The organism is Escherichia sp. KTE172 (genome assembly GCF_000408845.1).
Taxonomy (GTDB): domain Bacteria; phylum Pseudomonadota; class Gammaproteobacteria; order Enterobacterales; family Enterobacteriaceae; genus Escherichia; species Escherichia coli.
Genome location: NZ_KE137316.1, coordinates 4146075 through 4203745, shown reverse-complemented (window position 1 = coordinate 4203745; position 57671 = coordinate 4146075). Strand labels below are relative to the sequence as shown.

46 protein-coding genes, 1 tRNA gene and 7 pseudogenes (1 of these 54 only partly in view) are annotated in these 57671 nt (G+C 50.0%); 33 read left to right on the top strand and 21 right to left on the bottom strand.

Annotated elements, in window-relative coordinates:
• Nucleotides 1–161 precede the first annotated feature (161 nt).
• A complete protein-coding gene (gene betT / locus G434_RS04390) occupies nucleotides 162–2195 on the bottom strand; it encodes a choline BCCT transporter BetT (protein WP_000131044.1) in 2034 nt (677 codons plus the stop codon).
• 128 nt (nucleotides 2196–2323) lie between these two features.
• Between betT and betI the strand changes: the two genes are divergently transcribed.
• The 4 genes from betI (at nucleotide 2324) to ykgH (ending at nucleotide 6960) form a co-directional block, all read left to right on the top strand.
• Entirely contained in the window at nucleotides 2324–2911 is a 588-nt protein-coding gene (gene betI / locus G434_RS04395) for a transcriptional regulator BetI (RefSeq protein WP_001376735.1), read from the top strand.
• A 13-nt stretch (nucleotides 2912–2924) separates the two neighbouring features.
• Nucleotides 2925–4397, top strand: a complete 1473-nt coding sequence (betB, locus tag G434_RS04400) for a betaine-aldehyde dehydrogenase (protein WP_000089106.1) — start codon at nucleotides 2925–2927, stop codon at nucleotides 4395–4397.
• Between the two features lie 13 nt (nucleotides 4398–4410).
• Complete coding sequence (gene betA / locus G434_RS04405) at nucleotides 4411–6081, top strand: choline dehydrogenase (protein ID WP_001159140.1); 1671 nt, start codon at nucleotides 4411–4413, stop codon at nucleotides 6079–6081.
• A 210-nt stretch (nucleotides 6082–6291) separates the two neighbouring features.
• A complete protein-coding gene (gene ykgH, locus G434_RS04410; RefSeq protein WP_000003128.1) occupies nucleotides 6292–6960 on the top strand; it encodes a protein YkgH in 669 nt (222 codons plus the stop codon).
• Nucleotides 6961–7202: 242 nt separating this feature from the next.
• Here ykgH and G434_RS04415 read toward each other — a convergent pair whose 3' ends face one another.
• The 4 genes from G434_RS04415 to rclR all read right to left on the bottom strand — a co-directional run bounded on the left by G434_RS04415 (nucleotide 7203) and on the right by rclR (nucleotide 11430).
• On the bottom strand, nucleotides 7203–7898 hold the full coding sequence (locus tag G434_RS04415; protein WP_000370402.1) for a LutC/YkgG family protein: 696 nt from the start codon (nucleotides 7896–7898) through the stop codon (nucleotides 7203–7205).
• Entirely contained in the window at nucleotides 7891–9318 is a 1428-nt protein-coding gene (locus G434_RS04420; RefSeq protein ID WP_000023919.1) for a LutB/LldF family L-lactate oxidation iron-sulfur protein, read from the bottom strand. Before G434_RS04420 ends, G434_RS04415 begins: the two co-directional genes overlap by 8 nt.
• A 10-nt stretch (nucleotides 9319–9328) precedes the next feature.
• Nucleotides 9329–10048, bottom strand: a complete 720-nt coding sequence (locus tag G434_RS04425) for a (Fe-S)-binding protein (RefSeq protein ID WP_001102123.1) — start codon at nucleotides 10046–10048, stop codon at nucleotides 9329–9331.
• Between the two features lie 527 nt (nucleotides 10049–10575).
• Complete coding sequence (gene rclR / locus G434_RS04430) at nucleotides 10576–11430, bottom strand: reactive chlorine-specific transcriptional regulator RclR (RefSeq protein WP_000339603.1); 855 nt, start codon at nucleotides 11428–11430, stop codon at nucleotides 10576–10578.
• Nucleotides 11431–11656: 226 nt separating this feature from the next.
• On the opposite strand from rclR, the gene rclA reads away from it, so the two are divergent.
• From rclA to rclC, 3 genes are all read left to right on the top strand, one after another.
• Nucleotides 11657–12982, top strand: coding sequence for a reactive chlorine resistance oxidoreductase RclA (gene rclA / locus G434_RS04435; protein WP_001046306.1), 1326 nt, complete (start codon nucleotides 11657–11659; stop codon nucleotides 12980–12982).
• Between the two features lie 108 nt (nucleotides 12983–13090).
• Nucleotides 13091–13327 (top strand): reactive chlorine resistance periplasmic protein RclB, encoded by a 237-nt coding sequence (rclB, locus tag G434_RS0126010; protein ID WP_000474078.1) that lies wholly within the window; start codon nucleotides 13091–13093, stop codon nucleotides 13325–13327.
• Nucleotides 13328–13338: 11 nt separating this feature from the next.
• Nucleotides 13339–13932 (top strand): reactive chlorine species resistance protein RclC, encoded by a 594-nt coding sequence (gene rclC / locus G434_RS04440; protein ID WP_001306921.1) that lies wholly within the window; start codon nucleotides 13339–13341, stop codon nucleotides 13930–13932.
• 159 nt (nucleotides 13933–14091) lie between these two features.
• Here the strand turns inward: rclC and G434_RS04445 are convergent, their stop codons facing one another.
• The gene (locus tag G434_RS04445; RefSeq protein ID WP_001309281.1) at nucleotides 14092–14961 is read right to left on the bottom strand and encodes an aldo/keto reductase; all 870 of its coding nucleotides are present in this window, start codon (nucleotides 14959–14961) and stop codon (nucleotides 14092–14094) included.
• A gap of 247 nt (nucleotides 14962–15208) precedes the next feature.
• Here G434_RS04445 and G434_RS04450 point away from each other — a divergent pair, with 247 nt between their 5' ends.
• Entirely contained in the window at nucleotides 15209–16066 is an 858-nt protein-coding gene (locus G434_RS04450) for a helix-turn-helix domain-containing protein (RefSeq protein ID WP_001309280.1), read from the top strand.
• Between the two features lie 120 nt (nucleotides 16067–16186).
• Here the strand turns inward: G434_RS04450 and fdeC are convergent, their stop codons facing one another.
• On the bottom strand, nucleotides 16187–20440 hold the full coding sequence (gene fdeC, locus G434_RS04455) for an inverse autotransporter adhesin FdeC (RefSeq protein WP_000092574.1): 4254 nt from the start codon (nucleotides 20438–20440) through the stop codon (nucleotides 16187–16189).
• Between the two features lie 565 nt (nucleotides 20441–21005).
• Here fdeC and G434_RS04460 point away from each other — a divergent pair.
• Nucleotides 21006–21857, top strand: coding sequence for an aldo/keto reductase (locus tag G434_RS04460; RefSeq protein WP_001174448.1), 852 nt, complete (start codon nucleotides 21006–21008; stop codon nucleotides 21855–21857).
• A 26-nt stretch (nucleotides 21858–21883) separates the two neighbouring features.
• Nucleotides 21884–22873: an aldo/keto reductase gene (locus G434_RS04465; protein WP_001172285.1), complete on the top strand. Its 990-nt coding sequence runs from the start codon at nucleotides 21884–21886 to the stop codon at nucleotides 22871–22873.
• A gap of 30 nt (nucleotides 22874–22903) precedes the next feature.
• Here the strand turns inward: G434_RS04465 and G434_RS04470 are convergent, their stop codons facing one another.
• On the bottom strand, nucleotides 22904–23797 hold the full coding sequence (locus tag G434_RS04470) for a LysR family transcriptional regulator (protein WP_000910713.1): 894 nt from the start codon (nucleotides 23795–23797) through the stop codon (nucleotides 22904–22906).
• Nucleotides 23798–24021: 224 nt separating this feature from the next.
• Entirely contained in the window at nucleotides 24022–24948 is a 927-nt protein-coding gene (locus G434_RS04475) for a LysR family transcriptional regulator (protein WP_001305437.1), read from the bottom strand.
• A 156-nt stretch (nucleotides 24949–25104) separates the two neighbouring features.
• Here G434_RS04475 and G434_RS04480 point away from each other — a divergent pair, with 156 nt between their 5' ends.
• A complete protein-coding gene (locus G434_RS04480) occupies nucleotides 25105–26025 on the top strand; it encodes an alpha/beta hydrolase (RefSeq protein ID WP_000860029.1) in 921 nt (306 codons plus the stop codon).
• A gap of 244 nt (nucleotides 26026–26269) precedes the next feature.
• Nucleotides 26270–26743 (top strand): annotated as a pseudogene (locus tag G434_RS04485) (NADH:flavin oxidoreductase); the annotation flags it as partial.
• 57 nt (nucleotides 26744–26800) lie between these two features.
• Here the strand turns inward: G434_RS04485 and G434_RS04490 are convergent.
• The gene (locus G434_RS04490; RefSeq protein ID WP_073970534.1) at nucleotides 26801–27769 is read right to left on the bottom strand and encodes an IS5 family transposase; all 969 of its coding nucleotides are present in this window, start codon (nucleotides 27767–27769) and stop codon (nucleotides 26801–26803) included.
• Nucleotides 27770–27803: 34 nt separating this feature from the next.
• On the opposite strand from G434_RS04490, the pseudogene G434_RS0126005 reads away from it, so the two are divergent.
• From G434_RS0126005 to ykgO, 4 genes and pseudogenes are all read left to right on the top strand, one after another.
• Nucleotides 27804–28478 (top strand): annotated as a pseudogene (locus G434_RS0126005) (NADH:flavin oxidoreductase); the annotation flags it as partial.
• Between the two features lie 473 nt (nucleotides 28479–28951).
• Nucleotides 28952–29053, top strand: coding sequence for a small membrane protein YkgR (gene ykgR / locus G434_RS31130; RefSeq protein ID WP_000662257.1), 102 nt, complete (start codon nucleotides 28952–28954; stop codon nucleotides 29051–29053).
• A gap of 364 nt (nucleotides 29054–29417) precedes the next feature.
• On the top strand, nucleotides 29418–29681 hold the full coding sequence (locus tag G434_RS04500) for a type B 50S ribosomal protein L31 (RefSeq protein WP_000803998.1): 264 nt from the start codon (nucleotides 29418–29420) through the stop codon (nucleotides 29679–29681).
• Nucleotides 29681–29821, top strand: coding sequence for a type B 50S ribosomal protein L36 (gene ykgO, locus G434_RS04505; RefSeq protein ID WP_000866436.1), 141 nt, complete (start codon nucleotides 29681–29683; stop codon nucleotides 29819–29821). The genes G434_RS04500 and ykgO overlap by 1 nt, the downstream gene beginning before the upstream one ends.
• A 34-nt stretch (nucleotides 29822–29855) precedes the next feature.
• Here the strand turns inward: ykgO and ykgL are convergent.
• Nucleotides 29856–30081, bottom strand: a pseudogene (gene ykgL / locus G434_RS29335) (protein YkgL).
• 824 nt (nucleotides 30082–30905) lie between these two features.
• Between ykgL and ecpR the strand changes: the two are divergent.
• From ecpR to G434_RS0126000, 7 genes are all read left to right on the top strand, one after another.
• Nucleotides 30906–31448, top strand: coding sequence for an ECP biosynthesis operon DNA-binding transcriptional regulator EcpR (gene ecpR / locus G434_RS04510; RefSeq protein ID WP_001305433.1), 543 nt, complete (start codon nucleotides 30906–30908; stop codon nucleotides 31446–31448).
• Nucleotides 31449–31522: 74 nt separating this feature from the next.
• Entirely contained in the window at nucleotides 31523–32110 is a 588-nt protein-coding gene (ecpA, locus tag G434_RS04515) for a common pilus major fimbrillin subunit EcpA (RefSeq protein ID WP_000730980.1), read from the top strand.
• A gap of 57 nt (nucleotides 32111–32167) precedes the next feature.
• Complete coding sequence (gene ecpB, locus G434_RS04520) at nucleotides 32168–32836, top strand: fimbrial chaperone EcpB (RefSeq protein ID WP_000716404.1); 669 nt, start codon at nucleotides 32168–32170, stop codon at nucleotides 32834–32836.
• 25 nt (nucleotides 32837–32861) lie between these two features.
• Nucleotides 32862–35387, top strand: a complete 2526-nt coding sequence (gene ecpC / locus G434_RS04525) for a fimbrial usher EcpC (RefSeq protein ID WP_001131069.1) — start codon at nucleotides 32862–32864, stop codon at nucleotides 35385–35387.
• A complete protein-coding gene (ecpD, locus tag G434_RS04530) occupies nucleotides 35377–37020 on the top strand; it encodes a fimbrial adhesin EcpD (protein WP_001265646.1) in 1644 nt (547 codons plus the stop codon). Before ecpC ends, ecpD begins: the two co-directional genes overlap by 11 nt.
• Complete coding sequence (ecpE, locus tag G434_RS04535) at nucleotides 36989–37699, top strand: fimbrial chaperone EcpE (RefSeq protein ID WP_001305432.1); 711 nt, start codon at nucleotides 36989–36991, stop codon at nucleotides 37697–37699. The genes ecpD and ecpE overlap by 32 nt, the downstream gene beginning before the upstream one ends.
• A 313-nt stretch (nucleotides 37700–38012) precedes the next feature.
• Nucleotides 38013–38342, top strand: coding sequence for a YkgJ family cysteine cluster protein (locus G434_RS0126000; RefSeq protein WP_001303809.1), 330 nt, complete (start codon nucleotides 38013–38015; stop codon nucleotides 38340–38342).
• A 248-nt stretch (nucleotides 38343–38590) separates the two neighbouring features.
• On the opposite strand, the gene G434_RS04540 is transcribed toward G434_RS0126000, so the two are convergent.
• Entirely contained in the window at nucleotides 38591–39205 is a 615-nt protein-coding gene (locus tag G434_RS04540) for a YagU family protein (RefSeq protein WP_001019920.1), read from the bottom strand.
• Nucleotides 39206–39611: 406 nt separating this feature from the next.
• Between G434_RS04540 and G434_RS28405 the strand changes: the two are divergent.
• Nucleotides 39612–39812: pseudogene (locus G434_RS28405) on the top strand (twin-arginine translocation signal domain-containing protein); the annotation flags it as partial.
• An 8-nt stretch (nucleotides 39813–39820) separates the two neighbouring features.
• On the opposite strand, the gene G434_RS29330 reads toward G434_RS28405, so the two are convergent.
• Nucleotides 39821–41034 (bottom strand): IS3-like element ISEc31 family transposase gene (locus G434_RS29330; protein WP_085949589.1). Its coding sequence is split into 2 segments (ribosomal slippage): nucleotides 39821–40740 and nucleotides 40740–41034, totalling 1215 coding nucleotides; the frame shifts between segments, so codons are not numbered across the junction.
• A 36-nt stretch (nucleotides 41035–41070) separates the two neighbouring features.
• Between G434_RS29330 and paoA the strand changes: the two are divergent.
• The 4 genes and pseudogenes from paoA to paoD form a co-directional block, all read left to right on the top strand.
• Nucleotides 41071–41562 (top strand): annotated as a pseudogene (gene paoA, locus G434_RS04555) (aldehyde dehydrogenase iron-sulfur subunit PaoA); the annotation flags it as partial.
• Nucleotides 41559–42515: an aldehyde oxidoreductase FAD-binding subunit PaoB gene (paoB, locus tag G434_RS04560; protein ID WP_000643334.1), complete on the top strand. Its 957-nt coding sequence runs from the start codon at nucleotides 41559–41561 to the stop codon at nucleotides 42513–42515. The pseudogene paoA and the gene paoB, both read left to right, overlap by 4 nt.
• Complete coding sequence (gene paoC, locus G434_RS04565) at nucleotides 42512–44710, top strand: aldehyde oxidoreductase molybdenum-binding subunit PaoC (protein ID WP_000667052.1); 2199 nt, start codon at nucleotides 42512–42514, stop codon at nucleotides 44708–44710. The genes paoB and paoC overlap by 4 nt, the downstream gene beginning before the upstream one ends.
• Before the next feature lie 9 nt (nucleotides 44711–44719).
• Nucleotides 44720–45676, top strand: coding sequence for a molybdenum cofactor insertion chaperone PaoD (gene paoD, locus G434_RS04570; RefSeq protein WP_000122401.1), 957 nt, complete (start codon nucleotides 44720–44722; stop codon nucleotides 45674–45676).
• Between the two features lie 180 nt (nucleotides 45677–45856).
• On the opposite strand, the gene G434_RS04575 is transcribed toward paoD, so the two are convergent.
• Together G434_RS04575 and G434_RS04580 are read right to left on the bottom strand one after the other, a co-directional pair.
• Nucleotides 45857–46984: an MFS transporter gene (locus tag G434_RS04575; protein WP_000171079.1), complete on the bottom strand. Its 1128-nt coding sequence runs from the start codon at nucleotides 46982–46984 to the stop codon at nucleotides 45857–45859.
• 141 nt (nucleotides 46985–47125) lie between these two features.
• Nucleotides 47126–48184 (bottom strand): alpha/beta hydrolase, encoded by a 1059-nt coding sequence (locus tag G434_RS04580; RefSeq protein WP_001586705.1) that lies wholly within the window; start codon nucleotides 48182–48184, stop codon nucleotides 47126–47128.
• Between the two features lie 264 nt (nucleotides 48185–48448).
• Between G434_RS04580 and G434_RS04585 the strand changes: the two genes are divergently transcribed.
• From G434_RS04585 to G434_RS0125990, 3 genes and pseudogenes are all read left to right on the top strand, one after another.
• Nucleotides 48449–49333 carry a LysR family transcriptional regulator gene (locus G434_RS04585; RefSeq protein ID WP_001119037.1) on the top strand — a complete coding sequence of 295 codons (885 nt, stop codon included), beginning with the start codon at nucleotides 48449–48451 and terminating at the stop codon, nucleotides 49331–49333.
• Nucleotides 49334–49544: 211 nt separating this feature from the next.
• Nucleotides 49545–49613 (top strand): annotated as a pseudogene (locus tag G434_RS31000) (hypothetical protein); the annotation flags it as partial.
• A gap of 280 nt (nucleotides 49614–49893) precedes the next feature.
• A pseudogene (locus G434_RS0125990) lies at nucleotides 49894–50124 on the top strand (LysR substrate-binding domain-containing protein); the annotation flags it as partial.
• 127 nt (nucleotides 50125–50251) lie between these two features.
• On the opposite strand, the gene G434_RS04590 reads toward G434_RS0125990, so the two are convergent.
• The 3 genes from G434_RS04590 to proB all read right to left on the bottom strand — a co-directional run bounded on the left by G434_RS04590 (nucleotide 50252) and on the right by proB (nucleotide 52810).
• Nucleotides 50252–50327 (bottom strand) — tRNA-Thr (locus G434_RS04590).
• A 114-nt stretch (nucleotides 50328–50441) separates the two neighbouring features.
• On the bottom strand, nucleotides 50442–51695 hold the full coding sequence (gene proA, locus G434_RS04595) for a glutamate-5-semialdehyde dehydrogenase (RefSeq protein WP_000893268.1): 1254 nt from the start codon (nucleotides 51693–51695) through the stop codon (nucleotides 50442–50444).
• Nucleotides 51696–51706: 11 nt separating this feature from the next.
• A complete protein-coding gene (proB, locus tag G434_RS04600; RefSeq protein WP_001285288.1) occupies nucleotides 51707–52810 on the bottom strand; it encodes a glutamate 5-kinase in 1104 nt (367 codons plus the stop codon).
• 287 nt (nucleotides 52811–53097) lie between these two features.
• On the opposite strand from proB, the gene phoE reads away from it, so the two are divergent.
• Complete coding sequence (phoE, locus tag G434_RS04605; RefSeq protein ID WP_000749881.1) at nucleotides 53098–54153, top strand: phosphoporin PhoE; 1056 nt, start codon at nucleotides 53098–53100, stop codon at nucleotides 54151–54153.
• Nucleotides 54154–54191: 38 nt separating this feature from the next.
• On the opposite strand, the gene crl is transcribed toward phoE, so the two are convergent.
• The 3 genes from crl to gpt all read right to left on the bottom strand — a co-directional run bounded on the left by crl (nucleotide 54192) and on the right by gpt (nucleotide 56445).
• Nucleotides 54192–54593 (bottom strand): sigma factor-binding protein Crl, encoded by a 402-nt coding sequence (gene crl, locus G434_RS04610; RefSeq protein WP_000174684.1) that lies wholly within the window; start codon nucleotides 54591–54593, stop codon nucleotides 54192–54194.
• Between the two features lie 57 nt (nucleotides 54594–54650).
• Entirely contained in the window at nucleotides 54651–55895 is a 1245-nt protein-coding gene (gene frsA / locus G434_RS04615; protein ID WP_000189546.1) for an esterase FrsA, read from the bottom strand.
• A gap of 91 nt (nucleotides 55896–55986) precedes the next feature.
• Nucleotides 55987–56445, bottom strand: coding sequence for a xanthine phosphoribosyltransferase (gpt, locus tag G434_RS04620; protein WP_001291990.1), 459 nt, complete (start codon nucleotides 56443–56445; stop codon nucleotides 55987–55989).
• A gap of 260 nt (nucleotides 56446–56705) precedes the next feature.
• Between gpt and pepD the strand changes: the two genes are divergently transcribed.
• Nucleotides 56706–57671: the 5' portion of a cytosol nonspecific dipeptidase gene (gene pepD / locus G434_RS04625; protein WP_001293009.1), read on the top strand. It continues 492 nt past the right edge of the window; the window shows 966 of its 1458 coding nt (coding positions 1–966); it begins with the start codon at nucleotides 56706–56708; its stop codon lies off the right edge, out of view.

The window sequence follows — 57671 nt, the reverse complement described above, 5'->3', positions numbered from 1 at the left end:
AGCGTAGGTTTTGGGCTTCAATAGTTCTTTTCTTTTTTATTATCTGTTGCCTGGCAATCATCAATCGATACTAAGGGCTTAACTGTACACAGATATAACGTATCAAGAGGTAAGAGAAACCGCGCCATATGCAGACATGGCGCGGTTTTATGCAATAACAATCACGCGTCCGGGAACATCACGCTATGGCCCGGCGCTTCACGATGGAGATGGATAAAGTTAAGATGCCGCTCGTACTGGTCAAGAATATCGGTGATCACCTGCTCTTTGCTGTAGTCCATCAGGTCGTTGCCCTGGCTGCCTTCTAACAGGAAGGTTTCCAGCCGGTAGTAGGTCGATTTACCGCTACGTGCGCGGTAGGTAAAGCCCGGCACCGAATATTGCTGCGGCCAAATCTGATAGACAAAGTTTTGCTCTTCGCCCATATGCACCAACAAATCCAGATGCCCCAACTGTTGTCCCTCTTCCGGCGGCAGGCTTTTTAGCTCCACGTACGCGCCGCGCAACCGCAGCTCCTGCGCCACTTCTTCCATTGCCGGGTAACAGACCGTCTCCATCATCTGTTTAGTGTAACGCGTGCCCGGATAATTCATCAGGCGCGAGAGACGTTTTTTCCAGCTCAGGCGATCCTGAAGCCCCAGCGGTCGCGGCGCGGTATCACGGTTGGCACTTTCACGGCGGTAATCTTCTACCTTCAGAGATTTATACAACCCCGCCATCACGAAGAAAATCACAAAGCTGAACGGCAGCCCCATGATTACCGTGGTGTTTTGCAGCGCGGATATCCCGTTGGTCATCAGCATGCCGAGCGTTAGCAGGCCAATCGCCACCGACCAGAAGACGCGCAGCCAGCCGGGGGCGTCGCTGTTGATATCTTTAAGCTGCGAGGTGAAATTCCCCAGCACCAGCGCCCCGGAGTCCGCCGAGGTCACATAAAACAGCAGGCCAGTAATGGTGGCGACGGAGGCGCTAAAGGTAAACGCCGGATACTGCGCCAGCAGGCTGTAGAAGCCGCGCTCCGGATGGACCATCGCTTCCTCGGCAAATGCCGCGCCGCCGTGGATGATTTCATACAGCGCGCTATTGCCGAACACCGAGAGCCATAACAGCGTGAAGGTAAACGGAATAATCAACGTGCCCAGCACGAACTGGCGAATGGTACGCCCGCGCGAGATACGCGCCAGAAACAGGCCGACAAACGGCGACCATGCCACCCACCATGCCCAGAAGAAGAGCGTCCAGTTATTCATCCACTCAACCGGACGGTCGAAGGCAAAACTGTTGAGCGTCATGCCCATAAAGCGATTCACATAGTCGCCAACGTTCAGCACCAGCGCATTAAGCAGGAACGAGGTGTCGCCCATAAACAGCACGAAAAGGATCAATCCCAGCGCCAGCGCAACGTTAAGTTCCGATAACACACGAATGCCCTTATCGACACCGGAGGTGACAGAGATCGTGGCGATGATCACCGACAAGGCGATCAGTGCCGCTTTCGCCGCCATTGAATCGGGAATATCAAACAGTACGCTCAAGCCATAGTTAAGCTGCACCACACCGATACCGAGCGTAGTGGCAATACCGAAGATGGTGCCGATTACCGCTGCAATATCCACTGAATGACCAATCGGCCCGTTAATCCGTTTACCGAAGATCGGGTACAGCGCCGAGCGGATGGTGAGCGGCAAATTATAACGATAGCTAAAGTATCCGAGCGCCATGCCCATCAGCGCATACATCGACCAGCCGGTTAAGCCGTAGTGAAACAGCGTCCAGACCATCGCCTGACGCGCAGCCTCAATCGTCTGACCCGCGCCTTCCGGCGGCTGCATATACTGCGTTACCGGTTCGGCTACGGAGAAGAACATCAGGTCGATACCGATCCCGGCAGCAAACAGCATCGCCGCCCAACTCAGCAGACTGAATTCCGGTTTGGATTGTTCTGGCCCGAGCTTCACCGAACCAAAACGCGAACAAGCGATACAGACCACAAAGACAATATAGAGCGTTGCCGCCAGCAGATAGTACCAACCGAAGGTTTTAGAGACCCAGTCCAGCGTGCGTCCAATCCACAGGGCCGAGAAGTCGCGAAACAGGATCGTTGTCAGGGAAAACAACAAAATCAGTCCGGCGGAAGTGTAAAACACCACCGGATTGATTTTGTCCTTTTCCCTGCTGTGTGAAAGGTCTGTCATCCAGTATCCCCACTGTTATTGTTACCATTTAAAATCAAATTCGTAACAATTAAGACACATTTTATATTGAACGTCCAATCAATAACCGCTTTAATAGATAAACAACGCTGATGAATGGAGTGGCGAAAATGCCCAAATTGGGGATGCAGTCGATCCGGCGCAGACAACTGATCGACGCCACGCTGGAAGCAATAAATGAAGTGGGCATGCACGATGCAACGATCGCGCAGATCGCCCGCCGTGCAGGCGTTTCTACGGGGATCATCAGCCACTATTTCAGGGACAAAAATGGTCTGCTGGAAGCAACCATGCGCGATATCACCAGTCAGCTGCGTGACGCGGTTTTGAATCGATTACATGCACTTCCGCAGGGCAGTGCAGAGCAGCGATTACAGGCGATTGTTGACGGGAATTTCGATGAAACGCAGGTCAGTAATGCTGCGATGAAAGCCTGGTTGGCGTTTTGGGCCAGCAGTATGCATCAGCCAATGCTTTACCGTTTGCAGCAGGTGAGCAGCCGCCGCTTGTTGTCGAATCTGGTGAGCGAATTTCACCGCGAGTTACCGCGCCAACAGGCACAGGAAGCGGGCTACGGCCTTGCCGCGCTGATTGACGGATTATGGCTGCGCGCGGCACTGAGCGGCAAACCGCTGGATAAACCTCTCGCACACTCGCTGACCCGTCACTTTATTACTCAGCATTTACCCACCGATTAACCGAGGAGACGTGATGTCCCGAATGGCAGAACAGCAGCTTTATATACATGGTGGTTATACCTCCGCCACCAGCGGTCGCACCTTCGAGACCATTAACCCGGCCAACGGTAACGTGCTGGCGACCGTGCAGGCCGCCGGGCGTGAGGATGTCGATCGCGCCGTGAAGAGTGCCCAACAGGGGCAAAAAATCTGGGCGGCGATGACCGCTATGGAACGCTCGCGTATTCTGCGTCGGGCCGTTGATATTCTGCGTGAACGCAATAACGAACTCGCAAAACTGGAAACCCTCGACACCGGAAAAGCGTATTCGGAAACCTCAACCGTCGATATCGTTACCGGCGCGGACGTGCTCGAGTACTACGCCGGGCTGATCCCGTCGCTGGAAGGCAGCCAGATCCCATTGCGTGAGACGTCATTTGTCTATACCCGCCGCGAACCGCTGGGCGTAGTGGCAGGGATTGGCGCATGGAACTACCCGATCCAGATTGCCCTGTGGAAATCCGCCCCGGCGCTGGCGGCAGGCAATGCAATGATCTTCAAACCGAGCGAAGTCACCCCGCTTACCGCGTTAAAGCTGGCTGAAATTTACAGCGAAGCGGGCCTGCCGGACGGTGTATTTAACGTGTTGCCGGGCGTGGGCGCGGAGACCGGGCAATATCTGACCGATCATCCGGGCATTGCCAAAGTGTCATTTACCGGCGGTGTCGCCAGCGGCAAAAAAGTGATGGCTAACTCGGCAGCTTCCTCCCTGAAAGAAGTGACCATGGAACTGGGCGGTAAATCGCCGCTGATCGTTTTCGACGATGCAGATCTCGATCTCGCCGCTGATATCGCCATGATGGCGAACTTCTTCAGCTCCGGTCAGGTGTGTACCAACGGCACCCGCGTCTTCGTTCCGGCGAAATGCAAAGCCGCATTTGAACAAAAGATTCTGGCGCGCGTTGAGCGCATTCGCGCGGGCGACGTTTTCGATCCGCAAACTAACTTTGGCCCGCTGGTCAGCTTCCCGCATCGCGATAACGTGCTGCGTTACATCGCCAAAGGCAAAGAGGAAGGCGCGCGCGTACTGTGCGGCGGCGATGTACTGAAAGGCGATGGCTTCGATAACGGCGCATGGGTTGCACCGACCGTGTTCACCGATTGCCGCGACGAAATGACCATCGTGCGCGAAGAGATCTTCGGTCCGGTGATGTCGCTTCTCACTTATGAATCTGAGGACGAAGTGATTCGCCGCGCCAATGATACCGACTACGGCCTAGCGGCGGGCATCGTGACGGCGGACCTGAACCGCGCGCATCGCGTCATTCATCAGCTGGAAGCGGGTATTTGCTGGATCAACACCTGGGGCGAATCCCCTGCTGAGATGCCCGTTGGCGGCTACAAACACTCCGGCATTGGTCGCGAGAACGGCGTGATGACGCTCCAGAGTTACACCCAGGTGAAGTCCATCCAGGTTGAGATGGCTAAATTCCAGTCCATATTCTAACCAGGAGGTTTATTTGCAATTTGACTACATCATTATTGGTGCCGGCTCAGCCGGCAACGTTCTCGCTACCCGTCTGACTGAAGATCCGAACACAACCGTGCTGCTGCTTGAAGCAGGCGGCCCGGACTATCGCTTTGACTTCCGCACCCAGATGCCCGCCGCGCTGGCATTCCCGCTACAGGGTAAACGCTATAACTGGGCCTATGAGACGGAACCGGAACCGTTTATGAACAACCGTCGCATGGAGTGCGGACGCGGTAAGGGGCTTGGCGGGTCATCACTGATCAACGGCATGTGTTACATCCGTGGTAACGCGCTGGATCTCGATAACTGGGCGCAAGAACCCGGTCTGGAGAACTGGAGTTATCTCGACTGCCTGCCCTACTACCGCAAGGCCGAGACTCGCGATGTAGGCGAGAACGACTACCACGGTGGCGATGGCCCGGTGAGCGTCACTACCTCCAAACCCGGCGTCAATCCGCTGTTTGAAGCGATGATTGAAGCGGGCGTGCAGGCAGGCTACCCGCGCACGGACGATCTCAACGGCTATCAGCAGGAAGGTTTTGGCCCGATGGATCGCACCGTCACGCCGCATGGCCGTCGCGCCAGCACCGCGCGTGGCTATCTCGATCAGGCCAAATCGCGCCCTAACCTGACCATTCGTACTCACGCCATGACCGATCACATCATTTTTGACGGCAAACGCGCGGTGGGCGTCGAGTGGCTGGAAGGCGACAGCACCATTCCAACCCGCGCGACAGCGAATAAAGAGGTGCTGTTATGTGCAGGTGCGATCGCCTCTCCGCAGATCCTGCAACGTTCCGGCGTGGGTAGCGCTGAACTGCTGGCGGAGTTTGATATTCCGCTGGTGCATGATTTACCCGGCGTCGGCGAAAATCTTCAGGATCACCTGGAGATGTACCTGCAATATGAGTGCAAAGAACCGGTTTCCCTCTACCCTGCCCTGCAGTGGTGGAATCAGCCGAAAATCGGTGCGGAGTGGCTGTTTGGCGGCACCGGCGTTGGTGCCAGCAACCACTTTGAAGCAGGCGGATTTATTCGCAGCCGTGAGGAATTTGCGTGGCCGAATATTCAGTACCATTTCCTGCCAGTGGCGATTAACTATAACGGCTCGAACGCAGTGAAAGAGCACGGCTTCCAGTGCCACGTCGGATCGATGCGCTCGCCAAGCCGTGGGCATGTGCGGATTAAATCCCGCGACCCGCACCAGCATCCAGCGATTCTGTTTAACTACATGTCGCACGAGCAGGACTGGCAGGAGTTCCGCGACGCAATTCGCATCACCCGCGAGATCATGCATCAACCGGCGCTGGATCAGTATCGTGGCCGCGAAATCAGCCCCGGTGTCGAATGCCAGACGGATGAGCAGCTCGATGAGTTCGTGCGTAACCACGCCGAAACCGCCTTCCACCCGTGCGGTACCTGCAAAATGGGTTATGACGAGATGGCAGTGGTTGACGGCGAAGGCCGCGTACACGGGCTGGAAGGCCTGCGCGTGGTGGATGCGTCAATTATGCCGCAGATTATCACCGGCAATTTGAACGCCACGACTATTATGATTGGCGAGAAAATGGCGGATATGATTCGCGGGAAGGATGCGTTGCCGAGGAGCACGGCGGGATATTATGTGGCAAATGGGAGGCCGGTGAGAGCGAAAAAATGAGTCGTGATGTGAACTGACTCAGGAACCTATCAGATTGAGAGTTACCGTTCTACTATGAGGACCGAATCCTTATATAAAACACTGAGGTAACTCTCATGCTTCATATCCAGTATTCATGATGCTGGTTTTTTGCTGATATTTAACCCGAACACTCCTGATACAGCCTATTAATTCATTTATCTGCGGCAGATTTTATTTTCTGGATATATTATGAGTGAACAAATCAAACAGGATATCGATCTGATTGAGATTTTATTTTATCTGAAGAAAAAGATTCGTATTATCCTTTTTATTATAACTATCTGTATGGCAATGGTGCTGTTGTTTCTGTATATCAATAAAGATAATATAAAAGTGAGTTACAGCCTAAAAATAAACCAGACAACACCAGGCATACTTGTTAGCTGTGATAGCAATAATAACTTTGCCTGTCAGACCACAATGACTGAAGATGTTATTCAGCGAATTACTACATTTTTTCAGACCAGCCCAGATGTCAAGAACAGAGAAATAAAGCTGGAATGGTCAGGAGATAAGAGAGATTTACCAACTGCTGAAGCGGAAATATCTCGCGTGCAGGCGTCTATTATCAAATGGTATGCGTCAGAATATCATAATGGCAGGCAAGTTCTCGATGAGATACAAACACCTTCAGCAATTAACAGTGAGCTTTATACAAAAATGATATACCTGACCAGGAACTGGTCATTGTATCCGAACGGTGATGGCTGTGTAACTATAAGCTCACCAGAAATAAAAAATAAATACCCTGCTGCCATTTGCCTGGCTCTGGGATTTTTTATAAGCATTGTAATTTCTGTAATGTTTTGCCTTGTCAAAAAAATGGTAGATGAATACCAACAAAACTCTGGGCAGTAATAAACAGCATTCTGACAGAGAGTGCCTGTATAAAACTATAGTGACAATGACCGGGAAGGGAGCCCGTCTTCAGGAATGGATTCCTGTCTTTTTCACTGTAAATATCCTGGCATTACTAATGCCAGGATATTTACAGAAGAGCAGCATAACCATGACGGAACGGGGTTAAGTCAGGTTGTCCTTAACGCTATTCACAACCTCGTATGCCGACTTCAGGTTTATGTCCAGACTTCATATCACTCTCAGCAATCCTCAATAATCAGATACACCGCTTTCACCGGACCATGAACCCCGACGACTTTGATAAGCTCAATGTCCGCCGTTGAACTGGGACCACTGATGATGTTAATACATGACGGCATTCGTTCACCGGCCTGCGCTTTCTGATGCAATTTTTCTGCAAGTTGCGCTATACGCGGCAGGATTGTGCTTTTACGCAGGATAAAAAGAGAAGATTCCGGGAGCAGGCTCAATGAACGCCCGCGCTCGGCGGCGGAAAAAAGAACCACGCCTCCCGATTCGGTTAAACCATATTCAGCATACACGACACCCACTTTAGCCTGCTCTGCCTGCGAGATATTCTCGGCACCTTTCGCCGGATCCCAAACAACGGCATTGCATTCCTGCTGCAAACGTTCGCTAATCCCCAATTCCTCCAGCCTCGTGTCACCGCTAATCACGACCGACTGATCTCCCAGCTCTTTACACAGACGTATTGCAGCTTCTGCCGCCTTCGCCTCGCTGGTCAGCTCACAGCGCGTCAACATAACATCGCTGGCAAACTGAATAAACGCGTCACAGCGCTGCTGTTGGTTAAGTTGGGTAAGCCGCTCGTTAGCATAGTTGTTAAGCGGCGCATCTTCTGCTTGCGGTTCAAGTCGCAACGGGCGACCCAGTGCCTGAGCAACGTTATTCAAAAATTCGCTCCGATTATCCATTCTTTTTCTCCTGCGCCTGATGTTTCTTAAACCAACTACGGAAACTCTCTCCGTCAGCTTCAGGAAGATCGCGTGCTTCCATCCAGTCGCTAATCGCGCCAAATTTGAGTGGTGTTTTGCCGCCATTGATAAACCAGCTTGCCGCATGAGCGCCGGCCATCATCCCGACTTTCCACAATCCTGGATGACTATTGGCATAAGCGAACATTTTTATCGCCCGTTGCTCTGCTTTTGCGGTGATCCCTTTTTCAGCCATCACCCGACGATGACGCAAAATCAGTTTTGACAGCGGAATACGCACCGGACACACGCTGTCACAAGCAGTGCATAAAGAGCAGGCGTAGGGTAAATCTTTAAAATCTTTATAGCCGCCAAGTAGCGGAGAAATCACCGCACCAATTGGCCCTGGATAAATAGAGCCATATCCATGACCGCCAATATGGCGATATGCCGGACAAGTATTCATACAAGCCCCGCAGCGAATACAGCGCAGCACATCCCGAAATTCAGAGGCCAGCACCTCAGAACGCCCGTTATCGACAATAACCAGATGAAACTCTTCAGGACCATCAACGTGCCCCGCTTCGCGCGGTCCTGTCAGCCAGGTGTTGTATCCCGTCAAACGTGCACCAACGGCACTGCGCGCCAGCATGGTGATCAATACATCTACCTCGGCAAACGTGGGGGCAATACGCTCCATTCCCATCACTGCAATATGCGTTTTAGGCAGCGTGGTACACATTCGCGCATTACCTTCATTGGTCACCAGGCATACCGAACCGGTCTCTGCCACCGCGAAATTACAGCCGGTAATACCTATTTCAGCACTGAGGAAATCTTCGCGGATTTTTTGCCGAATGAATAAGGTCATTGCTTCAGGCGTTTCCGGCCCCTCATAGCCCAGACGTTCGTGTAGCACTCGACGGATCTGATGGCGATCTTTATGAATTGCCGGGACCACAACATGAGAGGGCGGATCTTGATCCAGCTGGAGAATGTATTCACCCAGATCGGTTTCAATCACCTGAATGCCAGCATCCTGCAACACATGATTGACACCAATCTCTTCGGTCACCATCGATTTAGATTTCACCACCTTCCGGGCATTTTTGCGTTGGGCAACCTGTAAAATATAGCGGGTGGCGTCTTCTTTGGTTTTTGCAAAATAGACGTGACCGCCGTTTTGTGTCACTTTTTCTGAGAGCTGGTACAGATAAGCGTCGAGATTACTCAGAACATGATCACGTATCTGGGCGGCCCGATCGCGCCACTCCTCCCAGTGCCCCAATTCATCGACCATTTTTTGCCGATTTGCCCCAATACGCTGCTGCGCGTTTGCCACCGCTTTGCGCATGATAGGATCTTCAATTTGCTGACGGATGCGTGTCTTAAAATCTGTATTACTGGTTTTGATCGACATCTTTATATCCTCAGCGGCTCATCAGCACTTCAGCAATATGCATTACTTTGACTTTCTGCCCTTCCCGTTGTAATCGCCCACTGATGTTCAGCAGGCAACTCACGTCAGCACCAATTAAATACTCAGGGCGGACTTCCATCAGGTGCGCAACCTTTTCTTTCACCATCTCGCCGGATATTTCGGCCATTTTGACCGAGAACGTGCCGCCAAATCCGCAGCAGGTATCCTGTTCAGCAAAGGTCAACAGCTCCAGTCCACGCACATTTTTCAGCAGCGTAAGTGGTTCGTCCTTCACCCCCAGCTTACGGGCCAGGCTACAAGATGGGTGATACACCGCTCTCCCTTGCAAACTGGCACCTACATCGACTACCCCTAATGTATTAACAATAAAAGAGGTGAGATCCTGCATACGCGCGGCAACCTTTTCGGCACGTGATGCCCATTCAGGTTCATCCGCCAGATACGTCGGGTAACTTTTTACGGCATAGGTGCAAGAGCCAGCCGGTGAAATAATGGGATCGTCGTTATCCTCCAGTGCGGCGATCAGATTTTTCATCCCTGGAATCGCTTCTTTGATATAACCGCTATTGATCGCAGGCTGACCGCAGCATCCCTGTTTCTCCGGGAAATTTACGCGACAGCCGAGTTTTTCCAGTAGCAGCACGGAGTCTCGTGCCATTCTTGATTTCAGGGCGTCACCAATACAGGTGACAAAGAAATTGACATTCACAACTAATACTCCATTACTTCATACCCATTTATGCCCGATGGTTCCCCCCTTCCGGGGGATCAATCATCAATAAATATGGCGTTCTTTTTTAATTGGCTAGTAACATACCACCCCTCATTTGTATGACAAATGATAATCTTTCATCTAAACTTCAAATGCAATAACTAATTTTATTTCTTTCGGCATCGCTCACATTTTATAGGGAAATCGACGATCATTTTTAGCATAAGAAATCCATTTAAAAAGGCTACATCCCTTATACCTATTCAGTGCTACTTATTCAGGGGTTATTGAGATATACACTGATGGTGTACAAACAAAATCACCAACAATAATTACGTATCAAGTAATAATCGGCACTTTATTTAATTGAAGCAATTTAGTTTGCATTTTTATTTAAAAACTGAGCTAGAGTCCATCAGAAAAAAATATATAAAGCCCAAACCACCGTTGGAAATAGAAATAGTTGAAAGGCTCACAACTCCCGGAATGCGGATTATCTTTGCTCCGATTGCTGGCGGTTTTATTCAGGGTGCAAGCTGTCTGACCCTTTCCCGATATTCTCCCGGAGTACAACCAAACTCGCGGACAAACGCCTTGTGAAAAGATGATTCACTGGCATAGCCTACTGACTCAGCGATCACCACAACAGGGAGCATTTCCCGGGAAAACATCTGGGCCGCTATTTGTAGACGCAACTTTGTTAATACAGCTAGCGGCGTGGTTCCGGAAACATCACGGAAAAGCTGGGCAAAACTTGCCCGGGACATGTGGGCGATGCTGGCCAGCGATTCGACGGTCCAGGCGTGTCCTGGCATTTCCAGCATTTGCTGTATTACCGCACCAAGACGTGGATGCAGAAGCAAACTGAGAATGTTTTTCTCTGTATTAACCTGTGCAATCCACTCACGCACCGCGAGGGTAAAGAATGTAGCGCAGATCTGGCTACACAGAGCATCCACTCCCGGCATTGCCGATCTGGATTCCTGTTGTAAAAACGGGATCGCCTCCCTCAGCCAGTTATATTCCACGCTATGGTTCACTGGTGCTACAAACAGCGTTTCCGGCAAAGACGTTAAAAAATAACGCGCCGAATGTTGCAGCCGAAGAGTGCCACAGACAATACAGGTCGATTCATTATCGACATGGCTCAGGCGATGAGCTGAATTTTGTGGTAGCAGGACCACATTTCCCGGGCGTAATGTAAAAATCTCTCCCGTCGGCATTTCCAGCTTCGCCGCTCCTTGCGTTAACGCATGCCAACGAATAACCGACAATTCCCCGGCACCATGTGGAAGTTGCCAGTCACTTCCTAACACGCAATTCTTATCGATCGTTCCTTGTGGAGCGTTAAGCATCAACAAACGGCTAAGAGCATCCATATCAGACTCCTGAGTAGTTTTTTGATTACAAACACCAACTATCTTAGTCAATAATTAATCTAATACCATCAAATAGTTAATCATGATTTTTGTTTTGTGATTCTGATTAAGAAAAAGAAAATACCAGACGATAAGACAAAATATCAAGCGTTGTGAAGAAATGTTATTTGCTCTTTTGCGTCTATAGTCATGATGTCAAATGAACGCGTTTCGACAGGAAATCATCATGAATAAATATCAGGCAGTTATTATTGGTTTTGGCAAGGCTGGAAAAACATTAGCCGTCACGCTGGCAAAAGCAGGTTGGCGTGTGGCTCTCATCGAACAATCAAATGCAATGTATGGCGGGACCTGTATTAATATCGGCTGTATCCCAACCAAAACATTGGTTCATGACGCACAGCAGCACACAGATTTTGTCCGTGCCATACAGCGTAAAAATGAAGTGGTTAATTTTTTACGTAATAAGAATTTTCATAATCTTGCGGATATGCCCAATATCGACGTGATCGACGGCCAGGCGGAGTTTATCAATAATCATAGCCTGCGTGTTCATCGGCCTGAGGGAAATCTGGAAATTCATGGCGAGAAAATTTTTATTAATACCGGTGCACAAACCGTGGTTCCGCCAATTCCTGGAATTACCACCACGCCAGGAGTATATGACAGCACCGGATTACTTAATCTAAAAGAATTGCCTGGGCATTTAGGTATTTTAGGCGGCGGATATATTGGCGTTGAGTTCGCCTCTATGTTCGCTAATTTTGGCAGCAAGGTAACCATTTTAGAAGCAGCTTCGCTGTTTTTGCCTCGGGAAGATCGGGATATTGCTGATAATATCGCGACGATTTTACGCGATCAGGGCGTCGATATTATCCTCAATGCCCATGTGGAGCGAATCAGTCACCATGAAAATCAAGTGCAAGTGCATAGCGAGCACGCCCAACTGGCGGTGGATGCACTGTTAATAGCTTCCGGTCGTCAACCGGCTACCGCTTCGTTACATCCAGAAAATGCCGGTATCGCAGTAAACGAGCGCGGGGCAATTGTCGTTGACAAGCGATTACATACCACCGCAGACAATATTTGGGCGATGGGAGATGTTACCGGCGGGCTGCAATTTACTTATATTTCACTGGATGATTACCGCATTGTACGTGATGAGTTACTGGGTGAAGGCAAACGTAGTACTGATGATCGGAAAAATGTGCCTTATTCCGTATTTATGACACCGCCCCTGTCCAGGGTTGGTATGACAGAAGAACAAGCCAGAGAGAGTGGTGCTGATATTCAGGTGGTGACATTGCCTGTAGCTGCAATTCCGCGCGCCAGAGTGATGAACGATACCCGTGGGGTATTAAAAGCGATTGTTGATAATAAAACCCAACGTATATTAGGGGCATCACTGCTGTGTGTTGACTCCCACGAGATGATTAATATAGTGAAAATGGTGATGGATGCCGGGCTGCCTTATAGCATATTACGCGATCAGATATTTACTCATCCGTCGATGAGCGAATCACTCAATGATCTATTTTCATTAGTCAAATAAACTCAAAATCAGACGCCAGAACAAATATTCTGGCGTCTCAGAGAAAAGAATCTTATTAATTCTCTGTTACTCTATAACTTCTTAATCACTTCATTGATGGTATTTTATATGTTTAAAAAATCTGTTTTATTTGCAACACTATTATCTGGCGTTATGGCATTTTCCACCAATGCAGATGATAAAATAATTCTGAAACATATCAGCGTCTCGTCAGTATCAGCATCACCGACAGTTCTGGAGGATGCCATTGCTGATATGGCCAGAAAATATAATGCTTCATCCTGGAAAGTCACATCGATGCGAATTGATAATAATTCAACCGCAACAGCAGTATTGTATAAATAAGGATGTTCACAATGGAAAAATACCTTCACCTGTTAAGTCGGGGAGATAAAATTGGCCTGACATTGATTCGTCTGAGTATTGCGATTGTTTTTATGTGGATTGGGTTATTAAAGTTTGTCCCTTACGAGGCAGACAGCATTACACCATTCGTCGCAAACAGTCCACTAATGTCGTTCTTTTATGAACACCCGGAAGACTATAAACAGTATCTGACTCACGAAGGCGAATACAAACCAGAAGCAAGGGCATGGCAATCGGCCAATAATACCTATGGTTTTTCCAACGGTCTTGGCGTCGTGGAGGTGATTATTGCTCTGCTGGTTTTGGCTAATCCTGTCAATCGCTGGTTAGGTTTATTGGGAGGGCTGATGGCATTTACCACACCGTTGGTAACACTCTCATTTTTAATCACCACCCCGGAGGCATGGGTACCCGCATTGGGTGACGCTCATCATGGTTTCCCTTATTTATCCGGTGCTGGTCGCCTGGTATTGAAAGATACTCTGATGCTGGCAGGTGCTGTCATGATAATGGCAGATTCGGCGCGGGAAATTCTTAAACAACGCAGTAATGAATCCAGTTCAACGTTAAAAACTGAATATTGATAATCCGAACACTGTCTGTTGTTCACTTTTTCAGGCGTCAGGCCCCCTTTCTGATGATGAAGCCTGACGCCATATTACCGGAGATATGACAGAGTGAAGATCAATATCACTCCCCTGTTAAAAGATTCTTGTCGTCTCAGGTAAAATACATGATTAATATCAATCATGTATTTTTACAGCAAGACAACCACGAACAAATTCAGGATTAAAATGTTTTACCGACTCCCCAACATAACCCAAATCAAGCGAACTAATTTGTGCCATTTCTTTCTCTGTCAGTGAGAAATCCCAGATAGCAAAATTTTCTTCGATACGCTGTTGATGTGTCGATTTCGGAATAACGACCACTCCCCGTTGAATATTCCAACGCAGAATGACTTGAGAAATCGATTTTTGATGGGCATCTGCAATACTCTGAAGCAGATTATTTTCAAAGGGTTTATGTCGTCCACCACCTAACGGAGCCCATGCTTCAGGCTGCACGTTATAATACTTCATGGTTGCCAGCGCCTCTGGTTGGGCAAAATAGGGATGCAACTCGACCTGGTTGACCATCGGTTTAACTCTTACCGTTTCACAAAAGTTCGCCAGAACATGAGGATAGAAATTGGAAACCCCAATTGCTTTTAATTTGCCCTCTTCATAGGCATCTTCGAGTGCACGCCACGCACTGAAATAATCGCGCATAGCCTGGTGCAATAAATAGAGGTCGAAGTATTCTAGTCCCGATTTTTTTAATGATGCTTCAATACCTGCTTTTGCCGTATCCTGATTCAACATATCCTGCACCCACAATTTAGACGTTATAAATAACTCATCTCGGGTACATAAACCTTCAGATATAGCTTCACGAACGGCTTCACCGACGGCATCTTCATTACCGTATACCGCTGCAGTGTCGATGAGTCGATAACCCGTGCGGATAGCATTCAACACTGACTGTTTGCACACGTCTTTATCGGTAACCTGAAAAACACCAAATCCCATCATCGGCATTTTCAGATTGTTACTTAATACGGAAAATTCCACTGTCAGTCCCTCCATTAGGTATGAACAATGAGTCTACGTTAAAACGTAACCTCAAATTAGTATGTGGATTTTGATATCACTTATGCAAAAAATTCATTAATAATGTAGGACTGAAACCTCTCTATTTTTGGGGCAATGAAGCAGACGCTATCAGTGCTTTTGCCTTGGGACTTGCTGTTTTTGATACACTTAAGGCCCAGGACATAACGAAAATGTGCGATATGACAAAGAATTAACGGAGAATGTGATGATCAGGCAGAAGATTCTACAGCAGCTCCTGGAGTGGATTGAGTGCAATCTTGAGCACCCTATTTCAATCGAAGATATCGCACAGAAATCTGGCTACAGCAGACGCAACATCCAGCTTCTGTTCCGAAATTTCATGCATGTGCCTTTGGGAGAATACATTCGCAAACGAAGGCTTTGTCGTGCCGCCATTCTTGTCCGACTCACCGCGAAATCTATGCTTGATATTGCACTCTCTTTACATTTTGACTCACAGCAGTCATTCAGCCGCGAATTTAAAAAGTTATTCGGCTGCTCTCCCCGTGAATACCGCCACCGTGATTATTGGGATCTCGCAAATATCTTCCCTTCTTTTTTAATACGTCAACAGCAAAAGACGGAGTGTAGATTAGTCAACTTTCCTGAGACACCTATTTTTGGCAATTCATTTAAATATGATATTGAAGTATCGAATAAATCACCGGATGAAGAAGTCAAACTGCGACGTCATCATTTAGCCAGATGTATGAAGAATTTTAAGACGGATATCTATTTCGTCTCCACATTCGAACCGTCAACAAAATCGGTCGATTTGCTCACAGTTGAAACTTTTGCCGGTACGGTATGCAAACAAACCGATTCAGAGATGTCGAAAGAGTGGACAATTAACCGAGGACTGTATGCCTCTTTCCGCTATGAAGGTGAGTGGGAGCACTACCCTGAATGGGCGCGAAACCTCTATCTGATGGAATTACCTGCCAGGGGGTTAGCCAGAGTGAACGGCAGTGATATTGAGCGATTTTATTACAATGAAAACTTCGTCGAAATTGATAGCAATAACATTGTTTGCGAAATTTTTATCCCCGTTCGCCCGGTTTAGCTGTAGCGATGTTTACATGAATTTATAACGAGACTACTGTCAGGCAATTCAATAAATAATGGCGTTGAAGATGTCAACGCCATTATTGTTTATTAGAATGTTACTTTCATATTCTTAATATTACTTCATCGCCTCCTCGCCCTTTGCCGTATCGGCATCCACCGCGGTTATGGTCACCGTCACTGGCTTCATTTCGTACCCGCCATAGGTCAGGGCGTTAAATGTGAACGTATAGACACCAGGCTTGCTGGTACTAAATGTACGCGTGATTTTTCCGCTCACGAAATGGTCATTTTTCGACGGCAGGAATTGATAATCCTTCTCCGTCACTCCTTCCGGAGCCTCAATGTCGACCCACACATTCCCCCCAACAGGGTTATTTGCCGAGAACAGGGTAACCTCCAGCTTCGCAGTCGATTTCCCATCCGCCACCAGCGATTGCACATCAGATGATGCGGTGAGCTCCGCGTTTTTATCATCCGCGACGAATTTAGATTCGGCAGTTTTCGTTGATACCTGACCGTTGGTCTGACTCACTTGCGCCGTGAGTGTATATTTCGCTGCGACAGTGGTCGTGGCGGTGAAAATAGCCTGCCCTTGCTCATTAGTTTTCGCCGTCCCATCGGGATCCAGAGCTAAATTTGCCGGGCTGGCAGTCAGCGTCACCTCGCTATCTTTCAACAGGTTGTTATTGGCATCAGTCACCGTAACTTTATACGTCTGTTTGGCTTTGCCATCCGCCAGTGCATAGTTGCCAATCACCTCAATACCGGAGACGGTTGCGGTCGCCTTATCGGCCACAAACGTTATAGTCTGCGCATCCGAAGGCTGGTCATTTCCTGCCGACGCCGTGATCTCATAGGTTCCGGCAGTCACGGAAACCACCTGCAACTCTGCTTTCCCCTCATCGTTGGCTTTCACCCAGACATTATCGCCAGTAAGCGGCTTGACACCTCGGGGCAGATTAAAGGTCACCAGAGTGCCTGGAACAGGGTTACCGTTTTTATCCTCAACGGTCGCCGTCAGCGTAAAGGCATCTTTGCCGTTTGCCACTTTTTGAACGGCGGTGTCAACCTGCAGGTTTGCCTGACCGGTGCTGGCATCCGCGTTGAATTTCACCGTGACCGTCTTCTGAGAGTTTTTCACCGCGGCCGCGATTTCAAGTTCCCCTGCAACGGTTGATATCAACTCAATATCCGCTTTACCTGCCGCATTGGTTGTTACTGTATTCCCCGTCTTGCTGGTCACACCTTTCGGCAGGGTCAGCGTCACATTTTGCCCCTGCAACGGGTTACCATAGCTGTCCACAACGGTCAGGGTTATCTGGTTAGCAGACTGTCCATTAGCCAGTTGGTTATTAACCTTCACTGTCATATCACGAATCTCAGCCTTAGATGCGTCACCTGCAACATTCAGCACCAGTGGCTGAGCAACGGCATTTTGGCCGTTCACTCGCGGCATCACAGACAACTGACCCGCGGCAGATCCCAGCGTTAAGGTCGACACGTAGACCCCATTACTTTTCTCTGTCCAGCTTCCTGCTGAAGGACGCTCACTCCCCGTGCTGGCGGCACCGCTAAACACTGGTGCATCTGGCTTCAGCCCGGTGACCGGGTTCCCGTACGCATCCTTCACGGTGAAGGTGAGTTCCGTCGTCGTTTTAACCGTTGGAGTCTTATTGTCCGCAACAAGCGTAGAGTTAGCTGATGACATCTCTCCAGCGATGACCGTCAACTGCGCGGCTTCGGTGGCTGCTGGCTGGCCGTTGAAGAGAGGCATGACGCGAAGCTCGCCCGTCTTTCCGCCTGTAGTCAACGTAGCAACATAGGAACCGTCACCTTTTTCGGTCCAACTGGAAACGGTCGCCCCTTCAGAGGCGGTCCCCGTCAAACTTGCCGACAACGAAAGACCACTGATAGCGTTGCCATGTGCATCTTTTGCAATAAGCGTCACGGTTGTGCTTTCGCCGGCTTTTACGTGATCTTCTGCGACGGAGACTTTCGACTGGTTTGAAGATAACGCATCAGCCACCACGGTTACTTTTGCCGCATTTGCTGCCGCATCCTGTCCATTTAGCTTCGGCATAACTTCTAATTCACCCGCCGTAGAGCCGAGAGTAATCTGCGCAGTCCACGTCCCATCACCATTATTTGTCCAGCCCGATGCCGTAGAACCTACAGCAGCGGCACCCGCTAATGACGGCGCTTCCGGCGTGAGGCTGGTCACAGGGTTGTCATAGGCATCTTTTGTCGACCAGATTGCCGTAAGCGTACCGCCGACCACCGGTTTATCAGGATTCAGGGTGATGGACGAATGTGCTGCATCAAGCGGCCCGGCAACAAACTTCAGCGTTTGTTGTAATGTGCCCAGCTGATACTGCTCGCTGAAGGCGCGCACAACAACGTTTCCGGCACGGGTCGAAGAAACCGTGGCGCTGTAAACCCCTGGTTTTATTTCCGAAATGGCACCAACGGTTACACCATTAGTGTCTTGCGGAACAAGTCGCAGGCGGCTGGCTTCTCCCGTCACCGGATTACCCTCGGAGTCCACCGCTGTCAGTGTCAGCGTGTAGGCTTGCTGACCATCAGCAACCACGTCACCTGACGGCTCGTTAGCGCTCAGGGTGGAGTTTGCCACATCCATCATCGTGGCCCGCAGTTCTGCAGTGACAGTTTTGCTCATGTCATCAACGCTAACAGTAATCGTTGCCTCACCTGACTGCGTTCCGGTAGTAAAGACAGACTGATACACCCCTGCTTCAGTTTCGGTGAACTCACCCAGTGTTGGCTTTGCCTGTGATTTAGTGGCCTTCAGGGTACGAGTCACAATATTTCCAGCCGGTTTGAAGGTTAGTTCAGTCTTAATCTGATCTTTCATGCCCGTGACTGGCTGGCCCTCGGCGTCGCGCAGAGACAGCACCAGCGGTTTTTGCTCATTACCGTTAGCAAGCATTTGAATACGGCTCTGACCGTCAAGCGTTAACGCCGTACGATCGGCGCTCATACCAGCTCCGCTAATAACCACTTCTGTCTGCACACGTTTCGAGGCATTGCCTTTGTTATCGTAGGCAATCGCTGAAACCGCATAATAATTGTCTTTGCCTGGACGATAAGCCGGGAGCGTTACTTGCCACTGACTACCCTGACCGGTAATTTTGCCACCTTCAGCCAGTAATGACGGCGCTTCCCACTGCACATTTTTCAGTCCGTGAGTTGCTTTGCTGACCACAAGTCCCAGGGAAAGTGTCTGACCGCCCTTACCTTCAATCCGCTCAGGCAGAGCAATACGGATTACTTCAGATTTGCGGTACTCAAGAACGATGTTGTTATTACGCTCAACCAGGTCATAGCGGCTGCCTGCCAGCATTCGACGCTCGCGAATGCTGTCTGTATCGAGTTGTTTTTCCAGAGGTTCGCCAATTCGGTAGTTAACTTCCAGGCCAAAGCGAGTGTCATTCTCACCACTCTTGCCCTGCTTATGCCCGGCGCTCAGTGTCAGAAGAGGCACTGGTGTATAGGTTACCTCGGCAGAAATAGCATGCGGGTCTTTCTGGCGTTTATCTTTACCAAACAGCCCGACTTCATCACCATAATACTGTTCATACATCAGGCTTGCGCCAAGCTGCGGCCAGGCGGGTAAATAGCCCTCAGCACGAATATCCCAGCCATTCGCCGGGCGTTCCTGATAATCCTCAACATCCGGCGATTTTTTCCAGCCAGAAGCCCGGATATAACCATTGGCGCTCAATTTCAAATAATCACGCCAGTATTCCGCACCAACACCAATGCGGGTATGACTACGGGATAAATCATGGTCGATAAAGGTGTTCACCCCCGCCATCCAGTCATTTCCTGAAAAATGACGCCAGCCAAAACCAATATTTGACTGAGTACGATCGTCTGTACGATGTATTGCCCCCTGAGTGAACAACATATTTGTCGGCGTATCATAAATCGGATAAAGCATTTCCAGCGAAGAATCCTTCAGCGAGAAATCTTTATCGACATTCAGTTTGACGCGCGCTGTACCATATTTCCCGAGCCACTCCTGTATTTCCTGGTTAGCTTTAGCGGTGGCCATTCCGGTAATAAAGTTACGTGTCGCATCGCTATCTGGCTGACTGCTTAAAAATGTCCCGGCATTTGCGGCAAACGACGCGAAATTTTTCTCCACATTATTATCTGCAATTACCGTGGTATTTTCCATGCTCAACCGTGGCTGAACCGCATGCTGCGCACGTGCCGCCATTACTGGGGTAAAGGTGACAGCGAGTGGAAAAAGAACCTGAACAGAGATATTTGCCCACGCCACGCAGCGGGCCAGAACTGAATAACGAAATCGTGGTTGTTTATGACCTGTTTTATAACGTGACATTGAGATAATTTCCTGATGAACGAATTAACGAACATAGGCAGACACAAATAGTGGCGTCTGCTTGTCAGAAAAACCGGGAAATCCCCGATTTCCTTTTCCGCAGAAAAGGAAATACCTTTATGTAAGAAAGTACACCGCCACCTAATATATCCAGTGTCTGTAGCCACTCATCAGGTGGTTGGGCGCGGGATTATATTTTTATTTATTGGTGAAAATTTAGCTTTTTGTGCAAGTTATTAAATAGATACTTAAGTTATATTTCTTACTCTGCGGGCAGTGAATAATTCATTATTAAGAGTGAATAATAATGACCTGTCTTTAATTAATCGCTATTGGGAATACGTCGAAGTAGGTATATACACCAGGATAAACCAATATATTTTTTATGGATATTCATTTTTCTTCATCAGACTGTGAATTGCAGGGATATCGAACTTGCACGACTCATCGCAACACTCAAGCAGATTTATGAATTTCGTTCATAACCCCTGACAAATCCTGCCGTCTAATCGAGCTCTTCCCTTTACGTTATGCTTCTCATGAACGATAACGGAAGGATAACACCATGCAAAAAGTAAAACTGAACAACGGTATTGAAATGCCCCTGTTGGGCTTTGGTGTATTTCAGATGACCGATGCCGCCGAATGCGAAAGAGCGGTCATTGACGCTATTAACATCGGTTATCGACTGATTGACACCGCCGCCTCCTATCAAAATGAAACCCAGGTCGGGAACGCACTGAAACGAAGCGGTATCGCCCGTAACGAACTCTTTGTCACCACAAAACTCTGGTTGCAGGATACCAGTTACGAAGGGGCCAAAGCCCAGTTCGAACGCTCTCTGAATCGACTGCAACTTGATTACGTTGACCTGTATTTGATTCACCAGCCATACGGCGATGTCCACGGAGCCTGGCGTGCCATGGAAGAGCTGCAACAGGCCGGTAAAATTCGCGCTATTGGCGTCAGTAACTTCCATCCTGACCGACTGGCAGACCTTATCGCTTTTAATAACGTCGTTCCGGCGGTAAACCAGGTTGAAGTTAACCCTTTCAATCAGCAGCTACAGGCCGTTCCCTGGATGCAAAGTCGTGGCATTCAGCCAGAAGCCTGGGCACCGTTTGCGGAAGGGAAAAATGGTCTGTTCCAGCATCCTGTTCTCACGGCAATTGGCGAGAAGTATGGCAAAAGCGTGGGCCAGGTTGTTCTGCGCTGGATCTACCAACGAGGCATTGTTTCACTGGCAAAATCAGTGCGAAAAGAACGCATGGAAGAGAACATCAACATTCTCGATTTTGAACTCAGCCCTGAAGATATGCTGCAAATTACCGCCCTGGATACCGCAACCAGCGCGTTCTTCTCTCACCGCGATCCCGCAATGGTGGAATGGCTGACTGGCCGCAAACTTGATGTTTAAGCCGCGATAAAAGAGGTATTCATTCAATGCAAAAACGTTATCTGGGTAAATCCGGACTCGAAGTCTCCGCCCTTGGGCTCGGTTGCATGGGCTTAAGCCACGGCTACGGCCCGGCGACCGATACCCGTCAGGCTATCGAACTTATTCGTGCTGCGGTTGAACGTGGCGTCACCTTCTTCGATACCGCCGAAGTGTATGGTCCGTATCTGAATGAAGAAGTGGTCGGCGAAGCCTTAAAACCGTTTCGTGACCGCGTGGTAATTGCCACTAAATTCGGTTTTACCTTCGGCGATGATAATAAGCAGCAGATTTTAAACAGCCGTCCGGAACATATCCGTGAAGCCGTTGAAGGATCATTACGTCGTCTGAAAACAGATGTTATTGACCTGCTGTATCAACACCGTGTTGATCCGGATGTTCCTATTGAGGATGTTGCAGGAACGGTGAAAGACCTCATCGCAGAAGGTAAGGTCAAACATTTCGGCCTGTCGGAAGCGGGAGCACAAACCATTCGTCGTGCACATGCGGTACAACCTGTCACCGCCCTGCAAAGCGAATATTCCATGTGGTGGCGTGAGCCTGAACAGGAAATTCTGCCGTTACTGGAGGAACTGGGAATTGGTTTTGTCCCCTTCAGCCCACTAGGTAAAGGTTTCCTGACAGGGGCGATTAAGCCGGGAACCACTTTCGGCAAAGATGATTACCGCAGCACCGTACCGCGTTTCGCAGCACAAGCCATTGAAGCCAATGAAAAACTGGTCACCTTGTTAGGTGAACTGGCTGCGGAGAAAGGGGTAACGTCTGCACAAATCGCACTGGCATGGCTATTAGCACAAAAGCCGTGGATTGTTCCCATCCCTGGCACCACTAAACTGAACCGGCTGGAAGAAAACCTGGCCGCTGCTGACATTGTTCTTTCGCAGAAAGATACGCAGCAGATAACCGAGGCGCTGGAAACAATTAAAATCGTCGGTGAACGTTACTCGCCTGAACATCAGGCACGCGTAGGCCGCTAATACCCAAACGGGTCCAGGATAAAGGACCCGTTATTCGGTGTAGCGAAGCGCATCGATCAACAGCGCAAAAGCTGGCGGATGCTGCTTGCGGCTGGGGTAGTAAAGATAATATCCGGGAAAAGTTGGACACCACTCCTGTAACACCTGAATAAGCTTGCCTGACTTTATATACTCCTGAACCATGTCTTCAGGGACACAAGCGATCCCAAACCCTGATAACGCGGCATCAATTCTTTCTGGCAATGGACTACACGTCAGCTGCCCATCAACCTTAACGCGAAGAGGTTTCCCTTCTCGCTCGAACTCCCAGTGGTAAAGCCCACCGGCAGTTGGCAAACGCATGTTGATGCAGCGATGATTTTGTAGCTCGTGAGGCGTTTCAGGCGCAGGGTTTGCAGCAAAATACGCCGGAGCTCCCACCACAGCCATCCGCATATCTGGTCCAATCCTGACTGCAACCATATCTTTATCAACATTTTCACCCAGTCGTATCCCGGCATCAAAACGGCCTTCAACAATATCGACAAAACCGTTATCCACCACCAGTTCGACATTGATTTCGGGATACTCTCTGAGAAAAGGTTTTAGCTTCGGCCAAACCAGACTTCGCGCGGCATGTTCCCCGGCAGATAAACGAATATTCCCGGAGGGCGTGCCGTTCAGTTGAATAAGTGACTCCAGTTCCTGTTCAAGCTCGTCAATACGCGGTTCAAGGCAGGCAATGATTCTCTCCCCCGCTTCTGTGGGAGCCACACTGCGGGTAGTCCGTGTCAGGAGGCGGATGTTGAGCCTTTCCTCCAGAGCCTTCATTGCATGGCTAAGTGCAGACTGAGAGACGCCGAGTTTGCCCGCTGCTTTGGTAAAACTTCGCTCTCTTGCCACCACAAGAAAGATTTGCAGTTCGTTGAAGTTTTCTTTGAGCATTGGCGATTTCCTTGTAGAAGCATCCTCTTCACAGACACTCATGAAGGGGGGAGCATAGATGCTATTATTTTAACCACATTACCGGTGATAATGATAATTGATATTATGGCCGTATAGAAAATAAGTATTAATTATCAGAAAGTTTATTATGTAAACGCGTCCTAATGATTACGTTATTCCTCTTACCGATATTCGCCCAGAGCAACCATCAATTACACATATCATCAATTTTCGAGTTTTACTCTTTTCTCCACCATAAAATCAATAAAAGCACGAACTTTAGAGGGCATTCTCACCCGTGATGAAACATAAATATAAAATCCAGGAAATGAAACAGCCCAATCCTCAAGAATCGGCTGTAACTTGCCCGCATTGATATGTTCAGCGATTGCAAAATCCAGATGTTGAATGATACCCGTTCCATTCAGCGCCATTCGTATCATGCTTTCGTCATCATTAGAAATATACTTACCTGAAACCTCTATTTCGAACTCTTCATTACCCCCCGCAACATTAGAAAACTCCCATGCAGAGAGTGCACCACTACTTTTATGCCGCAACCGAAGGCAATTATGGTTACTCAGTTCCTGAGGCGTTTCAGGAATACCGTGCTCTTTTAAATAATCTGGCGATGCCACAGTAACCAGTTTAATAAGCGGAGAAACAGGAATGGCAGTCATATGCTCATCCAGTCCTTGCTCAAGACGTATGCCCACATCACAGCCGTCCGCAATAATGTTAGATAAACCGTCATCCATAATGAGTTCTATCTTTGTTTTGGGGTAACGAGTAAGAAACTCGCCAATATGAGGCTCAACAAGCATCCGTGCTGCAACACGGGAGGAATTTATTCTCAACAGGCCTGTAGGTTCAAGTTGGGTATCACCAACATCTTTCAAAGCATCATCAATTTGCCCCAAAGCCGACACCAGCACTTCATACAGACGCTGTCCTTCCTCAGTAAGCGACATATTGCGGGTCGTACGGTATATCAGCTTGGTGTTAAGACGTTCCTCAAGAGATTTTAAATTCTGGGACAATGCGGCCCGCGTAATACCCATTTCAGAAGCGGCTCTGGAAAAACTGCCGGCACGAACAATCAGCGCAAACCAGGCAAGAGAAGGCAAAATTGAAGGCTCTATTTTCATCATTGTAAACCTTAACTTAACACTGTGATAGATATTAGACCATTGATGATAACCAATACAAGTCATACTATTACGCCGTTCTCGACATGAACACGAATGCCAGTTGCGGATAATAGAAATGATATTTAAATCTGTTTAGGCAATTCCCCGGAGCTTGAAATGAAAACTGTTTCGATAAAACATACTTACTGGGATATAGCTGCTGATATCTATTTCCCTGACGATTTTAATAGTGAAAAAAAGTATCCTGCCATTATCAGCGCCCATCCAATTGGAAGCTGCAAAGAACAAACATCGGGTAGTGTGTATGGTGCCGCCCTGGCAAAAGCTGGCTTTATCGTCATTGCTTTTGATGCCAGTTTTCAGGGAAGCAGCGGTGGAGAACCGCGTTATCTGGAAGATCCAACAATGCGAGTAAAAGACTTCAGCATTGTCGTTGATTACCTTACCACCTTACCTTACGTTGATGCCGGGCGTATTGGTGTACTGGGTATTTGTGGTGGAGGTGGATATGCCATTAATGCCGCAATGACAGAACGTCGAATTAAAGCTATTGGTACTGTCACGGGTGCAAACTACGGGCGTCTTATGCGTGAGGGATTTACAGCGTTTAATCCTATCGGAGCACTCGAAGCAATGGCGCAACAAAGAACAGACGAAGCTAACGGCGCAAAACTTCGCGTAGATGATTTACTCCCCTCTTCTCCGGATGCAGCTCTTGAAGCGGGATTAACAGAAATAGACCTTTTTGAAGCCACAGAATATTATCGTTCGCCACGAGGCTGTGCACCTAATGGGGTAAATCGTTCGCTATTCTCACATCAGACTGTTGCCGTGGGTTGGGATGCATTTCATCTTGCAGAAGTCCTGTTAACTCAACCAATAATGGTTGTGGTGGGCGATAGAGTGGGCGCATTTGGTGCCTACCGTGACGGCTGCGAAATTATTGGCCGCGCTGCCTCAAAACATAAAGAGCTGGTCGTGGTTGAAGGTTATTCACATTACGACCTGTATGATAAGCCAGAACCTGTGAAACAGGCACTCGATAAATTAATTCCTTTTTATAAAACACATTTGTAATAATCTTACAGGGAGATTCCTTATCTCCCTGACATTTATCCTTTATTGACTACACAACAATAATAAAATTACTCAAAAAGAAATTTCATTAAAGAAACAAAAAAGCAGCAACTCAATTATTAAGATTATTAGAAACCCTTTGAAGGAATTATAAATAAAGCCATAAACCTTGGTTCCAAAGCTGGCAACAACTAACCAGTTAAAACATACGCATCAAAATCAGATAAACATTTGAGGTATTGTTATGACAAATAAACACCCATCATTGTTTTCTCCTTTTATGCTGACAGAAAAAATAAAGCTACGTAATCGTATCGTTATGGCTCCTATGACGACCTGGTCAGCGAATCCTGATGGAACCATCTCTGAGCAAGAACTCGAATTTTATAAACGTCGCTCACAAAATGTTGGTTTAGTAATAACAGGATGTACCTATGTCACGCCAAGCGGCATTGGGTTTACTCATGAATTTGCCGCGTATGACGACCGTTTCATTAACAGCCTTGAAAAGTTAGCAGCGGCAGCCAAAAGTGGCGGTGCTCCGGCTATTTTGCAGATTTTCCACGCCGGTAATAAAGCCATCCCGGAGCTTGTACCAAATAACGATGTTATTAGTGCCAGCGCATCAAGCGTAAAATCTGGTGACTTTATGAAGAGAGTGGTACAAAGCAGGGAAATGACTGAAAACGAAATTCAGGAAACCATTAGAGCATTCGGAGGGCTTTGTTGAATAAATCAGATTTCGGGTAAGTCTCCCCCGTAGCGGGTTGTGTTTTCAGGCAATACGCACGCTTTCAGGCATACCTGCTTTCGTCATTTTGTTCAGCGCTCGTACCAGGGCCATAGCCTCTGCAACCTGACCATCGTAGTCACGCAGTGTCAGTGAACCTCCGAACAGCTGTTTTACCCGGTACATCGCCGTTTCCGCTATCGAGCGACGGTTATAATCTGTTGTCCATTTCCACCGCGCATTACTCCCGGTCAGCCGCTGATTCGCAACAGCACGGTTACGGTCTGCATATTCACCGGGCCAGTAACCCGCGCCTTTTCGGGGCGGGATAAGCGCGCTGATTTTCTTACGCCGCAGTTCATCGTGACAGAGCCGGGTGTCGTAAGCGCCGTCTGCCGATGCTGCCCTGATTTTTCTGTGAGTCTGCCGGATAAGACCCGGGAAGGCTTCTGAGTCCGTCACATTGTTCAGCGACAGGTCTGCACAGATGATTTCATGTGTTTTGCTGTCAACTGCCAGATGCAACTTTCGCCATATACGACGGCGTTCTTTGCCGTGTTTTTTGACTTTCCATTCGCCTTCACCAAAGACCTTCAGCCCGGTGGAATCAATCACCAGATGCGCGATTTCACCTCGGGTGAACGTTTTGAAACTGACATTAACCGACTTTGCGCGCTTGCTGACACTGGTGTAATCCGGGCAGCGCAACGGAACATTCATCAGTGTAAAAATGGAATCAATAAAACCCTGTGCAGCCCGCAGGGTCAACCTGAACACGCGTTTAATGACCAGAACGGTGGTGATGGCGAGATCAGAATAGCGCTGAGGTCTTCCCCGTGATGAAGGCGTTGCCGACTCATACCAGGCCTGAATAGCTTCATCATCCAGCCAGAAAGTTATGGAGCCACGGTTGATGAGGGCTTTATTGTAGGTGGGCCAGTTGGTGATTTTGAACTTTTGCTTTGCCACGGAACGGTCTGCGTTGTCGGGAAGATGCGTGATCTGATCCTTCAACTCAGCAAAAGTTCGATTTATTCAACAAAGCCCATTCGGAGATGTCACAAAAAGGGCGATTAAAGCAGGTTTTGATGGCATTGAACTTCATGGTGCGCACGGATTCCTTCTACAGAATTTCTTCTCCCCTCTATTTAACCAGCGTAATGACCGATGGGGAGGAGATCTCGAAAGACGTATGCGATTCCCGCTGGCCGTATTACAGGAAGTAAAAAATGTAGTCTATGAATATGCGACAAAGCCCTTTGCCATCGGTTACAGAATATCTCCTGAAGAATCTGCAACAGGGGGGCTGCGGATAGAGGATACTTATAAACTCCTTGATCGGCTCATTGCATCCGGTATTTCGTATATACATACCTCGCTGGTCAGTATTAACGATAGCTACCCTGTTGAGTCGCCAAATGGCCCCCGAACTATTGAATTGATTTTAAATCATATTGCAGGCAGAGTGCCGGTAATCGCTGCAGGTAAAATACGCACACCGTCTCAGGCTCAAGAAGCAATTTCCACTGGCCTGCCACTTGTTGCGATCGGTAAAGGGCTGGTGATAAATCCAGAATGGGTGACTTTAGCTGAATCAGGTAGAAGCCATGAAATTCAAACAACCCTTAATCCACAACTTGTTCCTGAATTAACCATTCCGGATAAACTATGGGATCAAATTCAGGCATCGAAAGGAACTGGCTGGTTTCCGTTAATGGATTAAATATCTATTACTCTCCCGAGTGTAAAACTATCAAACCAATGAGTAACCGATACAGCCTCGCAAATTCTTTCAGATAATTAACCCGTCACTGCGGCACGTTCTCTCATAAGGCGTGCCTGCTGTGTAATCCAGTATGTATCCGGCATAGTTGACGGTTTAATAGAACTCAATTCCTCTCCCAGGTCACCAACAACGATATCTTGTATAACACCCCAGGAGATACGACATTATGATGAGATGCGATATGCTCCTCAGCGCTAATCAACGCCAGGACTGGGCCTGTCTTGAGATCAGACTCATTCCCGGAACTGACTTCAGGCGACATATATCAATGACGTTGGGGCAATAAAAGATAGTTGATGTAATACATCTATTCAAATTTGTGATACATGTCAAAAAATTGGTTGACCAAACTCGTTATTTATATAAGGGCACTTACGAAGTGCACTCTTTTTTAAAGCGAGGAAGTACCAATGAAAGAGAATAAAGTACAACAAATCAGTCATAAACTGATTAATATCGTTGTTTTTGTCGCAATTGTAGAATACGCCTATTTATTTTTCCATTTCTATTAATAACGGCAATAAACTGTTCACTTCAGTGATATTTAAAATATGCATCCTCTCCCTTTTTGTAAGTAATTATTATATCCGTGGGAGAGGAATACACGCTGTCAGGTAATCAATCATACTGCGATAAATCATCGGCCAGTAAAGTGGAGATAACCTCCATTCTCGAAAAATCCATACTCTCAGCGAAACCATCATCAATCACTCATCCAGGCGTTTATGGGAGCGTCAGCCAATGGCTGTTAACAATGCCAGACTTCCCCGTTGAGGAAATTCCACATACCACAAATGGTCACAGGGATTGGGTGTTGAAATGATCCGGATGAGCATGTATCTTTACGGTTATGTTATAACATAACAGGTAAAAATGATGAAACCCAATATCCATCCTGAGTATCGTACTGTGGTGTTCCATGACACCAGTGTTGATGAGTACTTTAAAATCGGCTCGACTATCAAAACAGACCGTGAGATTGAGCTGGATGGCGTAACGTATCCGTACGTGACAATTGATGTCTCTTCTAAATCGCACCCGTTCTATACAGGGAAGCTGAGAACAGTGGCATCAGAAGGAAATGTTGCACGATTCACCCAACGTTTTGGTCGTTTTGTTAGCACGAAAAAGGGGGCATGATGAAAGTCCTTAACTCTCTGCGTACCGCAAAAGAACGCCATCCAGACTGTCAGATTGTGAAGCGAAAAGGACGGCTATATGTGATTTGTAAATCTAATCCACGTTTTAAGGCCGTTCAGGGTCGTAAGAAAAAACGTTGATTCAAAATTCGACGAATTAACGATATTTGTCTGATTAATAATCAGACCGGATTAATGTTGGTGTATTTATTACACCAGCATTAATTTTCCTGGGGATGTATCTTCCTGTTCATTTAAGGTCAACTGCCTGACGTTTCTCTCCGAATATTCCATTATATTAATGTTGACTTGTTGACCAGGTGCGCCCTGTATGCTGGCATCAACTCTCTTTTAGACTGAACACGCCACTCAGTTTCCTCCCTTTGCGACGCAGCCTGCATTTACACTCAAACGGTTAAGATGATAAATGTGGTAAATCTGTTGGTACTGACATAAAAACGTTTACGCCACAGGAACGGCCTGATCCACCGGTAACCCCATCGCCGACGTTCGAGTGCCAGTTAGAGTAACGCGCACAGATGACTGAATGCAGTGCCCTGGCAAAGAGGCCATCGTTCCTGTGACAACTGGCAGTCTTCGTTTAACTTCACTTAATTTGGCTCTTAGGGGGCTTACCGGACAGATGACGTACTTACACCTGTTTAATTTTTCATCACTTATTGGAATGAACACCCATAACCATTTTGTGCGGCATGTTAATCCATTAAAACACTTTACTGATTGGCAAATCATCTTTAATTATGACTCATTATAGTTTTATATTCTATTTCTTATCATTTAAACTTGTTTTTTTACTAGTCCATTACACAACACATTAAGACTATTCCTAACACCTCAGGGCAAAGTTCCTGGCTAATATAAAATGCAAGTAAGAATTGAACGTTATATTGCCAATAACCTTATGAAACTGAATGTCTTTTTCTTCTTATCAAAAAAGCAATATTTTCATTTTTTGTAAATATTGACTTAACCATGGAATTCCTTTTCTGTTCACATATTGACACTCATCAGGAAAAAAACATAAATTTAAGCCCAATCGAAAATAATTAAAACTTAATCTCGTTTAACCTATATTGATATGTGCTACGTATCTTATTTACTTCCGATTTACTAAAGAAACTGAATGTACCTGTAAAAATTACAGGTTTGGAAAGTAGTGACATGGCAAAATGATTACAGCAGGGACTATGAGGTTAAAAACCATATGGAATGTCAAAACCGTTCTGATAAATACATCTGGTCTCCCCATGACGCCTACTTCTATAAAGGACTATCTGAACTGATTGTGGATATCGACAGATTAATTTATCTATCGCTGGAGAAAATCAGAAAAGATTTCGTGTTTATCAATCTCAATACGGATTCTTTAACTGAGTTTATAAACCGTGATAATGAGTGGTTATCCGCGGTAAAGGGGAAACAGGTCGTATTGATTGCGGCCAGAAAGTCAGAAGCCTTAGCAAATTATTGGTATTACAACAGCAATATTAGGGGCGTGGTATACGCTGGACTGAGTCGTGATATTAGAAAAGAACTGGCCTATGTGATTAATGGCAGGTTCCTGAGAAAAGATATTAAGAAAGATAAAATCACTGACCGGGAAATGGAAATTATCCGCATGACGGCTCAGGGAATGCTGCCTAAATCGATTGCCAGAATTGAAAATTGTAGTGTGAAGACAGTGTATACCCATCGGCGTAATGCTGAGGCCAAGCTGTACTCAAAAATATATAAGTTGGTTCCGTAAACTCCAGGCAAGTTAGTTTTAAAAAATGACTCACAGGGACATCACGTCCTCAATTCAACTCGGGAAGAAAAGCAATGAAAAAAAAGGTTCTGGCAATAGCTCTGGTAACGGTGTTTACCGGTTCAGGTGTGGCGCAGGCTGCTGACGTAACAGCTCAGGCTGTAGCGACCTGGTCAGCAACAGCCAAAAAAGACACCACCAGTAAGCTGGTTGTGACGCCACTCGGTAGCCTGGCGTTCCAGTATGCCGAAGGCATTAAAGGTTTTAACTCACAGAAAGGTCTATTTGACGTGGCTATCGAGGGTGACTCAACGGCTACCGCCTTTAAACTGACCTCACGTCTTATCACCAACACCTTAACCCAGTTGGATACCTCAGGTTCCACACTGAATGTGGGCGTGGATTATAACGGCGCGGCAGTCGAAAAAACTGGCGATACCGTGATGATCGATACCGCCAACGGCGTACTGGGCGGCAACCTTAGCCCACTGGCTAACGGTTACAATGCCAGCAATCGTACCACCGCACAGGATGGTTTCACTTTCTCCATCATCAGCGGCACCACCAATGGTACCACCGCAGTAACCGATTACAGCACTCTACCGGAAGGCATCTGGAGCGGCGACGTTAGCGTACAGTTCGACGCGACCTGGACCAGTTAATCTCTCTGATGTACCAGCAGGGGTAGCCCCCCTGCTTTATTCCTGGACGGAATTGTTATGAAAAAGCACCTTCTGCCTCTCGCTCTGCTGTTTTCCGGAATATCTCCGGCCCAGGCGCTGGATGTCGGCGATATATCATCGTTTATGAACAGTGACAGCAGCACGCTGAGCAAAACGATCCAAAACAGTACCGACAGTGGCCGCCTCATCAATATCCGTCTCGAACGGCTCTCTTCACCGCTTGACGACGGGCAGGTTATCGCAATGGACAAGCCGGATGAGTTGCTACTCACTCCCGCCAGCTTGCTGCTACCCGCCCAAGCCAGCGAAGTGATCCGCTTCTTCTATAAGGGACCAGCAGATGAAAAAGAGCGCTACTACCGCATTGTCTGGTTTGATCAGGCCCTCAGTGATGCGCAGCGCGATAATGCCAACCGTAGCGCTGTGGCCACTGCTTCCGCCCGCATCGGCACCATTCTGGTCGTCGCCCCCCGCCAGGCGAACTACCACTTTCAGTACGCCAACGGCTCCCTGACAAATACAGGAAATGCGACGCTGCGGATCCTCGCCTACGGCCCCTGCCTGAAAGCCGCCAATGGTAAGGAGTGTAAAGAGAATTACTACCTGATGCCGGGCAAGTCGCGTCGTTTTACCCGCGTGGACACGGCGGATAACAAAGGACGGGTTGCACTTTGGCAGGGTGATAAGTTCATTCCCGTGAAATAGATAGCTGTGCAGATGGATAATGACAATGCCTTTACGACGGTTCTCCCCAGGACTGAAAGCCCAGTTTGCCTTCGGCATGGTCTTTTTGTTCGTTCAGCCCGATGCCAGCGCTGCTGACATAAGTGCGCAGCAAATAGGTGGGGTGATTATTCCGCAGGCCTTCAGTCAGGCGCTTCAGGACGGCATGAGCGTCCCACTTTATATTCATCTCGCCGGTAGCCAGGGGCGCCAGGACGATCAGCGAATCGGCAGCGCTTTTATCTGGCTGGATGATGGACAGCTACGCATCCGGAAAATACAGCTGGAAGAGAGTGAAGATAACGCCAGTGTCAGCGAACAAACTCGACAGCAGCTGATGGCTCTGGCGAACGCCCCGTTCAATGAGGCCCTTACCATCCCCCTGACTGACAACGCGCAGCTGGATCTCAGCTTGCGCCAACTGCTGCTGCAGCTGGTGGTCAAGCGCGAAGCGCTGGGCACCGTACTACGCTCACGTAGCGAAGACATCGGGCAGTCCAGTGTTAACACCCTCAGCAGTAATCTGAGCTATAACTTCGGCGTCTATAACAACCAGTTGCGTAACGGCGGGAGCAACACATCCAGCTATCTGTCGCTGAATAACGTTACTGCACTGCGCGAACATCACGTGGTGCTCGACGGCTCGCTGTACGGGATCGGTAGCGGTCAACAGGACAGTGAATTATATAAAGCGATGTATGAACGCGATTTTGCCGGTCACCGATTTGCCGGTGGAATGCTCGATACCTGGAACTTGCAGTCCTTAGGGCCGATGACCGCCATTTCAGCAGGGAAGATTTACGGCCTTTCCTGGGGAAACCAGGCCAGCTCCACCATCTTCGACAGCAGCCAGTCAGCCACGCCAGTGATCGCCTTTTTACCGGCGGCGGGCGAAGTACATCTCACCCGTGATGGGCGGCTACTAAGCGTTCAGAACTTCACCATGGGCAATCATGAAGTGGATACCCGGGGTCTACCGTACGGTATTTACGATGTGGAAGTTGAGGTCATCGTTAACGGTCGCGTGATCAGCAAACGCACTCAACGGGTCAATAAGCTGTTTAGCCGGGGGCGCGGCGTCGGTGCACCACTGGCGTGGCAGATATGGGGCGGTAGCTTTCATATGGATCGCTGGTCGGAAAACGGGAAAAAGACGCGACCAGCTAAAGAGAGTTGGCTGGCAGGTGCCTCGACCTCCGGCTCACTGAGTACGCTTAGCTGGGCGGCAACGGGATATGGATACGATAATCAGGCGGTGGGTGAAACCCGTCTGACGCTGCCGCTTGGGGGGGCGATCAACGTTAACCTGCAAAACATGCTGGCCAGTGACAGCTCATGGAGCAACATCGCCAGCATCAGCGCCACTCTACCTGGAGGCTTCAGTTCGCTGTGGGTTAACCAGGAAAAAACCCGCATTGGCAATCAATTGCGACGTAGCGATGCCGACAACCGTGCAATCGGCGGCACACTCAACCTGAACTCACTGTGGTCGAAGCTGGGTACGTTCAGCATCAGCTACAATGATGACCGCCGCTACAACAGCCATTATTACACGGCAGATTACTATCAAAGTGTCTACAGCGGTACCTTTGGTTCGCTTGGCCTGCGGGCCGGTATTCAGCGCTATAACAACGGCGACAGCAGCGCCAATACAGGGAAATATATCGCTCTCGATCTCTCGCTACCACTGGGCAACTGGTTTAGCGCAGGGATGACCCATCAAAACGGCTACACCATGGCAAACCTGTCAGCACGCAAACAGTTTGATGAAGGAACCATTCGCACTGTTGGTGCCAATCTGTCACGAGCCATCTCCGGCGATACCGGTGATGACAAAACCCTCAGCGGTGGGGCGTATGCACAGTTCGACGCTCGTTACGCCAGCGGAACGCTGAACGTCAATAGCGCGGCGGACGGCTACATCAATACCAATTTGACCGCCAACGGCAGCATCGGCTGGCAGGGTAAAAACATCGCTGCCAGCGGGCAGACCGATGGCAACGCTGGGGTGATATTCGACACTGGCCTGGAGAACGATGGTCAGATCAGCGCCAAAATCAACGGGCGGATTTTCCCGCTTAACGGCAAGCGTAACTATCTCCCGCTCTCTCCCTATGGGAGATATGAGGTGGAGTTACAGAACAGCAAAAACTCACTCGACAGCTACGATATCGTCAGCGGCCGCAAAAGTCATCTGACTCTCTATCCAGGCAATGTCGCTGTCATTGAGCCAGAAGTGAAGCAGATGGTTACCGTCTCCGGTCGTATCCGTGCGGAAGACGGCACACTGCTGGCTAACGCACGGATTAACAACCATATCGGCCGAACTCGAACCGATGAAAACGGCGAGTTTGTCATGGACGTGGATAAGAAATACCCCACTATCGATTTTCGCTACAGTGGCAATAAAACCTGCGAAGTGGCGCTGGAACTCAACCAGGCGCGCGGTGCCGTCTGGGTCGGTGATGTGGTCTGCAGCGGCCTCTCATCGTGGGCGGCGGTGACGCAGACAGGAGAAGAGAATGAGAGTTAACCTACTGATAGCGATGATAATCTTTGCGCTAATCTGGCCTGCAACCGCGCTCAGAGCGGCAGTGAGCAAAACAACCTGGGCGGATGCTCCGGCACGCGAGTTTGTGTTTGTCGAAAACAACTCAGACGACAACTTTTTCGTCACGCCTGGCGGGGCGCTGGATCCGCGCCTGACCGGTGCCAACCGCTGGACCGGTTTAAAATACAATGGTTCAGGAACCATCTATCAGCAAAGTCTCGGCTACATTGATAACGGTTACAACACCGGCCTTTATACCAACTGGAAGTTTGATATGTGGCTGGAAAATTCACCAGTTTCATCTCCTTTAACTGGCTTGCGCTGCATCAACTGGTACGCAGGGTGTAATATGACCACCAGTCTTATCCTGCCGCAAACCACCGACGCCAGTGGATTTTATGGCGCGACGGTGACCAGCGGCGGCGCGAAGTGGATGCACGGCATGTTGTCAGACGCGTTTTACCAGTATCTGCAACAAATGCCCGTCGGCAGCAGCTTTACAATGACCATCAATGCCTGCCAGACCTCTGTGAACTATGACGCCAGCAGCGGCGCACGCTGTAAGGATCAGGCCTCCGGCAACTGGTATGTTCGCAACGTCACCCATACGAAAGCAGCAAATCTACGGTTGATAAATACCCACTCGCTGGCGGAGGTGTTTATCAACAGCGACGGAGTACCGACTCTGGGCGAAGGGAACGCCGACTGCCGGACGCAAACCATCGGCAGCCGTTCAGGATTAAGTTGTAAGATGGTTAACTATACCCTGCAAACAAACGGACTCAGCAACACCTCAATCCATATCTTCCCGGCGATCGCCAACTCGTCGTTAGCCTCGGCCGTCGGGGCGTACGATATGCAGTTCAGTCTGAATGGCAGTTCATGGAAACCGGTGAGCAATACTGCCTATTACTACACCTTCAACGAGATGAAGAGCGCAGACTCGATCTATGTTTTCTTCTCGAGCAACTTCTTTAAGCAGATGGTGAACCTGGGGATCAGCGATATCAACACCAAAGATCTGTTCAACTTTCGCTTTCAGAACACCACATCACCGGAGTCTGGCTGGTATGAATTTTCTACCTCCAACACGCTGATTATCAAACCCCGTGATTTCAGCATCAGTATTATCTCCGATGAATATACTCAGACACCGTCGCGGGAGGGATATGTTGGCAGCGGCGAGTCGGCACTCGATTTCGGCTATATCGTAACCACCAGCGGTAAAACAGCTGCCGACGAAGTGCTGATCAAGGTGACCGGACCCGCGCAGGTGATTGGCGGGCGCTCCTATTGTGTCTTCAGCTCCGATGACGGTAAGGCGAAAGTACCGTTCCCGGCGACACTTTCCTTTATTACCCGCAACGGAGCTACAAAAACCTACGATGCCGGGTGCGATGATAGCTGGCGGGATATGACCGATGCGCTGTGGTTGACCACACCGTGGACTGATATCTCTGGCGAAGTGGGGCAGATGGATAAGACCACAGTCAAATTTTCGATTCCAATGGATAACGCCATTTCTCTGCGTACGGTAGATGATAACGGCTGGTTTGGCGAAGTCAGCGCTTCAGGAGAGATTCATGTTCAGGCGACGTGGCGTAACATTAACTAAGGCCCTGCTGACAGCGGTCTGTATGCTGGCGGCACCTTTGACACAGGCGATTTCGGTCGGCAATCTGACATTTTCGCTGCCGTCCGAGACTGACTTTGTCAGCAAACGTGTAGTGAATAACAACAAAAGCGCACGGATATACCGTATTGCCATCAGTGCTATCGATAGCCCGGGCAGCAGTGAATTGCGCACCCGACCGGTGGATGGTGAACTGCTTTTCGCCCCCCGCCAGCTGGCGTTGCAGGCTGGTGAGAGCGAGTATTTTAAATTTTACTATCATGGTCCACGGGATAACCGCGAGCGCTACTACCGGGTCTCATTTCGCGAGGTCCCCACTCGCAACCAGACAAGACGCAGCCCAACCGGCGGCGAGGTTAGCACGGAGCCGGTGGTGGTGATGGATACCATTCTGGTAGTACGACCTCGTCAGGTTCAGTTTAAATGGTCCTTCGACAAGGTGACAGGAACGGTAAGTAACACTGGCAACACATGGTTTAAGCTACTGATTAAGCCAGGATGTGATTCGACCGAAGAGGAAGGCGATGCCTGGTATCTACGTCCGGGAGACGTGGTTCATCAGCCTGAGTTACGTCAGCCGGGGAATCATTATCTGGTCTATAACGACAAATTCATTAAGATTAGCGATTCCTGTCCGGCTAAGCCCCCTTCGGCGGACTAAGACTTATCCATCGGTCGAGGGAAGAATTCCACCTCAGAGACTCAAATAATCGTTTAAATGATGTGGAAGCGATCGTCAATGTCACCTGTAATGATGGGCTTTCTCATATGTACACCATAGTGTTCAGGAGACACGGAAAGGTGCCAGGCAGCCTGCTAACGAGTGGTTTATTCACGAATTAGTACGTAAAATCGGTAACGGCTGGAAATCATTCAATACTCACACTATCGAAAGTTCCCCAGCCAACCGCGGTACGTTCTTACATACGATGTACCGCTGTTCTCTTTACGATTTATAGCTGTACTGGTGAATTATGAGCAATCTGAATCCATGCATGACGTGTGGTGCCTGTTGTGCATTTTTCCGCGTCTCTTTTTACTGGGCCGAAGCCGACGATGCTGGCGGTACCATTCCCGCCAGGCTCACTGAACAAATATCCCCTTTTCACCGATGCATGAGCGGTACCAATCAGAAAAACCCCCGATGTATTGCCCTTGCAGGAACCCCGGGCAAAAATGCCTGCTGCACGATATATAAAAATCGATCGTCCACATGCAGAGAATTCGCCATGTCTGGTGAGAACGGAGTCGTCAATGAGGCTTGCAATCGTGCAAGAGCTAAATACGGGCTGACACCGTTATAAATATGCAATAATTAATTGCACTGCCCCGCCAGCTATAACCGCGGGGCTTCGTTTTTCAGGGATAACAAAACCCGAAACTTCTTCCATCTGCCAGCAACAATGCCTCTTCCTCTATAGTGTTCTCCGGATCTACAGCATCCTGAAGTAGCGCGATGTACTCACTGGCTATCTGCTTCAGAAAGTAAAAAGCAATGTTTTTAACCTATAAAAATGGCGCTGCATTTGCGCCATTTTTATTATTCAATGCATTATCTGTTTGAGCCTAAAGGGATCTCAGGGTCTGGCTCATGAGTAATTCTGTTTCGTAAATCTCTGCGAATAATTTCAATGGACCAGAACCAGACTAAATGTCCAAAAATTTCAGAAACATTCTCATACCACGGGAGATCAAACAGAGGTGGCGTCAGTCCCATGAGAGGGAATGAAATCATATGAACAAAAAGTTGGGCTAAAGCACCTGCCAGTAAGCCCTGCCAGAGTTTAATTTTTGGAAATACTTCAGCAACCACACAATAACCGACAGCAAACACTATCGAAAAGATAATGTGCGTAACGCCAACCCAGTTAAAGACATGCCCGGCAAAGGTATAAACAGCCGCATTGGGATCTGTCAGCCCTAGCCAGTCTCGAAGAAAAATATACGGAGGATTGAGAAAATTACGGGAGCAATCAATTTGCCCAGCAGCCCTGATTAATGATTCCGGGCCACACGCTGCATTAAACATATCCACCGGGCTACGTGGCGGCAATGGAACTTCAGCACCCCACTTCACAAATGCGGAAACAACGCCAGCAATCAGCCCAATGAATGCAGCAAGACCATAACGTCTGCGGTTCGGTGGAGTTTGTTCAAATATATTCATATCTACCCTGCTTGTACCATTATGTTATACACCTCTTCAGGAGTATTCATAAAACAAGACAAATGTAAAGAACTGTATTGTTTTGTATAACAAGATAGTTTCCTAATCGCCAATGAATATAAGCACCATCATTTCTCCCTATTTTTATGTTAGAAGTGACAAAGATTTGTAGGGTGATGCAGAGCTGACAATCACAGGTTTCCTTATCGGTTTTTGCATCGCACAACTAAAGCAATAAACGAGCTCCCGTCATCGGCGAATATGAATTAATTAGCCGGGCTCATAGCTGCATTCGCGTTTTAAGAATAATCCTCCTGCTCTCACCGACTATGCTTAACGTTTAAAAAAGCATCAGCACTCTCGCAACGCTCTCTTATTTTCCCCTTTAGAATACCGGAGGCCTGGTATGAGCAACCAAGGCGAATACCCCGAAGATAATCGGGTTGGGAAGCACGAGCCGCACGATTTTAGTTTGACCCGTCGCGATCTGATTAAAGTCAGCGCCGCAACGGCGGCGACCGCCGTGGTTTATCCTCATTCTACGCTTGCAGCAAGCGTTCCGGCAGCTACACCCGCGCCAGAGATAATGCCCCTGACACTTAAGGTGTGTAGTGGTCAAGTAATACTGGCCACGGTTTTACAGTAAAAATGGTATCTGTTCTCTGACTCTTCCGGCGTCAGCCCTCCGTTATAATGGTGAGGCCTGACGCTATTGTAATAATTCAGAATATAACTGCTGATTTGCTGCCGGGCCACGTCTTTGCCTGTGTAGCCATCGGTTGGCACCCATTCTGTTTTCAGACTGCGGAAGAAGCGTTCCATTGGACTGTTATCCCAGCAGTTTCCCCGTCGGCTGACACTTTGCTTTATCCTGTAACGCCAGAGAAGTTGTTGATATTTCAGTCCTGTATATTGACTTCCCTGGTCGCTATGGAACATGACGTCCCGCGGCTGACCACGCACCTCATACGCCATCCGCAGGGCACTGCTTATCAGGGCAGTATCGGCATTCGCTGACAGGCTCCAGCCGATAACCCTGCGGGCAAAAAGATCCATGACGACCGCCAGATAGCACCAGCGATTTCCTGCCCAGATATACGTAATATCTCCGCACCATACCCTATCTGGCTCGGGCACAGCGAACTGGCGCTCAAGCAGATTCGGCAGACAGGTATGTTCCTGACGAGCATTTTTGTACTGATGTTTTCCGGGCTGACAACTGCTCAGGTTCAGATATTTCATCAGACGCCCGGCACGGTAACGGCTCATCGGGACGCCGTTTTGGGTCAGCATTTCAGCCAGCGTGCGCGCCCCCGCAGAGCCCCTACTTTGGTTCCACGCCCGGCGTATTTCGCTGCACAACCTGACTCGCGCCGGATTAACCGTATCGCGTCGTTTTCGCCAGTACCGGTAACTGCTGCGGTGTATTTCCAGAGCAGAACAGAGGCTGACAACTGAGTGGCTGTCACTCAGTCTGGCAACTATCGTGAACCGTTCAGCGAGTCGGACATCAAGAGCGCGGTAGCCTTTTTTAATATCGTATTTTGTTCCTCCAGGCGGCGAACCTGCTTTTCCAGTTCGCGGATACGTTGCTGGTCTGGAGTAATAGGTGTGGCAGAGGGCGCAATCCCCTGACGCTCTCGCCTGAGCTGGCGCACCCAACTCTCAAGCGTGGTAGAACCGACATTCATCGCTTCACTGGCTTGTCGATATGAGTAGCCCTTATCAACAATTAGCTGTGCACATTCCAGCCTGAATTCAGGGGTGAAAGTACGTTTGGTTTTCTTGTTCATTAAGTCACCTGTTTTGTGTTGTGGTGAGGATATCACCTTTAATCAGGTGGCCAAATTTACTGTGCCACTACAGTGAACGGCAAAACCGAGCAGCTTGAGGTGGATACCCGAACCACGCTACTGGACGCTTTGCGTGAAAATCTGCATCTGTTCGGTACCAAGAAAGGTTGCGATCACGGACAGTGCGGAGCCTGTACCGTGCTGGTCAATGGTCGCAGGCTTAATGCCTGCCTGACGCTTGCAGTCATGCATCAGGGGGCCGAGATCACCACCATTGAAGGCCTGGGTTCACCAGAGAATCTTCACCCCATGCAGGCGGCCTTTATCAAGCATGATGGCTTCCAGTGCGGCTACTGCACCTCCGGGCAAATTTGCTCATCAGTAGCGGTGCTAAAAGAGATTCAGGACGGCATTCCCAGTCACGTCACGGTCGATTTGGTTTCCCCTCCAGAAAGAACTGCCGATGAGATCCGTGAACGTATGAGCGGCAACATCTGTCGCTGTGGAGCATACGCTAACATCCTTGCCGCCATTGAAGACGCTGCGGGGGAGATAAAATCATGAAGGCGTTTACCTATGAACGAGTGAACACCCCGGCCGAGGCGGCACTTAGCGCTCAGCGCGTACCCGGCGCAAAATTTATCGCGGGCGGGACCAATCTGCTGGACCTGATGAAGCTGGAAATTGAAACGCCCACCCACCTTATCGATGTGAACGGCCTCGGGCTCGATAAGATTGAAGTGACCGACGCGGGTGGGCTGCGCATCGGCGCACTGGTACGGAACACCGACCTGGCGGCTCACGAGCGCGTGCGTCGTGATTACGCGGTACTCTCCCGCGCCCTGCTCGCTGGCGCGTCTGGTCAGTTACGTAATCAGGCAACCACCGCAGGTAATCTGCTCCAGCGCACGCGCTGCCCCTATTTTTACGACACCAATCAGCCCTGCAATAAGCGCCTGCCCGGGAGCGGCTGCGCGGCACTTGAAGGCTTTAGCCGTCAGCACGCGGTGGTAGGCGTAAGCGAAGCCTGCATTGCCACCCATCCGAGCGATATGGCGGTCGCAATGCGGTTGCTGGATGCGGTGGTGGAAACCATCACGCCGGAGGGAAAGACTCGCAGTATCACACTGGCTGATTTTTATCACCCACCGGGGAAAACGCCGCACATTGAAACCGCCCTGCTTCCCGGTGAGCTTATCGTTGCGGTGACGTTACCTCCGCCGCTCGGCGGAAAACATATTTACCGTAAGGTGCGCGATCGCGCCTCCTACGCCTTTGCCCTGGTATCGGTCGCGGCGATTATTCAGCCTGACGGCAGCGGGCGCGTCGCGCTGGGCGGAGTAGCACATAAGCCCTGGCGCATTGAGGCTGCGAATGCTCAGCTATCCCAGGGGGCGCAGGCCGTGTATGACGCGCTGTTCGCCAGCGCCCATCCCACCGCTGAAAACACCTTTAAACTCCTGTTGGCGAAGCGAACGCTTGCCTCCGTACTGGCTGAAGCGAGGGCACAGGCATGAAATTTGATAAACCCGCAGGGGAAAACCCGATCGATCAGCTGAAGGTTGTCGGTCGTCCCCATGACCGCATCGACGGACCGCTGAAAACTACCGGCACGGCACGCTACGCCTACGAATGGTATGAAGAAGCTCCCAACGCCGCCTATGGTTATATCGTCGGTTCCGCCATTGCCAAAGGATGCCTCACCGCCCTTGATACGGACGCCGCGCAAAAAGCGCCGGGCGTACTGGCTGTCATTACCGCCAGTAACGCCGGGGCACTCGGCAAAGGCGACAAAAACACCGCCAGGCTGTTAGCCGGCCCCACTATTGAGCACTATCATCAGGCCATTGCGCTGGTAGTGGCCGAGACCTTCGAACAGGCACGAGCGGCGGCCTCGCTGGTGCAGGCGCACTATCGCCGTAATAAAGGAGCTTACTCCCTGGCGGACGAGAAACAGGCCGTCAGTCAGCCGCCGGAAGACACGCCCGATAAAAATGTTGGTGACTTTGACGGGGCTTTCACCTCCGCTGCGGTGAAGATTGATGCTACCTACACGACCCCGGACCAGAGCCATATGGCGATGGAGCCGCATGCCTCGATGGCCGTCTGGGATGGAAATAAGCTTACCCTCTGGACCTCAAATCAGATGATTGACTGGTGCCGCACCGATCTGGCAAAAACGCTGAAAGTGCCCGTGGAGAATGTGCGTATTATCTCCCCGTATATCGGCGGAGGGTTTGGCGGCAAGCTGTTCCTGAGAAGCGATGCGCTGCTGGCGGCCCTCGCCGCCCGTGCGGTGAAACGTCCGGTTAAAGTGATGCTCCCCCGCCCCACTATTCCCAATAACACAACGCACCGCCCCGCCACCCTTCAGCACCTGCGTATCGGTGCCGACCAGAGCGGGAAAATCACTGCTATCTCACATGAAAGCTGGTCCGGAAACCTGCCCGGCGGCACGCCGGAAACGGCGGTACAGCAAAGCGAATTACTCTACGCAGGGGCGAATCGTCATACCGGCCTGCGGCTCGCCACGCTTGATTTGCCGGAAGGGAACGCCATGCGTGCGCCCGGCGAAGCCCCCGGTCTGATGGCGCTCGAAATCGCGATCGATGAACTGGCGGAAAAAGCAGGCATCGATCCCGTCGAGTTTCGCATCCTGAATGACACTCAGGTTGACCCCGCCGACCCGACGCGCCGCTTCTCTCGCCGTCAGCTTATTGAGTGCTTGCGCACCGGAGCGGATAAATTTGGCTGGAAGCAGCGCAACGCCACACCCGGACAGGTACGCGACGGGGAGTGGCTAGTCGGCCACGGTGTTGCGGCGGGCTTTCGCAATAATCTGCTGGAAAAATCGGGTGCTCGGGTTCACCTAGAACAAAACGGCACCGTTACCGTGGAAACGGACATGACCGATATTGGCACCGGCAGCTACACAATTCTGGCTCAGACGGCAGCGGAAATGCTTGGCGTACCGCTGGAGCAGGTTGCGGTTCACCTCGGCGATTCCAGTTTCCCGGTTTCTGCGGGTTCTGGTGGACAATGGGGCGCGAATACCTCCACCTCCGGCGTTTACGCCGCCTGTGTGAAACTTCGCGAAATGATTGCCTCGGCAGTCGGGTTTGATCCTGGGCAGTCGCAGTTTGCCGACGGCAAGATTACCAACGGTACCCGAAGCGCCACGCTACATGAGGCCACCGCAGGCGGCAGGCTGACAGCGGAAGAGAGCATTGAATTCGGAACACTGAGCAAGGAGTACCAGCAATCGACCTTTGCCGGGCATTTTGTGGAGGTCGGCGTGCATAGCGCGACGGGAGAAGTTCGGGTCCGGCGTATGCTCGCTGTGTGTGCTGCAGTACGCATCCTGAATCCGAAAACCGCACGCAGCCAGGTCATTGGCGCAATGACTATGGGCATGGGCGCGGCACTGATGGAGGAGCTGGCGGTGGATGACCGTTTGGGCTACTTCGTTAATCACGATATGGCGGGGTATGAGGTGCCGGTTCATGCGGATATCCCAAAACAGGAGGTGATTTTCCTGGATGATACCGACCCCATCTCCTCCCCGATGAAGGCCAAAGGTGTCGGTGAGCTGGGCCTGTGCGGCGTGAGCGCGGCTATCGCCAACGCGGTGTATAACGCCACCGGTATTCGGGTACGGGATTATCCCATCACTCTGGATAAGCTGCTCGATAAACTGCCGGATGTGGTTTAAGGAGGAACAATGTCATACTCGCTTTTTGACAAAGACGAGCACTGGCATAAGCCAGAGCAGGCGTTTCTCACCGATGACCACCGGACCATTCTGCGCTTCGCCGTAGAGGCGCTAATGTCCGGTAAAGGAGCGGTGCTGGTGACGCTGGTGGAGATACGCGGCGGCGCGGCGCGCCCGCTCGGGGCGCAGATGGTGGTGCGCGAAGATGGCCGTTACTGCGGTTTTGTCTCTGGCGGCTGCGTGGAGGCCGCTGCCGCTTTTGAAGCGCTGGAGGTGATGGGCTCAGGCCGCGATCGCGAAATTTGCTATGGCGAAGGTTCGCCGTGGTTTGACATCGTTCTGCCCTGCGGCGGTGGGATCACGCTGACGCTCCATAAACTACGCTCGGCACAGCCTCTGCTCGCCGTGCTGAACCGCCTGGAACAGAGAAAACCGGCGGGTCTGCGCTACGATCCGCAAGCTCAATCGCTGGTGTGCCTGCCCACGCAAACCCGGACGGGCTGGAATCTCAATGGCTTTGAGGTGGGGTTCAGGCCATGCGTCAGTCTGATGATTTACGGACGTTCTCTTGAGGCGCAGGCAACCGCGAGTCTTGCAGCAGCCACAGGCTATGACAGCCATATCTTCGATCTTTTTCCGGCCTCAGCCAGCGCTCAGATCGATACCGATACGGCGGTCATTTTGCTGTGCCATGATCTCAACCGGGAGCTGCCAGTGTTGCAGGCCGCGCGAGAAGCAAAACCCTTTTATCTCGGCGCATTGGGCAGCTATCGAACCCACACTTTACGTCTGCAAAAGCTCCACGAGCTGGGATGGTCCAGGGAGGAGACAGCGCAAATCCGGGCACCCGTCGGGATATTCCCCAAAGCCCGGGATGCGCATACTCTGGCACTCTCCGTGCTGGCAGAAGTCGCCTCTGTACGTCTCCATCAGGATGAGGATTCATGCCTGCCCCCGTCGTCCTGATCCTTGCGGCCGGGCGTGGAGAGCGCTTTCTCGCCTCCGGGGGAAATACCCATAAATTAAGAGAAAAAATCTGCAGTAGCCGTTTTAGAAAATCACCTAAATCGTTTAAAAGAGCGCCCAACCCATAGTGGGCGCTCATCGCCTTGTGTAACTTATTCAGCAACGCGCGCCCTCGCCGGACTAAAGCGCACCGGCCTTCTGGCGTGCGGTAACAAAGGTCAGTACGCCAGCGCAAAGGAGCAGCACGCTACTCATAGCAAACGTGCTCTGCCAGCCAAGGCGGTCAAACACAATGCCTCCTGCCGTTGATCCAAGGGCGATGGCGAGCTGAATCACCGCGACCATGAGCCCGCCTCCAGCTTCGGCGTTGTCAGGCAACGTACGCGCAATCCATGTCCACCATCCGGTTGGCGCGGCGGTGGCCAGCATGCCCCAGAGTCCTAACAGCAGCGAGACCGTCCAGACGTGATGCCCGGTAAGCATCAGACCGATGGCAATGACGGCCATCAGTCCGGGTATGGCCATCAGCGTGGGGTAGAATTTTCTGTTGAGAAATGCCGAAACAACCAGCGTGCCAATAAAACCGGCCACGCCGATAATCAGCAAAATCGACGACAAGCCTAAGGAATTAACCCGTGTCACCGACTCCAGAAACGGGCGCACATAGGTGAATAGCGCAAACTGCCCCATGAAAAACAGGCCACAAGCTATCATGCCGACCACAACCATGCGGCGGCTAAATAAGCGGAATACCGCGCCACATGAAGTGTGGCTTTTATTCGCATCCATGCTTGGCAGGCTGATGCACTGCCAGATAAAGGCGACAACCGCGATGGGCACCAGGCACAAGAAAGCGCCTCGCCATCCGACCGTAGCCCCCAGATAGCTTCCCAGCGGTGCGGCCACGACCGTCGCCAGCGCATTACCGGCGTTGAAAATTGCCAGCGCACGCGTGACCTGATGCTGCGGCACCAGACGAATCGCCGTTGCCGCTGACATCGACCAGAATCCGCCAATAGCCACACCAATCATCGCACGACCGACCATATACATCAGATAACTGGAAGCCAGCGCAATAATAAGCCCCGATACGGCCATCAGAACCGTCATCCCCAGCAGCAGGAACTTACGATTCATCTTTCCAGCTAGCGTTGAAAGCGTCAGGCTGGTCAGAACCGCCTGCGCGCCGGAGATAGCAATCCCCTGCCCTGCAAGCCCCTCCGTCACGCCTAAATCGCGGGTAATCGGCGTGAGCAGGCTGACGGGCATAAATTCAGAAGCAATCAGCACAAACACGCACAGGGTCATGGCAAAAATACCGCCCCAGTATGCGCGCTGATGATGAGGTGATAGTGTTTGGCTTAGTGTCGACATAGTGAAATTTCACAAAGATCAGGATAAAAGCCACCAGCCTATGGCCGGTGGCTTTGCATCAATTCAGGAGAGGTTTTATTTCAGTTTGGTCTGGAAAAATTGTTCGAACTTCGCGAAAGGTATTTTTCCGGCCACGTTATCGTACAGGTCCACGTGATTTGCCCCTGGTACCACCACCAACTCTTTGTCTTTACTGCCAACCGCCTTGTAAGCATCTTCAGCAAAATAGCGTGAATGTGCTTTCTCACCGGTCACAATCAGCGTCGGAATGGTGATTTCACTGGCGTAGCTCAACAGCGGCATATTCATAAATGACAGCGGCATCGTTGCCGTCCACGCCCCGGTAGAGTTAACGGAACGTTCGTGGAAGCCGCGCGGCATGCGATAGTAGTCAAAGAACTCTTTCAGTACCGGATGAGGATTTGCCGGCAGCGTTTCTGGCAGAATGCGCTCGCCCGCACTGACCTTGCCGTTGCTATCGACATTAATATCATGACCACCGTGAGCGAACGTTCCGCTCTGCGCATCCTGCCAGCGCTGTTCATTCAGATATTGCAGAACGGCACGACGGTCGGCGGTAGAATAACGGTCTTTGCCATCCCCCACACCATGACCCATCGCCCGGCTCATGTCATACATCACGCTGGTAGCTACCGCTTTAACGCGGGTATCCATCGCCACGTCGTTCAGCGCCATGCCGCCCCAGCCACAAATACCGAGCAGCCCGATACGGTTGCGATCTACCTCTTTTTGCAGCCCTAAGAAATCCACCGCCGCGCTGAAATCTTCAGTGTTGATATCCGGTGAGGCGACGTTTCGCGGATAGCCGCCGCTTTCCCCGGTGTAAGAAGGATCGAACGCCAGGGTAACAAACCCTCGTTCCGCCAGCGTCTGCGCATACAAGCCGCTGGATTGCTCTTTCACCGCGCCAAATGGCCCACTGACCGCAATCGCCGCCAGCTTGCGATCGCCACGGTCTTTAGGCAGGTAAAGATCGCCCACTAAGGTGATGCCATATCGGTTCGGGAACGAGACTTTACGGTGATCGACTTTCTGGCTCTCGGCGAACGTTTTATCCCATTTATCTGTCATGGACACAGGGGCATTAGGATTGGTTGAATCAGCATAACTCATTGTCGTGACTCCACTTAATGATGCGAAAAGCAGCATGGTCGGCATCGCGGTTTTTAGCGTTCGGGTGAAGGCTTTCATAAAAATCCCCATAAAAAACAATAGAGAGATACAGGTTTCCGACGGAAAACGCTGCGGTGCTTTGCTTTGATGGGGTCATTATAATGAGCAGAATTAGTGCTGATTAGGGGGCGATTAATGCTAAGATTAATACCATATTGTTATAAATTAATGCGGAGATTGCCGGCATGAAGGGGGGATGTTTCAATGGCGAAAAGGGAGAACTACAACGAGCTGTACCTGTTTATGCAGGTGGTGCGGGAAGGCAGCTTTACCGCAGCGGCTCAGCGGCTGGGTCTTGCTCAGTCAGGAGTCAGCCGTTCTGTTCGCGAGCTTGAAGAAAGGCTCGGCGTCCAGCTGCTAGTGCGCACCACGCGTAAACTGTCGCTGACACAAGCAGGCGAGCAGCTCTACCAGAAGACGGCATCTGGATTTGAAATGTTAGATCTTGGGCTTGCCACGCTGGCGCACTATCGAGAGACGCCCTCCGGCACGGTGCGTATCAATGCCAGCCAGCACGCGATTGATAAATGCCTGCTGCCAAAGCTGGCGGTATTTAAACAGCGATATCCTGATATCCGGCTTGAACTGATAAATGAGAGCCGGTTCGTCGATATCATCGAGGAAAGATTCGATGCAGGTGTCCGCCTGGGGCCTGAAGTCGGCCAGGGTATGGTCGCGGTACGCATCACGCCCGATATGGAGATGGCAATTGTGGGGACTCCGGAACATTTTCGTCGCTATGGTTTTCCGCAAACCCCGGCGGATTTAAAGGCGCATCCCTGTATCGCCTATCAGTTTGCCGACGGCAGCGTATACCAGTGGGAACTCAATCAGGATGATAAAAAAATCACTCATCGCCCTGAAGGGCAATGGGCCTTATCCGACAGCTATATGGAAGCAGAAGCAGCCCGGCTGGGCCTCGGATTGGCCTATGTTCCTGTTGAACTGGTCGCGGATGATTTAGAACACGGTAAGCTTATCAGGGTGTTGCAGCGTTACAGCCTGCGAATGGAGGGATTGTTTCTCTATTACCCTCATCGCAACGTCTCCCCCGCCCTGCGGATGGTCATTGATACATTGAAAATCTGAACGTTAATAACGACCGACTCTTCACTGTGCAAAATTGTGTCAGGTAGTCCCTCTGCGTTCAATTCCAGGGTCTGCTTTGAGCGAGAAAGAGGGGACTATCCAGCAATGGAGATCACCCAAAAGAAAAAACCACCTGGCTCCCTCGACAACCTTCATCCGGGCATTGAGCCTCAATCAACATTTTTATATCTGTCAGGTTACTTCATTATGAAAACTGATCATCATCGTTGTTTTTGTTGCAATAGTAGAATACGCGTATTTATTCCTCCATCTCTATTAATAACGGCAATAAACTGTTCACTTCACTGATATTTAAAATATGTATCCTTTTCAAGCTGTTCAGCGGCGTAAGAAAAAGTATTAATTATGAATTCGACGATTTAACCATATCTGTCTGATTGGTAATCATCCGTGATTAATGCTGGTCTATTGATTACGCCAGCATTAACCGCTTAGGGATGTATTCTTCCTGTTCATATAGCCCTCGAAAAAGAGAGAAAATAAAACTGTGTCCAATATTAATTTACCACTCCAGACCGAAGCATCGGTGGGATTAGCAGAATGATCTGCGTCTGATGTTGAGGCTGGCTCTTGCCGGCGCAGGCATAACAATTGCCACTCAGGAAACTTTCAGGCCATATATTGAAAGCGGTAAGCTTGTATCGCTGCTTGATGACTTTCTTCCACAATTTCCGGGCTTCTATCTGTATTTCCCACAGCGTCGCAATATTGCACCAAAGCTCCGCGCCCTGATTGACCACGTCAAGGAATGGCGGCAGCAATTGGCTTAAATGTCTGCACCTGCACTGCCTGATGTCAGAACAGTATTTTGATGAATTGCCAGGGTTACAATGGCACAAATACGGCACAGGAGGAAAATGTGGTGTAATTGAATGTGAGGTAACTACTTGATTTAAATGGTGCCGATAAGAGGAGTCGAACCTCCGACCTTCGCATTACGAATGCGCTGCTCTACCAACTGAGCTATATCGGCCCTGAAAGGACATGTTCACGAACGTGAATCACGGTGGACAAGGTTAAAACTAACCGGGCGATGCGTCAATGGCCTTGTGAATCAAATGGCTACTTTTGCATCACCCGGTTTTATTTACGCACGAATGGTGTAATCACCAATGCCGATCCACTTGTAAGTGGTCAGTGCTTCCAGCCCCATTGGGCCACGCGCGTGGAGTTTTTGTGTGCTTACCGCCACTTCCGCACCCAGTCCAAACTGACCGCCGTCGGTAAAACGCGTAGAGGCGTTAACGTAAACAGCGGACGAATCCACTTCGTTAACAAAACGCTGGGCGTTGCGCATATCGCGGGTCAGGATCGCATCGGAGTGTTGTGTGCCGTGTTCACGAATATGGGCGATGGCATCGTCAAGATCGCTGACGATTTTGACGTTCAAATCTAATGACAGAAACTCATCGTCATACTCTTCCGCTTTAACAGCCACCACCTTCGCGGGGCCTGTCTGCAACTGCGCCAGTGCACCTGCATCAGCGTGTAACGTCACGCCACTTTCCGCCATTTGTTTGCTTAATGCGGGCAGGAAACTATCGGCGATGTTTTTATTCACCAGCAACGTTTCAACCGTATTACATGTGCTCGGTCGCTGAGTTTTCGCGTTGACGATCACTTTTAATGCTTCAGCGATCTCCGCGCTTTCATCAACGTAAATATGGCATACGCCTATACCACCTGTGATCACCGGGATCGTCGACTGTTCGCGGCACAGTTTATGCAGGCCAGCGCCACCACGCGGGATCAGCATGTCGATGTATTTATCCATACGCAGCATTTCACTGACCAGCGCACGGTCAGGATTATCAATCGCCTGCACGGCACCCGCCGGTAAGCCGCAGGATTTCAGGGCGTCCTGAATCACCGCCACCGTTGCAGCGTTAGTGCGACAGGTTTCTTTGCCACCACGCAGGATCACTGCGTTACCGGTTTTCAGGCACAGCGAAGCGACATCAACCGTCACGTTCGGGCGAGCTTCATAAATCACGCCAATAACCCCCAGCGGTACGCGACGACGCTCAAGACGCAGGCCGCTGTCCAGTACGCCACCATCAATCACCTGCCCCACCGGATCGGCGAGGTTGCACACCTGGCGCACATCATCGGCAATGCCTTTCAGCCGTGCGGGCGTCAGTGCCAGACGGTCAAGCATCGCTTCGCTAAGGCCATTGGCACGCGCGTCAGCAACATCCTGGGCGTTAGCGTTGAGGATGATTTCGCTTTGTGCTTCCAGTTCATCGGCGATTTTTTCCAGCACGCGATTTTTTTCGCGGCTGGAGAGTTGCGCTAATTTATACGAGGCTTGCTTTGCGGCAATGCCCATTTGTTCCAGCATCGGCCAGCTCCTTAACGGGTAATCATGTCATCACGGTGAACGGCAACCGGGCCATATTCATATCCCAGTATTGCATCAATTTCTTGCGAGTGGTGTCCAGCAATACGGCGTAATGCATCGCTGTTGTAACGACTGACGCCGTGGGCGATATCGCGACCTTCGAGGTTGCAAATGCGGATGACTTCACCACGCGAGAAATTGCCAGTCACGCTTTTAATACCTTTCGGCAACAGGGAGCTGCCGCGTTCAAGAATGGCGGCGGTTGCCCCTTCATCTACCGTGATTTCACCCGCAGGTGGTGCACCGAAAATCCAGCGTTTACGGTTTTCAAGCGGGGTCGCCTGGGCATGAAACAGGGTACCGACGGAAATGCCTTCCATCACATCACCAATAACGCCCGGCTTGCTGCCCGCGGCAATAATGGTGTCGATACCCGCACGGCAAGCCACGTCCGCGGCCTGCAATTTGGTACTCATGCCGCCAGTTCCGAGGCCTGAAACGCTGTCGCCAGCAATCGCGCGCAGTGCGTCATCAATGCCGTAAACATCTTTAATCAGTTCTGCCTGCGGATTGCTGCGCGGGTCAGCGGTATACAAACCTTTTTGATCGGTCAGCAGCAACAGTTTATCGGCACCCGCCAGAATCGCCGCCAGCGCAGAAAGGTTATCGTTATCGCCGACCTTAATCTCTGCAGTAGCGACAGCATCGTTCTCATTGATTACCGGAACGATATTGTTATCGAGCAACGCTCGCAGGGTGTCGCGGGCGTTCAGGAAGCGTTCACGGTCTTCCATATCAGCACGGGTCAGCAGCATTTGCCCGACGTGAATGCCATAAATCGAAAACAGCTGTTCCCACAGTTGAATCAGTCGACTCTGCCCTACCGCCGCCAGCAGTTGTTTCGAGGCGATAGTCGCTGGCAGTTCCGGGTAACCTAGGTGCTCACGTCCGGCGGCGATCGCGCCCGACGTCACAATAACAATCCGATGCCCGGCGGCATGTAACTGCGCGCACTGGCGAACAAGTTCAACGATATGGGCACGGTTCAGACGGCGCGATCCGCCTGTTAGCACACTGGTGCCGAGTTTTACCACCAGCGTCTGGCTGTCACTCATGATTCTCTGCCATTCAATTTTAGGAAAAATGATATCAAACGAACGTTTTAGCAGGACTGTCGTCGGTTGCCAACCATCTGCGAGCAAAGCATGGCGTTTTGTTGCGCGGGATCAGCAAGCGTAGCGGCAGTTGTTTACGCTTTTATTACAGATTTAATAAATTACCACATTTTAAGAATATTATTAATCTGTAATATATCTTTAACAATCTCAGGTTAAAAACTTTCCTGTTTTCAACGGGACTCTCCCGCTGAATATTCGCGCGTTAATTAAAATCAGGAATGAAAATGAAAAAGAGCACTCTGGCATTAGTGGTGATGGGCATTGTGGCATCTGCATCCGTACAGGCCGCAGAAATATATAACAAAGACGGTAATAAACTGGATGTCTATGGCAAAGTTAAAGCCATGCATTATATGAGTGATAACGACAGTAAAGATGGCGACCAGAGTTATATCCGTTTTGGTTTTAAAGGCGAAACACAAATTAACGATCAACTGACTGGTTATGGTCGTTGGGAAGCAGAGTTTGCCGGTAATAAAGCGGAGAGTGATACTGCACAGCAAAAAACGCGTCTCGCTTTTGCCGGGTTGAAATATAAAGATTTGGGTTCTTTCGATTATGGTCGTAACCTGGGCGCGCTGTATGACGTGGAAGCCTGGACCGATATGTTCCCGGAATTTGGTGGCGACTCCTCGGCGCAGACCGACAACTTTATGACCAAACGCGCCAGCGGTCTGGCCACTTACCGTAACACTGACTTCTTCGGCGTTATCGATGGCCTGAACTTAACCCTGCAATATCAAGGGAAAAACGAAAACCGCGACGTTAAAAAGCAAAACGGCGATGGCTTCGGTACGTCATTGACATATGACTTTGGTGGCAGCGATTTCGCCATCAGTGGGGCCTATACCAACTCCGATCGCACTAACGAGCAGAACCTGCAAAGCCGTGGCACAGGCAAGCGTGCAGAAGCATGGGCAACAGGTCTGAAATACGATGCCAATAATATTTATCTGGCAACTTTCTATTCTGAAACACGCAAAATGACGCCAATAACTGGCGGCTTTGCCAATAAGACACAGAACTTTGAAGCGGTCGCCCAATACCAGTTTGACTTTGGTCTGCGTCCGTCGCTGGGTTATGTCTTATCGAAAGGGAAAGATATTGAAGGCATCGGTGATGAAGATCTGGTCAATTATATCGATGTTGGTGCTACGTATTATTTCAACAAAAATATGTCGGCATTTGTTGATTATAAAATAAACCAACTGGATAGCGATAATAAGCTGAACATCAATAATGATGATATTGTCGCGGTTGGCATGACCTATCAGTTTTAATGGATATTGCCGGATGTGATGCATCCGGCACATTTCACTCACGCCGTTAACTTCACCGGTTCATCACGAAAATCATCCGCCGGTTCCAGCTTCAGATTCAGCGTCGCCAGCAGCTCACGCAGCTTCTCGTGAAATTCACGCAGGGTGTGCTCCAGTCGTTCAACCACTTCGGCATCTTTTATCTGAACACTCGTCCAGTCGCCTGCTTTATCGAACAGACCAAACTGGTAACTGTAGGTAAAACGGGATTCCTGCGCTTCCAGTTCCATCCACCAGCCCCAGAACTCACGCACTTCCGGTGCCGGTTTCACGTTGACGCATACAGCCAGACAATCGAAAAAGAATCGATTATCTTCGCACTTACCTTCACGAATATACGGGCCTAGTGCGGTAAATTTTTTGATCAATCTGCTCTTCGGGTGTCCACTCGGTAACGTCATTGCAATCTCCTGTTGTGATGCAACTGTTTTACCAAATTGGCAAAATTTAGCAAATTTTTAACACAATCGTTTTTCGATCCAGTCGGTGATTTCCTGAAGACCTTTGTCAAAATTCCGATACACCGGGTTAAATGGGATCTCTAACAATTTACCGTCAGCAGTTGATGAGGTGATTAAGCGTGAGTCCTCTTCCGGGCTGAACGGATCGTTCTTCCAGTAGCCTGATAACATTGGCGTTGGGCAACGACGTCCCAGCAATCCTTGCACTTTTAATGAATAGCGATTCAACTCCACGCGTAACGCTTCGTCGGAAGCATCATGCATACCCAAACGACTCGCCAGAACGTCAAGATACATTTCCGGCACCTGTTGCTGGCACTTAAAATCACTCAACAGGGTATGAACTACCGGACCAAGACAGGCAACCGCTTTCAGACGCGGCGATTCAAGGTATGCCAGACGCACGGCAACGTTAGCGCCGAAACGGAAACCAAAGGCCGCGACGCGAGTGTGATCTACCCACGGTACGTTAGGCAGCGCCTTTAAGACGTGCTGATGCAACAGGCTGGAGTCCTGGGTGAGCTTCCATTTTGAAGAAAAGCCCACCGACGGCATATCAATAGTCAGCATCGCAATGCCGCGCGGCGCAAAATAACGTTCATACAGGCTGTAATAGTCCGTCTGCATCGCATCCAGACCACCACACATTAATACTGTCGGGAACGGGCCATCGCCTTTCGGCATATGCAAAAAGCCGGTGATGGGCGCACCGCCGGGTACGGTAAACTCCATCTGCCGCATGGTGCCCGGCAGACGCTGAGCGGCCTCTTCATAGGCGCGGTTTGACAAAGCCTGCGCTTGCTCGGCCAGGTCATCTCCTTTCAGATGAGGATAGGCGGCAATGTTGTACAACGTAGCCGCATGCAGCCAGTGACGACCACTGAGTTGCGGATCTTCTTCCGCACAGGCTTTTTGTTGCCACACCATCGCCTGGGTGGCCCACTCATAAATCCAGTTGCCACCACGGTAGCCAATCACCGTATCGTATAAATCATCGTCGGTACGTTCGGCATCGCTCATCACAATACGTGCCTGGACGTCGAGGATTTCACGTGGGTCAATGCCGCGCCAGATCCACATCAGACGGTTAATCATGCGATACCAGTGAGGGATGGTTTTACCATCAAGGGCCGACTGCACAGGCGGTTGTGCGCCGTGATTAAAGCGGCGAACTAGCGTCGAGGTTTCAGGATGTTTAAAGCGGGGTTTGAACAGGGTTTCGCTCAGGTTTGCCTGTGTCATGGATGCAGCCTCCAGAATACTTACTGGAAACTATTGTAACCTGCCTGAAGTTAAAAAGAACAACGCCCGGCAGTGCCAGGCGTTGAAAAGATTAGCGACCGGAGATTGGCGGGACGAATACGACGCCCATATCCCACGGTTGTTCGATCCAGGTATCTTGCGGGATATCAACAACATAATCATCAACCAGCGGACGACCAGCCGGTTTTGCGAAGATGGTGACAAAGTGCGCTTTTGGATACATTTCACGAATCGCAACCGCAGTGCCACCGGTATCCACCAGGTCATCAATAACGATGAAGCCTTCGCCATCGCCTTCTGCGCGTTTTAGCACTTTAAGCTCGCGCTGGTTGTCGTGATCATAGCTGGAAATACAAACGGTATCGACATGACGAATACCCAGTTCACGCGCCAGTAACGCACCCGGTACCAGACCGCCACGGCTTACGGCAATAATGCCTTTCCATTGTTCAGAAGGCATCAGTCGGCTTGCGAGTTTACGTGCATGGATCTGCAACATGTCCCAGGTGACGATGTATTTTTCGCTCATGTGAAGTGTCCCAGCCTGTTTATCTACGGCTTAAAAAGTGTTCGAGGGGAAAATAGGTTGCGCGAGATTATAGAGATCTGGCGCACTAAAAACCAGTATTTCACATGAGTCCGCGTCTTTTTACGCACTGCCTCTCCCTGACGCGGGATAAAGTGGTATTCTCAAACATATCTCGCAAGCCTGTCTTGTGTTGACAACATTTTCTGCTAACCCTGTGACCTGCAATACTGTTTTGCGGGTGATCGACAAGGAGACTTAACGTGTCTGAACTGTCTCAATTATCTCCACAGCCGCTGTGGGATATTTTTGCCAAAATCTGTTCTATTCCTCACCCGTCCTATCATGAAGAGCAACTCGCTGAATACATTGTTGGTTGGGCAAAAGAGAAAGGTTTCCATGTCGAACGCGATCAGGTAGGTAATATCCTGATTCGTAAACCTGCTACCGCAGGTATGGAAAATCGTAAACCGGTCGTCTTGCAGGCCCACCTCGATATGGTGCCGCAGAAAAATAACGACACCGTGCATGACTTCACTAAAGATCCTATCCAGCCTTATATTGATGGCGAATGGGTTAAAGCGCGCGGCACCACGCTGGGTGCGGATAACGGCATTGGTATGGCGTCTGCGCTGGCGGTTCTGGCTGACGAAAACGTGGTTCACGGCCCGCTGGAAGTGCTGCTGACCATGACCGAAGAAGCCGGTATGGATGGTGCTTTTGGCTTACAGAGCAACTGGTTGCAGGCTGATATTCTGATTAACACCGACTCCGAAGAGGAAGGTGAAATCTACATGGGTTGCGCGGGGGGTATCGACTTCACCTCCAACCTGCATTTAGATCGTGAAGCAGTTCCAGCTGGTTTTGAAACCTTCAAGTTAACCTTAAAAGGTCTAAAAGGCGGTCACTCCGGCGGTGAAATCCACGTTGGCCTGGGTAATGCCAACAAACTGCTGGTGCGCTTCCTGGCGGGTCATGCAGAAGAGCTGGACCTGCGCCTTATCGATTTCAACGGTGGCACACTGCGTAACGCCATCCCGCGTGAAGCCTTTGCGACCATTGCTGTCGCAGCTGATAAAGTCGACGCCCTGAAATCTCTGGTGAATACCTATCAGGAAATCCTGAAAAACGAGCTGGCAGAGAAAGAGAAAAATCTGGCATTGCTGCTGGACTCTGTTGCGAACGATAAAGCTGCCCTGATTGCGAAATCTCGCGATACCTTTATTCGT

What these genes read in the sequence shown, in the direction of transcription:
- betT (WP_000131044.1), bottom strand. Translation starts at nt 2,195, where the DNA reads ATGACAGACCTTTCACACAGCAGGGAAAAGGACAAAATCAATCCGGTG.
- betI (WP_001376735.1), top strand. Translation starts at nt 2,324, where the DNA reads ATGCCCAAATTGGGGATGCAGTCGATCCGGCGCAGACAACTGATCGAC.
- betB (WP_000089106.1), top strand. Translation starts at nt 2,925, where the DNA reads ATGTCCCGAATGGCAGAACAGCAGCTTTATATACATGGTGGTTATACC.
- ykgH (WP_000003128.1), top strand. Translation starts at nt 6,292, where the DNA reads ATGAGTGAACAAATCAAACAGGATATCGATCTGATTGAGATTTTATTT.
- G434_RS04415 (WP_000370402.1), bottom strand. Translation starts at nt 7,898, where the DNA reads ATGGATAATCGGAGCGAATTTTTGAATAACGTTGCTCAGGCACTGGGT.
- G434_RS04420 (WP_000023919.1), bottom strand. Translation starts at nt 9,318, where the DNA reads ATGTCGATCAAAACCAGTAATACAGATTTTAAGACACGCATCCGTCAG.
- rclR (WP_000339603.1), bottom strand. Translation starts at nt 11,430, where the DNA reads ATGGATGCTCTTAGCCGTTTGTTGATGCTTAACGCTCCACAAGGAACG.
- rclA (WP_001046306.1), top strand. Translation starts at nt 11,657, where the DNA reads ATGAATAAATATCAGGCAGTTATTATTGGTTTTGGCAAGGCTGGAAAA.
- rclB (WP_000474078.1), top strand. Translation starts at nt 13,091, where the DNA reads ATGTTTAAAAAATCTGTTTTATTTGCAACACTATTATCTGGCGTTATG.
- rclC (WP_001306921.1), top strand. Translation starts at nt 13,339, where the DNA reads ATGGAAAAATACCTTCACCTGTTAAGTCGGGGAGATAAAATTGGCCTG.
- G434_RS04450 (WP_001309280.1), top strand. Translation starts at nt 15,209, where the DNA reads ATGATCAGGCAGAAGATTCTACAGCAGCTCCTGGAGTGGATTGAGTGC.
- fdeC (WP_000092574.1), bottom strand. Translation starts at nt 20,440, where the DNA reads ATGTCACGTTATAAAACAGGTCATAAACAACCACGATTTCGTTATTCA.
- G434_RS04460 (WP_001174448.1), top strand. Translation starts at nt 21,006, where the DNA reads ATGCAAAAAGTAAAACTGAACAACGGTATTGAAATGCCCCTGTTGGGC.
- G434_RS04465 (WP_001172285.1), top strand. Translation starts at nt 21,884, where the DNA reads ATGCAAAAACGTTATCTGGGTAAATCCGGACTCGAAGTCTCCGCCCTT.
- G434_RS04470 (WP_000910713.1), bottom strand. Translation starts at nt 23,797, where the DNA reads ATGCTCAAAGAAAACTTCAACGAACTGCAAATCTTTCTTGTGGTGGCA.
- G434_RS04475 (WP_001305437.1), bottom strand. Translation starts at nt 24,948, where the DNA reads ATGATGAAAATAGAGCCTTCAATTTTGCCTTCTCTTGCCTGGTTTGCG.
- G434_RS04480 (WP_000860029.1), top strand. Translation starts at nt 25,105, where the DNA reads ATGAAAACTGTTTCGATAAAACATACTTACTGGGATATAGCTGCTGAT.
- ykgR (WP_000662257.1), top strand. Translation starts at nt 28,952, where the DNA reads ATGAAAGAGAATAAAGTACAACAAATCAGTCATAAACTGATTAATATC.
- G434_RS04500 (WP_000803998.1), top strand. Translation starts at nt 29,418, where the DNA reads ATGAAACCCAATATCCATCCTGAGTATCGTACTGTGGTGTTCCATGAC.
- ykgO (WP_000866436.1), top strand. Translation starts at nt 29,681, where the DNA reads ATGAAAGTCCTTAACTCTCTGCGTACCGCAAAAGAACGCCATCCAGAC.
- ecpR (WP_001305433.1), top strand. Translation starts at nt 30,906, where the DNA reads ATGGAATGTCAAAACCGTTCTGATAAATACATCTGGTCTCCCCATGAC.
- ecpA (WP_000730980.1), top strand. Translation starts at nt 31,523, where the DNA reads ATGAAAAAAAAGGTTCTGGCAATAGCTCTGGTAACGGTGTTTACCGGT.
- ecpB (WP_000716404.1), top strand. Translation starts at nt 32,168, where the DNA reads ATGAAAAAGCACCTTCTGCCTCTCGCTCTGCTGTTTTCCGGAATATCT.
- ecpC (WP_001131069.1), top strand. Translation starts at nt 32,862, where the DNA reads ATGCCTTTACGACGGTTCTCCCCAGGACTGAAAGCCCAGTTTGCCTTC.
- ecpD (WP_001265646.1), top strand. Translation starts at nt 35,377, where the DNA reads ATGAGAGTTAACCTACTGATAGCGATGATAATCTTTGCGCTAATCTGG.
- ecpE (WP_001305432.1), top strand. Translation starts at nt 36,989, where the DNA reads ATGTTCAGGCGACGTGGCGTAACATTAACTAAGGCCCTGCTGACAGCG.
- G434_RS0126000 (WP_001303809.1), top strand. Translation starts at nt 38,013, where the DNA reads ATGAGCAATCTGAATCCATGCATGACGTGTGGTGCCTGTTGTGCATTT.
- G434_RS04540 (WP_001019920.1), bottom strand. Translation starts at nt 39,205, where the DNA reads ATGAATATATTTGAACAAACTCCACCGAACCGCAGACGTTATGGTCTT.
- paoB (WP_000643334.1), top strand. Translation starts at nt 41,559, where the DNA reads ATGAAGGCGTTTACCTATGAACGAGTGAACACCCCGGCCGAGGCGGCA.
- paoC (WP_000667052.1), top strand. Translation starts at nt 42,512, where the DNA reads ATGAAATTTGATAAACCCGCAGGGGAAAACCCGATCGATCAGCTGAAG.
- paoD (WP_000122401.1), top strand. Translation starts at nt 44,720, where the DNA reads ATGTCATACTCGCTTTTTGACAAAGACGAGCACTGGCATAAGCCAGAG.
- G434_RS04575 (WP_000171079.1), bottom strand. Translation starts at nt 46,984, where the DNA reads ATGACCCTGTGCGTGTTTGTGCTGATTGCTTCTGAATTTATGCCCGTC.
- G434_RS04580 (WP_001586705.1), bottom strand. Translation starts at nt 48,184, where the DNA reads ATGAGTTATGCTGATTCAACCAATCCTAATGCCCCTGTGTCCATGACA.
- G434_RS04585 (WP_001119037.1), top strand. Translation starts at nt 48,449, where the DNA reads ATGGCGAAAAGGGAGAACTACAACGAGCTGTACCTGTTTATGCAGGTG.
- proA (WP_000893268.1), bottom strand. Translation starts at nt 51,695, where the DNA reads ATGCTGGAACAAATGGGCATTGCCGCAAAGCAAGCCTCGTATAAATTA.
- proB (WP_001285288.1), bottom strand. Translation starts at nt 52,810, where the DNA reads ATGAGTGACAGCCAGACGCTGGTGGTAAAACTCGGCACCAGTGTGCTA.
- phoE (WP_000749881.1), top strand. Translation starts at nt 53,098, where the DNA reads ATGAAAAAGAGCACTCTGGCATTAGTGGTGATGGGCATTGTGGCATCT.
- crl (WP_000174684.1), bottom strand. Translation starts at nt 54,593, where the DNA reads ATGACGTTACCGAGTGGACACCCGAAGAGCAGATTGATCAAAAAATTT.
- frsA (WP_000189546.1), bottom strand. Translation starts at nt 55,895, where the DNA reads ATGACACAGGCAAACCTGAGCGAAACCCTGTTCAAACCCCGCTTTAAA.
- gpt (WP_001291990.1), bottom strand. Translation starts at nt 56,445, where the DNA reads ATGAGCGAAAAATACATCGTCACCTGGGACATGTTGCAGATCCATGCA.